Annotated in this window: 32 protein-coding genes (1 of these 32 only partly in view); 26 read left to right on the top strand and 6 right to left on the bottom strand. The window is 48.6% G+C overall.

The window, feature by feature from the left end; genetic code table 11:
- Window positions 1-97 precede the first annotated feature (97 nt).
- Window positions 98-253 (bottom strand): hypothetical protein, encoded by a 156-nt coding sequence (locus K7P76_RS18305; RefSeq protein WP_232186762.1) that lies wholly within the window; start codon window positions 251-253, stop codon window positions 98-100.
- Between the two features lie 239 nt (window positions 254-492).
- Between K7P76_RS18305 and K7P76_RS18300 the strand changes: the two genes are divergently transcribed.
- Window positions 493-993 (top strand): immunoglobulin-like domain-containing protein, encoded by a 501-nt coding sequence (locus K7P76_RS18300; protein ID WP_232186768.1) that lies wholly within the window; start codon window positions 493-495, stop codon window positions 991-993.
- A 269-nt stretch (window positions 994-1262) separates the two neighbouring features.
- Here the strand turns inward: K7P76_RS18300 and K7P76_RS18295 are convergent, their stop codons facing one another.
- From K7P76_RS18295 to K7P76_RS18285, 3 genes are all read right to left on the bottom strand, one after another.
- The gene (locus K7P76_RS18295) at window positions 1263-1763 is read right to left on the bottom strand and encodes a hypothetical protein (RefSeq protein WP_232186761.1); all 501 of its coding nucleotides are present in this window, start codon (window positions 1761-1763) and stop codon (window positions 1263-1265) included.
- A gap of 155 nt (window positions 1764-1918) precedes the next feature.
- Window positions 1919-2458 carry a helix-turn-helix transcriptional regulator gene (locus K7P76_RS18290; protein WP_232186760.1) on the bottom strand — a complete coding sequence of 180 codons (540 nt, stop codon included), beginning with the start codon at window positions 2456-2458 and terminating at the stop codon, window positions 1919-1921.
- A gap of 125 nt (window positions 2459-2583) precedes the next feature.
- Window positions 2584-5724, bottom strand: coding sequence for a fibronectin type III domain-containing protein (locus K7P76_RS18285; RefSeq protein WP_232186759.1), 3141 nt, complete (start codon window positions 5722-5724; stop codon window positions 2584-2586).
- Between the two features lie 265 nt (window positions 5725-5989).
- On the opposite strand from K7P76_RS18285, the gene K7P76_RS18280 reads away from it, so the two are divergent.
- The 13 genes from K7P76_RS18280 (at window position 5990) to K7P76_RS18220 (ending at window position 26061) form a co-directional block, all read left to right on the top strand.
- Window positions 5990-8218, top strand: coding sequence for a helix-turn-helix domain-containing protein (locus K7P76_RS18280; protein WP_232186758.1), 2229 nt, complete (start codon window positions 5990-5992; stop codon window positions 8216-8218).
- 235 nt (window positions 8219-8453) lie between these two features.
- Entirely contained in the window at window positions 8454-9422 is a 969-nt protein-coding gene (locus tag K7P76_RS18275) for an ABC transporter permease (protein WP_232186757.1), read from the top strand.
- Window positions 9423-9435: 13 nt separating this feature from the next.
- On the top strand, window positions 9436-10332 hold the full coding sequence (locus K7P76_RS18270) for a carbohydrate ABC transporter permease (protein WP_232186756.1): 897 nt from the start codon (window positions 9436-9438) through the stop codon (window positions 10330-10332).
- 114 nt (window positions 10333-10446) lie between these two features.
- Complete coding sequence (locus K7P76_RS18265) at window positions 10447-12132, top strand: extracellular solute-binding protein (RefSeq protein WP_232186755.1); 1686 nt, start codon at window positions 10447-10449, stop codon at window positions 12130-12132.
- An 86-nt stretch (window positions 12133-12218) separates the two neighbouring features.
- Window positions 12219-13556, top strand: a complete 1338-nt coding sequence (locus tag K7P76_RS18260) for an alpha-L-fucosidase (protein ID WP_232186754.1) — start codon at window positions 12219-12221, stop codon at window positions 13554-13556.
- A gap of 19 nt (window positions 13557-13575) precedes the next feature.
- The gene (locus tag K7P76_RS18255; protein ID WP_232186753.1) at window positions 13576-15570 is read left to right on the top strand and encodes an alpha-amylase family protein; all 1995 of its coding nucleotides are present in this window, start codon (window positions 13576-13578) and stop codon (window positions 15568-15570) included.
- 493 nt (window positions 15571-16063) lie between these two features.
- Window positions 16064-17098, top strand: coding sequence for a sensor domain-containing diguanylate cyclase (locus K7P76_RS18250; protein ID WP_232186752.1), 1035 nt, complete (start codon window positions 16064-16066; stop codon window positions 17096-17098).
- Window positions 17099-17263: 165 nt separating this feature from the next.
- Window positions 17264-19054, top strand: coding sequence for a sensor histidine kinase (locus K7P76_RS18245; protein WP_232186751.1), 1791 nt, complete (start codon window positions 17264-17266; stop codon window positions 19052-19054).
- Between the two features lie 3 nt (window positions 19055-19057).
- Window positions 19058-20680 (top strand): response regulator, encoded by a 1623-nt coding sequence (locus K7P76_RS18240; protein ID WP_232186750.1) that lies wholly within the window; start codon window positions 19058-19060, stop codon window positions 20678-20680.
- A 99-nt stretch (window positions 20681-20779) separates the two neighbouring features.
- Window positions 20780-22135 (top strand): ABC transporter substrate-binding protein, encoded by a 1356-nt coding sequence (locus tag K7P76_RS18235; protein ID WP_232186749.1) that lies wholly within the window; start codon window positions 20780-20782, stop codon window positions 22133-22135.
- Window positions 22136-22225: 90 nt separating this feature from the next.
- Complete coding sequence (locus K7P76_RS18230) at window positions 22226-23119, top strand: carbohydrate ABC transporter permease (RefSeq protein WP_232186748.1); 894 nt, start codon at window positions 22226-22228, stop codon at window positions 23117-23119.
- A gap of 36 nt (window positions 23120-23155) precedes the next feature.
- The gene (locus K7P76_RS18225; RefSeq protein WP_232186747.1) at window positions 23156-23995 is read left to right on the top strand and encodes a carbohydrate ABC transporter permease; all 840 of its coding nucleotides are present in this window, start codon (window positions 23156-23158) and stop codon (window positions 23993-23995) included.
- Window positions 23992-26061, top strand: a complete 2070-nt coding sequence (locus K7P76_RS18220) for a hypothetical protein (RefSeq protein ID WP_232186746.1) — start codon at window positions 23992-23994, stop codon at window positions 26059-26061. The genes K7P76_RS18225 and K7P76_RS18220 overlap by 4 nt, the downstream gene beginning before the upstream one ends.
- Window positions 26062-26111: 50 nt before the next feature.
- Here the strand turns inward: K7P76_RS18220 and K7P76_RS18215 are convergent, their stop codons facing one another.
- The gene (locus K7P76_RS18215) at window positions 26112-27635 is read right to left on the bottom strand and encodes a response regulator transcription factor (RefSeq protein WP_232186745.1); all 1524 of its coding nucleotides are present in this window, start codon (window positions 27633-27635) and stop codon (window positions 26112-26114) included.
- Window positions 27635-29380, bottom strand: a complete 1746-nt coding sequence (locus K7P76_RS18210; RefSeq protein WP_232186744.1) for a cache domain-containing sensor histidine kinase — start codon at window positions 29378-29380, stop codon at window positions 27635-27637. Before K7P76_RS18210 ends, K7P76_RS18215 begins: the two co-directional genes overlap by 1 nt.
- A gap of 219 nt (window positions 29381-29599) precedes the next feature.
- On the opposite strand from K7P76_RS18210, the gene K7P76_RS18205 reads away from it, so the two are divergent.
- The 12 genes from K7P76_RS18205 to K7P76_RS18150 all read left to right on the top strand — a co-directional run.
- Complete coding sequence (locus K7P76_RS18205; RefSeq protein WP_232186743.1) at window positions 29600-30949, top strand: ABC transporter substrate-binding protein; 1350 nt, start codon at window positions 29600-29602, stop codon at window positions 30947-30949.
- 49 nt (window positions 30950-30998) lie between these two features.
- Window positions 30999-31868 carry a carbohydrate ABC transporter permease gene (locus K7P76_RS18200; protein ID WP_232186742.1) on the top strand — a complete coding sequence of 290 codons (870 nt, stop codon included), beginning with the start codon at window positions 30999-31001 and terminating at the stop codon, window positions 31866-31868.
- The gene (locus K7P76_RS18195) at window positions 31865-32686 is read left to right on the top strand and encodes a carbohydrate ABC transporter permease (protein ID WP_232186741.1); all 822 of its coding nucleotides are present in this window, start codon (window positions 31865-31867) and stop codon (window positions 32684-32686) included. Before K7P76_RS18200 ends, K7P76_RS18195 begins: the two co-directional genes overlap by 4 nt.
- Before the next feature lie 21 nt (window positions 32687-32707).
- A complete protein-coding gene (locus K7P76_RS18190; RefSeq protein ID WP_232186740.1) occupies window positions 32708-35083 on the top strand; it encodes an alpha-L-rhamnosidase-related protein in 2376 nt (791 codons plus the stop codon).
- On the top strand, window positions 35080-37179 hold the full coding sequence (locus K7P76_RS18185; RefSeq protein WP_232186739.1) for an alpha-galactosidase: 2100 nt from the start codon (window positions 35080-35082) through the stop codon (window positions 37177-37179). Before K7P76_RS18190 ends, K7P76_RS18185 begins: the two co-directional genes overlap by 4 nt.
- 139 nt (window positions 37180-37318) lie before the next feature.
- Window positions 37319-40360 (top strand): hypothetical protein, encoded by a 3042-nt coding sequence (locus K7P76_RS18180; protein ID WP_232186738.1) that lies wholly within the window; start codon window positions 37319-37321, stop codon window positions 40358-40360.
- 113 nt (window positions 40361-40473) lie between these two features.
- Window positions 40474-41742, top strand: coding sequence for a response regulator transcription factor (locus K7P76_RS18175; RefSeq protein ID WP_232186737.1), 1269 nt, complete (start codon window positions 40474-40476; stop codon window positions 41740-41742).
- Between the two features lies 1 nt (window position 41743).
- The gene (locus K7P76_RS18170; protein WP_232186736.1) at window positions 41744-44509 is read left to right on the top strand and encodes a sensor histidine kinase; all 2766 of its coding nucleotides are present in this window, start codon (window positions 41744-41746) and stop codon (window positions 44507-44509) included.
- 113 nt (window positions 44510-44622) lie between these two features.
- Window positions 44623-46020, top strand: coding sequence for an ABC transporter substrate-binding protein (locus K7P76_RS18165; protein ID WP_232186735.1), 1398 nt, complete (start codon window positions 44623-44625; stop codon window positions 46018-46020).
- On the top strand, window positions 46004-46996 hold the full coding sequence (locus K7P76_RS18160; RefSeq protein WP_232186734.1) for a carbohydrate ABC transporter permease: 993 nt from the start codon (window positions 46004-46006) through the stop codon (window positions 46994-46996). Before K7P76_RS18165 ends, K7P76_RS18160 begins: the two co-directional genes overlap by 17 nt.
- Before the next feature lie 3 nt (window positions 46997-46999).
- Complete coding sequence (locus K7P76_RS18155; RefSeq protein ID WP_232186733.1) at window positions 47000-47830, top strand: carbohydrate ABC transporter permease; 831 nt, start codon at window positions 47000-47002, stop codon at window positions 47828-47830.
- Window positions 47831-47865: 35 nt separating this feature from the next.
- Window positions 47866-49424 carry the 5' end (the start) of an alpha-amylase family protein gene (locus K7P76_RS18150; protein WP_232186732.1) on the top strand. It continues 2338 nt past the right edge of the window, so 1559 of the gene's 3897 nt are visible here — the first part of the coding sequence; it begins with the start codon at window positions 47866-47868; the stop codon falls past the right edge of the window.

Here is a 49424-nt window from a genome sequence, read left to right as displayed (position 1 = left end):
CCCTACCGTTAGATTTCCGCTGCCAGCAGCGAAAGCAAGTAGCCAACCTATTTGCTTGCAGAAAGTACCGGTATGGCTGGTAAGAAACCCCTACTTCTTAGCGAAGCGTAAGTAGGGGAGGTTCATTCACACCCTCTGTATTCCATTTCCCTACGAAGACATTCAAGCGTCCCATTGCAGGATCAGGTTTAGACGGATTTTGTGGAGTAAGGGCATTATCATTCTCTGGTTCACTGATATTGTTTGTTGCCATTTTGATTTCTCCTTTCATGCGAAGTTCCTTATATCATAGCATGTAACAAATGTTATGATTTCTTATCAATTGCTTATTTTATTACCCAGGAAAGTGAACAGGCAAGAAGTGATCAACATAACGGAACCAAGTCAAATAATGTTGCAGATACTTCGTTGCAACGCCATTGAAACGGTCAATCCAACGTTTCAATCGGCTATGATAGCTGTTCACATTTTGAATGTGATAAACCAGGCAGCGTGACGGCCAAGCTGACGTTGCCCACGACAGGCGCTTACGGATCGACCATCGCTTGGGTGTCAAGTTCTCCGACAGTTATTTCGAATGACGGAAAAACGGTAACCCGTTCCTCAGTCGGCCAAGGCGATGTCACCGTTACGCTGATTGCTACCATTACAAGCAACAGTGTATCGGATGTGAAATTGTTCACCTTAGTCGTGAAGCAGCAACTCACCGACGCTCAGAAAGTTGCAGCCGACAAAGCCGCGCTTCAAATTGGATACAGCGGTACCGATACGGCAGCCAGTGTGACTGCTAAGCTTGCTCTACCATCGGTTGGCGCGAACGGTTCCATCATCGTATGGTATTGCAGCAATACAACTGTCATCGCCAATAGAGGCACGGTTATTCGTCCAGCTGCCGGCACCAGCGACAAGAAGGTGACTTTGACCGCCATTATCGTCAACAATGCCGTCGTGAATACGAGAGCCTTTACGATAACGGTCAAGCAATTGCCGTAAGCTCGTTACGATAACAAGATCGCCCTTCCCATGCCGCTAGGCAATGGGAAGGGCGATTGTCTTTCTTCGGGCGTATGAAAAAAAAGGAGGCTTGAGGCAACGGGCCGCAAGCCTCAAATGATATATAAAAAAGGGGGGTCATGTACGTATTGTAAACCCTCAACATGAAGAGAAGATGAAGGGTTCATTACGATTAAGTTACAAATGAGAAAGCGATATCATTTCCTACAAGCTTTCTGAGGTCCCTTCAGAGGATTTTGCCGTTTGGCTTAGTATCGGTTCTTCAACATTTCGATTTCCGTCTTCATCATTAACTGTTCGCGATTGAGGATTTCGATACCGGCTTGCGTATTAAGCTGAAAAGAGAATTTCCGCTCCTGAACATCTTGGCGTTCCGCGATTCCCGTTACCGTCTCTTTGACGGATTTGATCAGGCCGATCAATTGCGCATACAGGTTCTCGTGGCTGTTCAGCCGGTTTAAAATAGCTTGCTGGTCCTTCTTGAAGGTCTTGAACTCTTGCGCGAACTCGGAACGGACACTCTGAATATCGTCTTTAAACTCAGTCCTGACAGTTTGAATTTCCTCTTTAAGCTCCGACCAGACAACCTGAATTTCCTCTTTAAGCTCCGACCTGACAGCCTGAATTTCCTCTTTAAGCTCCGACCTGACAGCCTGAATTTCCGCTCTGACTTCCTGAAACTCCTCGTTCACTTCCGTCCTAAAATTCCGCAACTCGCCAAGAATCAATTCCAGCGTTGCCTGACTCATACTCTTCTTCCTCCTCCGGGATTTGTAATCATATACACAATGATTCGTTTCTCATAAACGTATCAATGCCGGCCTGCGAACCGGGTCCCGGAGGCATGAGGAACGTATCGTGAATCTATTATACCAGATGGGAGAGGTCTGTTGAGGCATTTTTGCTATTTGCCAATCAGCTCCGGGAGGCAAAACGCCATAATGCGGAACAGCTTAGAAAAATGGTGAACCGACTCAAACCGGTGACGGTTGACGATAACGGTTACGGACATGGCAGTGTTACGCAAATCGGCTTTCGCCCGGTTGATGCGGTAGAGGTTCCAATACCATTTCGACGTAAATCCCGTTTGCTTCTTGAACAAGACATGAAAATGGGAAGGGCTAAGTTCTAGCCGTTCGGCCCATTCGTCAATGCCATCGCCGCCGCTCGCTCCCTCTTCCATATCGGCCATCAATTTGGCAAGGCGAGGATCGGGATAGCCGGCTTTCCGCTCGGCCAGTTGAAATACCTGGTGCAGCGGCAGTAGAAAATGCCCATGCAGCTTCAACATCCGCGGATGATCGTCCGGGTCGGTAAGCCGATGGTCATGGCCGCTCAATTGCTCGAACAAACCGCTCCAAACGCTGATTTTATCCGCGGTCATGCACGCTTTCTGCGGGTCAATCCGGTCGGCCTCCCACGTGTGCGAAACGTCCGCCGGCAATACCTAAGCACGCAGTACCGGAGGCGGTGAAAGCTCAAGCGGTAGAGTTATACACAGAAAAGTAGACTTGCGCAACGGAGCCGCAAGCCTCAATTAGAACACGGTATCATTTAATTATCTTTATCTTACTTCTGTTTCTTCTTAATAATAGTTAATATTTTCGCAGCTGTTACCCCAGAACCGTCCATTGCGGTCGCAACGATTTTTACGGTGCCGTGTTTATTGGGCTTTAGGGTGCCGTCTTGGTTGATAGTCGCGATCTTCGTTTTACTGCCATCCACATTGTAGACAGCCCAGCGTACGGTTTGCAATGCAGCATCGGTGGGCTCGACGATTGCCCTAAACACAACTTCATCTTTCTTTGCAATAATGTTATCCGGTCCGGAAATCGCAAGCGAAGTCACGAGAATCGGACCGGAGGGCGGGCTTGCAGTGGTGACAATAACATTCGGACCATCTACGCTCCAATTTCCCGCAGAGTCTCCTGCTTGAACGGTAAAGGTGTATGCCGTACCGGTTTGAAGTTCCGTTATCGTCGCCGAATGGACATTCCCCGGTACAGTGACATTCTGATTTTGTCCCCATGCGATTTTATATTCCGTCACGCCTACATGATCCGATGCCGCAGGCCAGGTCAAGGTTACTTGATGTTCGCCAACCTCCGTTACGCTAAGGGTTGGCGATTCTCCCCAATTCGGAGCTGTTACGTCAGGAGGTACGGGCGTAGACCAAATGGGTCCGAGGTTATGGCTCGGGTCGCTGCCATTATAAATAAACACGCGAAGATCGTCTTGAACGTACAGGAAGCTGACTCCGTTGCCTCCCGTCCCCGTTGACCAAACAAAGCCCTTATTATCAGAAGGCCCGGTTCCTTTATAGATGACGAAATTGCCGTCGCCCTGCATGATGGCGAAATAATCTCCAGGGGTTCCCGCCGTATTGGATTGCCAAATCATGCCGGTATTATGCGAAGGATTCGAACCGCCGTATAGCACTAAATTGCCATCGCTTTGCATGTAAAGAAAACAACTCCCGGAAGAGGATGCCAGATAGTCGCCGACACCTAAGTACGAACCCGCTTTCAGAAAGGTTTTGTCCTCTTCTACGGGAATTTCTTCGGGTACTTCCCCGCCGTTTAAGCTAACGCTGAATAAACTAGGTCCCCACCCGTCCGCGGGGGAACCGTCGGAGAGCTTTACATAAACGATCTTCGAAGGGTTATCGAGCAGATAACCGGATAAGTCGATCGTTACTTTCCCTCGATTGCTCGCATCGTGAATATCGGCCGAGGCCTTTCCCACTACAACCCAATCCGTCTTGTTCTTCGAGGCTTCAACCACATAATTGTTCGCCAAATCAAGCACGACCTGCGAACTGGTTAAGTCGTCGGCCAGATCGAATTTGTACGTCACGCTTTGATTTCCATCGGCTACCCGATGATTGCCGTCCGCAATATACGTTCCGTTGTTTTCCTCGATAAAACCGCTCTCGTCGTGAGAGAATTTGGCTCTATAGCCTGCTTGGGATACATCGGAAAACACGGTTTCCGCATATTGCTTGTACAAGTCGACGAGTTCCCCGGGCGAAACGACAACGAACCGAGACGGCAACGAATCAATGAAATCGATTAGTAAAGTCGTATTGACATACTGAGCGGCAACGCTAAAAAACGCGGGTCCCGGTTTGTCATACGACCGGATAAGTTCTCTGTCGAAGAAGGAATAATTGATAAAAATCGGTTTGTTCAAATAGCTGAAATTCGTTTCGGCATTTTGTTCGACCGATGGTCTGCCGGGATCCATTCCGCCGTAGCCGGCAAAAATCCCTTCTACGCTCGGAATGTCCGTATAAGCGGAAGCTTCGATCTGGTCGTAATTCATCGTTCTTATTAGCCGATATTTCATATCTTGCATATATCGTTCGGTTTTCTCGTAGAATAGGTCCTTATACGGATCGGGCATTGGATATTTAATATAACCTACCCCGGTAACGGGATTGACATAATTGTTCTTTCCGATGTGTTGGGCGAAATAATTTCCTGCGAGAGGGTCAATTTCATTGATGGTGCTCGGTATTTCCCAGCCGATAGGATAACTTTCCCGGTTCGGAAGTTGAAACCATGTCGGGAATTTAAGATGAGGAAACAGCAACGTGTCTCCATCCGTCTCCGTAAAGCTGATATAAATTTTTGCGGGATCGTAAACGAGATTGCGGTTGGTTTCGCTTGCGGCGGGTAGATTCGAGGGTAAGCCGCTAGTCCAGCTCATATTGAAACTCTCGCTCATCACAAGCACGAATTTCCCTTTTTTATTCAAGTATTTACCGAACGTATCTTCATCCGTACTTCCGCCCCATACGCCGACTACCGGAGTTACGGGCTCCGTGCGATCGACAACGGTATCGGTCAATGCTTTCTCGCTGGACGTAAGGCCCGTTCCCGTAGAAGGATTGCCTTTCATATTGAACATGAAGATTTTGTTAGCTATCAAATAATCGAACATGGCGAGACTAAAGTTAGGATTGTTGGCCATAATATCGGTTCTCATGTCGGAGCTTAAGTTGTTCATCGCATAGTCGTAACTTTTCTCCCAAGTACTCAAATCGATCGTCGCCGTATCGACTAGAACGGGGAGCTCGACGCCATAATGAAGGGTTAAATCGTTCAATTGGTCTGCCGTTAGCGCGATCGCGTTGTATTTGGCGCAAAGCATGGCCGTTACGTTTAATTTCGCAACCGTGTCGGCAGAAGGCTGAAAGCTCTTATTAGGCTCCGCCAAATCCGAATTGTCGTTCGTGACGTAATTGAAACTTCCCAGGTTGCCATTATATCCGGTTGTCGTGTTCAAAAGGTTAGCGTCATATAGAATAACGCCTGATAGGCTGCCGGCAAAAGCTTGCACCAGTTCTTTAGGATTCGTATGCTGAACTTTCGCGTACCCTGAAATTTGATTGAACCAGAAGGAGCGGTCCACCATGACGGAAGCCGGATCAAAGCCCGGTCCTGCATCATAAATATGGATGGGGTTTTTGAGTACCCAAATTCTCGGTTTCTCGCGATTTACGATGCCTTGAAGCGACTCGATCATAAATAGATCTTTCAAAGAATAATCGGTTTTCTCCATATCCACGTAATGAATCGTATTGTCCGGTTGCTGGGAGGCCCTGGGATAGATGGTATCCGGGACGGTTTCCGCTTTGACCACCGGCAGATTGAGCATGAAACAGATGAAAAGGCAGACTGCGACGATTGGAACTCTTCTTGACACAAAGATCCCTCCTACAAGATATTGTTGCTTTGCACGATTGATGATAGCGGTTACATTTGACTTTTCAAAGTTGATATTTGAAAGATATCGTGATAATCAGTCTATTTCATCATGAAGAAAATCAACGATCATGAAATATTCCCTATTCGGACGGGAAGAAGATTGGCAACCTCCCATGCGGGATGTTATCATGGGGAACAATGCTTTGGAAAGCGCTTACCTTACAGAGAGGAAATGAAGACATGCTTTGAAAGAAGGGGATTTCATGCGGTGGAATAAGAACAGTCAGCCTAGTATCAGAACGGTTTTTGCAAGATTCATCATAAACTATCTCATTCTTTTGATTATCCTAACCGGCATAGGGGGTTATGTGTACAACAAGTCCCTCCAGTTCGCGAAGGAGAAGGCAATCGAGTCGGGCATCTCCAAGCTGGACAAGAGCAAGGACCTGTTAACGACCCGACTGCAGGAAGTCGAAAGCCTTGTTAATCAACTTTCCATGAATACCCTCATCCAGAGCTTCATGAATGTCAAGAAGCCCTATAACGGCGAGGATTACTATAAAATCAAAGAGATTGCGGATCATTTGTCTACCTCTAAATTCAATAACCGCTTCGTGAAAGAGACGTTCCTTTATTTGAAAAACGACACGTTGATCACTTCTTCCATGTCGACCGCCAATGCTTCGTTGGTTTATGGAAAGCTATTGAAACAAGGCGATCTAGATTACTTGACATGGCAGAAGAATCTATTAGGAAAGTATCAATATGCGACCTTCTGGCCGGAGGCCAACCTAAGCTTGAATAACGACAGCCGGTCGGTCATTACCTATGTGCAGTCTGTACCGATCGGGGCGGTAAACACATACAAAGGCGCGATCGCCGTGCTCATCGATTCGAACGAGGTTCATAAGCTGCTGTCAACGGTCATTCCAGACGAGAGCGGATGGTCGTACGTCGCGGATCGGAACGGCACGATTATCTCGGAGTTGAATCATTCGAATGAACCGTCCATCGGTTTGCAGATTCCCGAAGAGGCCAGAGGATATGCCGAGCGCACGATTAACGGCACAAAGATGATTATGATGTACACGACTTCCGATTCGAGCGGGTGGATATACGTTGCAGCGGTTCCCTATGATTTCGTCGTACAGAGCGTCGAATATATTAAACGTATGTACATCTACACCATCATTGTCACGATCGTAGTAGGGGTTTTGATTGCCATCGCTTTTTCGTATACGAGCAGTAAGCCCATTCATAATTTGATCCGCAGTCGCGACCAATTGCGCAAGGATTTGAATGAACAGTTCGACTTGGTGAAGGCTACCTTTCTCGAACGGTTGCTGCGCGGAGGGTTTACGAAGGAGAAGGAAATTGAAACCGTGCGTTCCTATATCGGCTTGGATTTGGTAGGCAATCAATATATCGCCGTCATGATCTCGATCGAAGGATACGGCACGGAAGATATATCTCCCGGTTTGCTTGAACGGCTTGACCTAGCCAAGGTAGTCATTCATAACACGTTCAAGGACATGATAGCGTACCCGACAAAATACTTTAACATCGACAATGAAAAAATCGTATTTATCATCGCTTATGATGAAAAGGAAGGCGAGGGCATTCGGCGTGATATCGAGAAAACGGTAGAAACGGTTACGAATTTGCTGACGCAATCCCATGGAATCAACATTCGTGTCGGCGTCGGCAATCCCTGTAGTAATCTCATTAATATCCGTAACTCGTTCGACGAAGCTATGCAGGTCCTCGACAGCTTGATAGGAAAGTCTTCCGCGGGTCTAGCTTTCTACAAGGAAATCCAACTAGGGCAAATCGAATATTACTTTCCTCTCGATGTGGAAACAAGACTGATGAACTTGGTCAAGGCGGGAGACGAGACGGAAGTGAAATCCCTGTTGGAAGAGCTTTATGGAAGAAATACCGTAAACATCTCCCTGCAATCGGGAATGCTGACCCAACTCTCCTACGAACTGCGGGGTACGGCGGTTAAACTAAAAAAAGCGCTAGCCGCTCATGAGAAAGAAGAAAGCAATCAAGTGGATACGCTGCTCGAGGAAATCGTAAAACAACAAACCTTGCCCTCTTTGTTCGAGTCGGCAGGCCAGTTATTTTTGCTCTTATGCAGTATCGTTAACAGACAGCAAGGCAAGCAGAAAAAGGCATTAAAAGATAAGATGATGAGTTACGTCTCGCAACATTTTAAAGAAGACGATTTATCTTTATACCGCATTTCTTCCGATCTGGGGATGACCGAGAAGTACTTCTCCCATGTATTCAAGGAACTGATCGGAGACAGTTTTACGCAATTCCTTGAGAAAACCCGGATGGATTGTGCAGTTGGGCTTCTAAAGGACGACAAAGTATCGGTCAACGATATTGCCCGTTTATCGGGATATGCAAATCCCAATACATTCTACAAAGCGTTTAAACGTTACTTCGGCGTTAGCCCGACCACCTATCGGCAACAACTGTAAATAAACGATTTGTGTCATGAACGGAGCTTAATGGGCCGGCCGGATTATCTGGTCGGTCTTTTTGTTGCGAGGATGACGAACAATTTCATGCGAGCGGGATAATATCACTGTCCTCTTTCAGGAATAAATCATGCTCAAGGGATAAGATCAACTTTCTCATTTTTTCTTCAGATGTTACTTTTGTTTCGAGATAGCCGGGAGCGCTGCCAATTCATCACGACAGGAGCACGTATTTATGAAAGAAACAATTGCAAGACCGTTAACCACTCCGGAAAAGCGGGATCGTTCGAGGTTATTCAAAAAAGAGCTAATCACAAATTATCAATTGTATTTGATGATTGTTCCGCCATTGATTTGGCTGATCCTGTTTATGTACGTTCCCATGTATGGCGTGCAGATTGCCTTCAAAAAGTTCAGAGCCGTAGATGGAATCAATGGCAGCGAATGGGTGGGTCTCAAGTACTTTCACAAGTTTTTTCAATCCTATGATGCCGGAGAGATTATCTGGAATACGGTCGAGGTTTGCTTTTACACGCTGCTTGTCGGGTTTCCGATCTTCGTGTTGCTGGCGCTGCTTTTAAACAACACCGGCAGTAAACGCTTTCGGAAAGTGGTCCAATTATCGACATTTGCACCTTACTTCATTTCGGTCACGGTCGTCGTGGGCATGTTGATTCAATTTTTATCCGTTCAGGATTATGGAATCATCAATAACGTTATTCGTTTCTTCGGCGGCGAACCGATCATGTTTATGTCTAAGCCCGAATGGTTCAGCTCCGTCTATACATGGTCCAATATTTGGCAGGGCGCGGGTTTTAACGCGATTATCTATATCGCCGCTCTAGCATCAATCGATCAAGAATTGTACGAGGCGGCGGTCGTGGATGGAGCGTCGAAGTTTCAGCGAATTCGTCATATTGATTTACCGGGCATTATGCCTACAATGGTCATCACCTTCATATTGGCGGTCGGCCAAGTGATGAATCTAGGTTTCTTCGATAAAATTTTCCTGATGCAAAATCCGCTTAACCTAGATTCATCCGAAGTCATCTCAACTTATGTCTATAAAACGGGGTTATCCGCATCCCTGCCGAACTATTCCTATGCTTCCGCCATCGGCCTGTTCAATTCGCTAATTAATTTCGCATTGCTCATACTCGCGAATTCGATTTCCAAACGGATAAACAAAAACAGTCTATGGTAGGAGGAGAAATAAGATGGACAATTTGTACACAACGCGCAGGGATAAATGGTTTACGGCTTTCATTAACTTTCTGCTCACCGTCGCTCTAGTCGTTACGTTATATCCGATTATCTATATTGTCAGTTCCTCCTTCAGCTCTCCAACGGCCGTCACGACCGGACAGGTATGGCTATGGCCGGTCCTTCCCAGCTTGGCAGGTTACGAAGCGGTCTTTCAATACAAAGGAATTTGGACAGGTTTTTACAATACGGCGATTTATACCGTTTTCGGTACGCTGATCAGCGTAGCATTGACCGTGCTGGCGGCATATCCGCTGTCTCGCCCGGATTTCAAAGCAAAAAATCCGCTCATGTTTTTGTTTACCTTTACGATGTTCTTCAGCGGCGGTCTCATACCGACCTATATGCTCGTTAATCAACTCAGTTTGTATAACACCCGATGGGCAGTTATTCTGCCCTCGGCTCTGGCTGTATACAACTTGATCATCACCCGCACGTTCTTTCAAGCGGGGATACCCCGAGAATTGCTAGAAGCGGCGAAGCTGGATGGGTGCGACGATTTTACGTTTGTCCGAAAAATCGTTCTCCCGATTTCCGGCGCGATTATAGCCGTTAATACGCTGTTTTACGCGATCGGATATTGGAACAATATCCAAAGCGCCTTGATTTTCCTGAAGGATAACGACAAGATGCCGCTGCAAATGATTTTGCGCGCGATTTTGATCCAAAACCAGATCGATCCCAGCATGATGGCGGGCTTCGACACAAAAGCAATGGCGGAAAGAGCTAATTTGCGGGAACAGCTTAAATACTCGTTAATTGTCGTTTCCAGTTTGCCAGTCGTTCTTCTATATCCTTTCGTGCAAAAGTATTTCGTTCGGGGAATCATGATCGGCTCGATAAAAGGATAAAATGCCAATCTTTTTATTTAAGGTGGTGATGCGCAATTCTGAAATGGGATTTATATTAGAAGCTAAGGTTTTCTAGTAACGGAAAAACAAAAACAATTTGGAGGGGTTCAACGAATGAAGAAAACGTTAGCTTATTTATTAACCGTCATTCTATGTTTCAGCATCATACTGGCCGGTTGCAATAAGGTTTCCAAAAATAATGAGGCCGCCGGAAGTCCAACTAGCGGGAGCGCGGCCGAAACTGGAAAGGACAACGCATCCAATTTGAATGCTCCCGGTACATTTCCGATCGCGAAACAAAAGGAAACGCTTCGGGTATGGGCAAGCCCGCCAAGCTGGATCGGAGATTTGGAACAGAACTCGTTTACGAAGTATTTCGAAGAGAAGACCAACATAAAAATCGAGTGGGTCAGAGCGAATATGGAAGATTATCGGGATAAGCTGAACTTGCTCCTTGCAAGCAGTTCGGATATGCCGGATGTCATCTTGTCATGGGGAATCAGCAATGCCCAGCAAATCGCTTACGGTTCACAGGGACTGTTCCTGCCTTTGAATAAATTAATCGATGATTATGGCGTCGCGACTAAAAAGGTGTTCGACTACAATCCGATCATCGAAAAAGCGATTACGGCGCCAGACGGGAACATTTACGGTCTGCCGGCTATAAACGAATGTTACCACTGCACCTACAGCCATAAGATGTGGATCAATCAGAAATGGCTGGATAATCTGGGACTCAAAATGCCGACCACCACCGACGAATTTTATAATGTTATGAAAGCTTTCAAGGAGAATGATCCGAACGGCAATCACAAAAAAGACGAAATTCCGTTAACTCGCGCTTCGTGGCAAGGGGGTATCGATTTCTTCCTGATGAACGCATTCATCTACAATGAGGTCGGTAACCGCTTATCGCTCATGGATGATAAAGTCGTGCAAGCGCCGGTACAGCCAGAATGGAAAGAGGGATTGAAATATTTAAACAAACTGTATAAAGACGGTTTGATCGATCCTGAGTTCTTGCTGGAAGACGACAACAAACTCAAAATTCTGGCAGGTACGAGCCAAGAAGACAATCGACTAGGGGCAGTCGGTTCCGGCGCGATGGGTTGGGTCGATTGGAGCGAAGCGAATAACGTGAAAGAAAATTACGTGGCGCTGCCTCCTTTGACCGGGCCGAAAGGAGTGTCCTTCGCGAAAGAATATTCTTTCGGAATGGGTACGGGAAATTTCGTTATCACGAAAGCAGCGAAGAATCCCGAGTTGGCCATGCGTTTCGGCGATGCCATCTATCAGCTGTTTATGGACGGAGACTACAATCTGTACGGTCCGGAAGGCGACGTTTGGGAAAAGGCGAAGGAAGGCGAGGTAGGTCTTGACGGTAAGCCCGCCAAATACAACGTCAAAAAAAGCGGCGAGCAGCCGAACAATTTCACTTGGGGTAACGGTCTTAATACGTTCATGACGTCCGACTGGCGGAATTCCCAAGTCGTTACGCCTGGCGTATGGAATCATGAGAAAATATTGTATGACGAAACAAAGGCTAAATACGAAGGCAAAGGGCCGAAGCAACCGATGCCCGGAAGCTTCATGATGCCGGAGGACGAGGCGACGGAATGGGAAGAGCTGAACAATGCGGTTATCAAGTATTTGGATGAGAGCATTGCAAAGTTCGTAACCGGGAGTATGGACGTAGATAAGGACTGGGATAAATACGTAAGCGAATTGAAGAAAGTCGGCTACGACCGTTTGGCGGAACTGACTCAAATCGCTTATGACAGGCAGTATAAAGGGAAATAAATCTACAAATAGGGGAAACAAACTATTGAAGCCTATAAGTGCGCTTATAGGCTTCTTTTCTTAAAAAGCGATCTGGGGTGTGGAGCATGGGAGAAAAAAATAGCAACGAACGTCAGTGGTCGGATATCGACGCTAGGCCGATCCCGGCTTGGTTTAATGATTATAAATTAGGAATATTCATTCACTGGGGTCTTTACTCGGTACCGGCATGGGCTCCTAAACGTTCGAGCGTTAACACGCCTGGGGAAGCCTATGCAGAGTGGTATGGCAGCGCCGTGCGACAACAAAACGGACAATATCGGACTTTTCATCAAAAGATATACGGAGAGTCGTTTAAATACGAGGATTTCGCAGCTCAATTTAAAGCCGAATTGTTCGACCCGCATCAATGGGCGCAATTGTTCCAACGTTCGGGCGCACGTTATGTCGTGCTAACCGCCAAGCATCATGATGCATTCTGTCTGTGGCCCAGTCAGCATAGTTGGAACTGGAACAGCGTAGACATCGGACCCCATCGGGATTTATATGGGGAACTGAGCTCCGCCGTTGTGGGTAAGGGCCTAAAGATGGGCGCCTATTATTCGCTGCTGGAATGGTTTAACCCGCTATATGTCAAAGATCCCGAAGCGTATGCTTTGAAACATATGATTCCCCAAATGAAACAATTGGTGGAAGCGTATCGGCCATCGGTGTTGTTCACGGATGGGGAGTGGGAGCACGCAAGCGGTGTGTGGCATAGTCGGGAATTTTTGGAGTGGCTGTTCACGGAGTCGTCCGTTCGGGATGAAATCGTGGTCAACGATCGGTGGGGCAAGGACACGCGAGGAAAGCATGGCGGCTACTTCACGACCGAATACGGCGAAGTCGGGTATGGGCCTGAAGGGCAATTATTAGAGATGAGCCGCGAATGGAAATGGGAAGAGTGCCGGGGCATCGGAACCTCGTTCGGCTATAACCGAAACGAAACCTTGAACGACTATATGACGGAGGAAGAAGTCATTCATCTTCTAGTCGATACGGTAAGCAGAGGCGGTAACCTGTTATTGAACGTCGGGCCCACCGCCGACGGATTGATTCCGGTCATTATGGAAGAACGGTTGACGCAATTGGGAGTTTGGTTAGAGGTTAACGGGGAAGCCGTGTTCGGTACGCATAAATGGCGGGACAACCAGGACTCGGAGTTCGTTAGATATACCTATAGAGAAGGTACGCTCTACGCCATAGCATTGCGTTGGCCGGGGAAACAGCTGGTGTTGCAGAACCTTCGACTATCGGGAGATGCTCGGATCTCGATGCTGGGCTGGAATGAGTCTTTATCGTATGAGGAAACGACGCAAGAGCTGCTTATTCGAATGCCAGCAATCGCGATAGACAGCGTTCCTTGTCGGCATGCTTACGTATTCAAAATAGAGGGCGTTCGGTAGAGGGAAAGGGGGAGGAAACATGTTCGATCGGAAAAACGCGTTTTTTGGTCTGCACTTCGATTTACATCCAATGGCAGAGGATACAAGTCTCGGGGCAGACGTAAGCGAAGAAATGGTGGAACGACTTCTCACGAAAGTCCGTCCCGAGTTCGTACACTATGATTGCAAAGGGCATCCGGGATATGCCGGATTTCCAACGCAAGTAGGCTGGGCTTCTCGAGGCATCGTCAAAGATTCTTTGGCCATTTGGCGCAAAGCGACTCGGCGGCATGGAATCGGCCTCGGCATTCATTACTCGGGTATAGTCGATCATTTGGCCGTTCGCGAACATCCTGAATGGGCAAGCGTAGATGCGGAAGGCAAGACGGATCCAGAGGCAACCAGCGTTTTTGGTCCTTACGTTGATGAACTGCTCATTCCGCAATTGGCGGAAGTCGTTGATCTATACGATATCGACAGCGTATGGCTGGATGGCGAGTGCTGGGGAGCCAAGCTGGATTATTCGGAGGCGGCATTGGCAGCGTGGAAGCAAGAGACGGGATGGGACGATGCCCCGAAGAACCGCTCGGACGAGCGGTGGCTGGCGTGGAAAAATTTCCACAGAGCCCATTTCGAGCGTTACCTCGGTCATTGGACGCAAGCGTTGCACGAGCTGAAACCCGGCGTTCAGGTGGCGAGCAACTGGGCGTACACGACGATGAGTCCAAAGCCGGTCGAAACGGATGTCGACTATATATCCGGCGATTTCGATCCGATGCTATCCGTCGATCGCGCGCGGACCGAAACGCGATACTTGACCAACACAGGCATGCCGTGGGAGCTGCAAGCGTGGGGGTTTGATACGGCCAAAGACCAGGAGGAGCTGTTAAAGACACCCGTTCAGCTCATGCAAGAGGCGGCTGTCGTGCTCATGCACGGCGGCGGATTCATGGTGTACTTTCTGCCGACGCGATCCGGTTATATTAGCGATGAAATTATGAATGTCGCAAGCGAAACGGCACAATTCTGCCTTATGCGCAAGGAGATTTCACATCGCAGCACATCGGTACCCCAGATCGCGCTTCTGCATTCCAGCGAAAGTCAATTCGACAAGTCGGATCGCGTTTACACGTGGTGGGACACACCGCTTATTGAACTGGAAGGGGCTCTGCATGCGCTTCTGGAGTCGCACTATTCCGTTGATGTGCTGTCCGAGCACATGTTGATGGACAATCTGGAGAAATTCCCGTTGTTGGTCATTCCGGATTCCCATTTACTGATCGAGAGCTTTCGGAAGCGAGTTCTTGCGTACGTTGCGGATGGGGGGAAGCTGCTGCTTCTTGGACAACGCTGCGCCCATCAGTTCCAAGAAGCGTTAGGCGTACTTTTCGAGGGAGAACCGACAAAAATTAACGCACAGCTCGTATCCGTACAAGGGAAAGTAGGCTGCCCGGGGAAATGGCAGGATGTATCTCTCGTAACGGCGGAAGTGCTTTCCATGCGCTACCATGGGGAGGGGGTGCATGGACGTCACTCCTACCTGGATGTCAGAAGTACGGGGGTATCCGAAGAACACCTTCGCCAACGGCACGAAGCCGTTGCAGCAACAATTGCCTCTTATGGAAAGGGGGAAATTGCCGCCGTATTTGGACCGGTTGCAACCTGTTTCCATAATTCCCACCATCCGTTCTTGCGCAGTTATGTCCGGGATATCGTTGCCAGGTTGTTCCCCGACCCCATCGTCACTACGGATGCGCCTTACTGCGTAGATATTTCTATCCGCAGGTCCTCTCAAGGGGAACTCTGCGTCCACCTGATGAACCTTGTCAACATTCCGGTTTCGAACCGAAGGGCTTTTGTTGAATACGTGCCTCCGATCGGACCGATATGCGTTCGAATCCTGACGGATATTCGTCCCGCCAACGTGATGTGGGAACCGGATAGAACGGAGCTGAAGTGGGAATGGGAGGAAGGGGCGGTAAATGTTATCGTACCGAGTTTATCGATCCACGGAGTCATTGTACTGAAGGACTAGAAGTCTAAGCTAAGAGAAAATGATTAATCGATCAGCAAGAGGCAAGCGCCGATATTCACGGTTGCTTGCTTTTTTCAATTCGAGGGTGGCATCGCCACCTGGGCAGTTTTTTGGCCTTGGTGAAGTCTCGACGCTGCAGATCAAGAAGATGAGGGCAGTTTTTTGGCCTTGGCGAAGTCTCGACGCTGCAGATCAAGGTGATGAGGGCAGTTTTTTGGCCTTGGCGAAGTCTCGACGCTGCAGATCAAGGTGATGAGGGCAGTTTTTTGGCCTTGGCGAAGTCTCGACCCTGCGGTTCAAGGTGGTGAGGGCAGTTTTTTGGCCTTCGCACCATATTATAATGGCGGAAGGGTCGATGACGGCGTATAAGGATGGCACATTCTTTCCCGAAAACGGCAAAGCCGGTTTTGTTGTTAAGCAGAGGATTTTCTAACTTTTTGTCGAATTGTGTAGAATTATGAAAGCATATCAGGGATACATTGGGGGTAATCTCATGAATGCTTGGGGAATAGCAGCGACTGCAGTCGTAATAATCATATTTTTGATCTGGGGCGGCTTGAAGATAAGCCGTCTTGTTCGCGATGCTTCTAAATACAGACGAACGCTAGAAGAACTAGAGGCGACTAAAAAAGAGTACATGACGATATTGAGGGAGCAGCACGGGATTCTGTTTAAGTTCAAGAAAATCAACGGTCAATATCGTTATACGATGGGTGACGGCAAATTGTATTACATGCTCGGCCTGACCCAAGCCGACATAGGCAAGACCATGGAAGAAGTGATGCCTCCAAGGATGCATGATTATATTAGAGAGATTTATGACCGTGCGTGGGCAGGCGAATGCCTCCAGTATGAATCGGGATTTAATGAACATACGTATCTGAACAGCGTCACGCCCATAATCGAGAACGGTGTTACGGTAGAAGTGCTGGTCGTAGGCAGCGATATTACGGAACGCAAGCTTGCCGAGCAGCAGCTACAGGAAACCAATCTTCTTTTGTCTAAATTAGCGAATCTGGACGGGTTGACCGGGATCGCGAATCGTCGCTACATGAACGATAAGCTGGAGCAGGAGTGGGTATTAGGCGCAGCACAGGGAACGGTGCCGATGTCCGTCATTTTATGCGATATCGATTATTTCAAAGCTTATAACGACACTTACGGACACCTTGAAGGGGATAGCTGTTTGAAGAGGGTAGCTGCTGCGCTTGATGAATACGAGTTGCCCGAAGGCGGATTCGCGGCGAGGTACGGCGGGGAAGAGTTCATCGTCGTGTTGCCCGAAACGGATGAACGGACCGCGGTACGAATCGCCGCGGGTTTAGGCAAATGCATTGAGTTGCTGGACATTCCGCACCAAGCATCGAAAACGAGCGATCATGTTACCATTAGCATGGGAGTTGCGACGGTCATACCGTCCCAAACGTCAAGCCGGGAATTAATCATTCATCACGCGGATGAGGCTCTCTATAAAGCGAAGCTGATGGGAAGAAATCAACTGCAGGTTTACTCGGATTCCTATAATTAACCGTTTCCGAATATTTTAGGGGTTACGCCCCGAAAAAATTGAATTCACTCTGACTGCCGTTCCTGATAAAGTAAAGAGGGACTCTTTACTTTACCCGGCTAAACCTAAGTTACTCCCTTCAGGCTCCGTCCGGAGGGAGTATTTCAATTTCCGGAGGGCGCGCCTATGTTCTACTCGCTAAGAACTCGCTTGTCCGTCACGTTCATCGTTCTGCTCATCATTCCGTTCATTACGATGGTTGTCGTGCTGACGCAGGTATCCAACTCCGTCATCGGTACGTCCATCGAAGAATCCACGTCGCAGACGATGGATCAATACGCTTCGTTCGTCAGTACGCTAACGACGCAAGTTGAAGATGTGGCGAATCAGGTGCTGAGCAATGAAGTGACGCAGCAATGGATTACCGTGCATCTAGACAAAAGCTTACCTCCCGAGAAACGAATTTCGCAGGATGCGGAAATACGCAAGTTTCTGTCCTCCATCGCTTTGAATCATTCCTCAATCTCCTCCATTACTTTGTTCAACGATAACGGAACGGCCGTCGGTATTCGCGATAACGTGTTTAACGATCCCGCATTCCTCGATAACCCGTGGTATAAAACCTTCAAGCAAGAAGGCATCCGCTGGGTACCCGCCCACATGGACGCCTACCAACCGGGCTATCTGCAGAAAATAAGCATGAACAGTTTGATATACAATCTCGTGCAGTTGAGCTCCTTCCGCAAGATCGGCGTATTGAAACTTAACGTTCAAACGGCGCAAATTCAAACGCCGCTGGACAAAATTAAATTCGGTGAGACGGGCCGCGTGTACTTGCTGGATATGGAAGGGAATCCGGTGCTCGAGCAGCAAATCGCCGAAGGGATGTCGGGTTTCCTAGGTGAAATGCAAGCGATGCGCAAAGACAAGCATTCCGGGGGCAAGCTGACGGTAGAGCATCAAGGCGAAAGCCATCGGGTCCTCTATCGTAAAATCAAAGGCGCGAACTGGATTCTCGTAGGCGAAGTGCCGGAGCACGAACTGTTCGAGAAAATGAAGCGGGTGCAGCAAACGATGATGGCCGTAGGCGCGCTTCTGCTTCTGCTCACGATCGCGGCGGCGTTCTGGGTTTCTTCCGGGATCGCCCGGCCGCTCACCCGACTGGCGGGTTCGATGAGATTGGTAGAGCGAGGAGATTTCAGCCAAGAAGAGGACGAATCGCTGGCGCGAATGCCGATTCCCCGCAATGAGGTCGGATACGTCGTCAAGGTGTTCCGCAATATGGTCAAGCGCTTGCGTTTTTTGATCGAAACCGAATTCCAGGCCAATATGCGGCGCAAAGACGCGGAATACAAGGCGCTTCTGATGCAAATCAATCCGCACTTTCTCTATAACACGCTCGAAGCCATTGGCAGCTTGTCCGCGCAAAGCCGCAACGAAGAAGTGATAGACGTGACGGAGTGGCTCGGTCAGATGCTCCGGTACTCCTTGCGCGTGGATAGCGATTTGGTTAAGCTGCGGGAGGAAATGCAGTATATCCGGTATTACGTGGCGATTATGAAAATTCGTTTCGGAGAACGCCTCACTATTGAAATTCACGATACTCCGGAGTATGGGGACGTATCGATCGTCAAATTTATTTTGCAGCCGCTCGTGGAGAACGCGATCAAGTTCAGTTTGGAGAATCCCGCCGGCGCTAACGTTGTTCTGACTACCCGCAAGGTAAACGACGCGCTTGAAATTACGATAACCGATAATGGTACGGGAATGTCATCCGATTTGATAGAGGAATTGCAAAGGGAAATGTCTCAAGGAGATATGGCGGACGTCCTCGGCGCTCAAGGCCGGAGAATCGGCTTGCGCAATGTTCTGGCAAGATGCTGTCTTCATTACGGGACAAGATTCGTCGTCCGGATGGAGTCGGCGCCGGGAAAAGGCACCCGAATTATTTTCCAGCTGCCCATGAAGGAGGAATGAACGATGTATCGCGTGTTATTAGTAGACGATGAACTTGAAATCCGCAGCGGCCTTAAGCTGAAAATCGACTGGTCGTCCCATCAATTCATGATCGCCGGAGAAGCCCAAGACGGAAGGGAAGCGCTGGCGCTGCTCGAGAAGGACCCTTACGATCTCATACTGACGGACATCCGCATGCCGATTATGAGCGGGTTGGAGTTATTAAAGCAATGCGCGGAAAATTATCCCCGGACCAAAGTCATCGTGCTGTCCGGCCATGACGACTTTCATTACGTAAAGGCGGCCATGCAATGCGGTGCCAGGGATTACTTGCTTAAACCCGTCGTCCGCAGCGAATTATCGAATATTCTAGGCAAGCTCCGGGAAGAGCTTGATCTGGAAAAACAAGTCGTTTCGGAGAAACAAGCGATGCAGCATCAATTGCAGAAAAGTTATTCCATGCAGCGGGAGCAGCACCTGTTGGAGTGGATCAGTAATGATGACGACGATAGAGCGTTAACGTTGCGCAGTGAAGTCGAACGTTTGGGATTGGGCGAATGGCTGAACGACAATGCCAGGCTGCAATTCATTAGCGTGGAATTTCGGATTCCCGAAGGAAGGCTGGGCGATCAACCGGAAGGCAACGGATTGTTCCGGCTTGCTTTTCAGCTTGTATGCCGCGAGACCGCGCAGGATCCGGTTTGGGACGACTCCGTGTTTGCTTTCTACCATCGCAGCTATCCGCATATGATGCATTTTCTCGTCTCATCTGCCAGCGAGCGGGAAGGGGAAATCCGTAAGGATTCGCTTTGCACGCAAATCCAATCCCATATCCAACGTTATTTAAAGGTGGAAACCGTGATCGGGGTAGGAACGCCATTCCATGGGTCAGGCTCGATTCGCAACGGTTTTCTTACGGCATTGCTCGCTTGGAGCCAGAGCCAGTCTGGCGTCAAATCGCAGATTGTATCGCCCGACCCTTCCCATGACGCAATCGCGGAGTTATTCCCCGAGGTGGAGAAACGGCTCTCCATAGCGCTTGAGAACGGCGATCTGGGTTCTTTCGCCAGCACGATAGAAGCCGTCGTTCAAACGGGAAATTACCCCGTGCAAGGAGTAGCTTCTTTTATTGTTCGCGTCATGCTGTTATTGGACCAGACAGCAAGCAAACACCGTCTCGATATTCCCGAAACCCAGCATTGGTTGTTCCCGGATCCGATGTGGCAGCATCGATCGGCGGCATCTGCCCTTTCGCATTTAACGGGAATCGCCGCACAAGTCATCGAAGGAATCAAAAAATCGAGGGTTTCGGGCGGAGTAGAAGCCGTTGAAGCGATACGCAGGTATATCGAAGTTTCTTTTATGAATGAATTGAGTCTGACGATGCTGGCGGACCGTTTCCATATTAACCCGACCTACTTGTCCGAATTGTTCAAGAAGCAGACGGGTACGACGTTCAGCGATTATTTAACGCAAGTTCGTATAGGAAGGGCTGCGGATTTGCTAGGGGATCCGAATATGCGGCTTTCCGATATCGCCGAGTTGGTCGGATTCGCTAACGCGAGTTACTTAAGCAGCGTTTTTAAGAAGCAATACGGCGTCAGTCCCAACGAATATCGCAATCATCCGGGTTCTCCTCCGACCTGATTATTTTATATGCCAACATCCAAAGCGAATGAATTCAACGGTTGCCCACCGGGTGCTAGCCTATAGAAGCAAACACATTAACCGAAGGGTGAGGGTCCTATGAAAAAGAGTTTGTTGCTTCTCCTTGCTGTAGTTGTAGCGATCGGTTTGGCGGCTTGTTCGAGCAAGTCCAATAACGGTCAGGGGAGTTCGAGCGCGTCGCCGTCCGCAACCGAATCGGCGTCTCCGTCCGACTCCGCCGCGGAAGGCGAGCAAATCGAGTTGACGTTCTGGCGTCACGACTACGCTCCCGAAGCCGAAGCATTCAAGAAATTGATAGCTACGTTCGAAGAGAAACATCCGAACATCAAAGTGAATTTCCAGATGATTCCGAACGACCAATACGAAACGAAAATTCGTACGGCATTGGCTGGCGGCAATCCGCCGGATATTATGGCGCTCGATGCGCCGACGTTGGCTTCTTACGCCAATCAGGGAGCTATCATTCCGCTGGACGATTATTTTGCCAAAGACGGGAACAAGGATGACTTGCTGAAGCCGGTTATCGAGGGTTTGACCTTCAATGGCAAAATGTACGCCGCGCCTAACAATGAAGGCACCATCGTTATGTTCTATAACAAGAAAATGTTCGAGGAGAAAGGAATCCCCCTTCCTTCCAAGAACGTGGACGAAGCTTGGACTTGGGATCAAGTACTGGATGCGGCCAAAAAATTGAACGATCCTGCCAAAGGCATTTACGGTTGGAATCCGACGCCATGGGGCTTCGCAGGCCATGAAGGCGCTCCTTATTCCGAAATGGCATTCTTATGGCAGGCAGGTGCGGAGATTTTGAGCCCGGACGGCACTACGGCCAAAGGCTATTTGGACTCGCCGGAAGCGAAAAAAGCGATGACTTTCTGGAAGTCGCTCTTCAATACGGAGAAGGTTTCACCGAAAGAGCTTCCGCAAGATGCGTTCTGGAACGGCAAAGTGGCCATACACGTTGATGGACCGTTTGCCTTCTCCTATCAAGCTCAGAATTTCCCTAATTTCAAATTAGGCGTGGACTACGATGTCGCGCCGCTCTGGAAGGACCAAAAAATGATCGGAACGACCGGAAGCTGGGGAATGGCGATTACGTCCAAATCGGAGCATCCGGACGAAGCATGGCAGTTCGTGAACTGGGTAACGGGAGTGGAAGGCTCTAAAGTGTGGTACGAAGTAACGAAAAACCTTCCGGCCAGACAATCCACTTTCGACGCTTTCGCCGAATTGAAAGAATATCCGATGAACATTTACGCTGAACAGTTGTCCAAGTATGGCCATCCAAGGCCGGTAACTCCGGCTTACCCGGCAATCAGCGAAGCCATTCGCTTGTTGTTCGAAGATGTCGGCCTCGGCAACGGGGATGTTGACGAAGCCCTCGCTAAAGCCGTCAAGAAAATCGATGACGGTATCGCATTATTGAAGCAATAACATAAGATACGGATTCGAAAGGGGAGCAGGGGAACCGGAAATATGCCTGCTCCCTTTTGGTTATCCTGGCACAGATAAGGAGGGTTTACCTTGCAAAGGCTTCGATTCGCCGCATATGACAAACAGGAGTCGCGCGCCGCGTTTCTGTTCATTATTCCCGCGTTTGCGTTACTCGCTGTTTTTATTTTCTACCCGATGATTCAAGCTTTATGGATCAGCTTTCAGAACTATAATCTGATTTCTTCCCACTCTTCTTTTGCGGGCATGGACAATTATCGCAAACTTCTGTCGGATGGCTCGTTTGGCGACAGCCTATGGCATTCTTTCTATTTCACGTTGGTCGTGCTGCCCGTTCAAACCGCTATTTCGCTCGGTTTGGCCATTCTGGTGCAGAAGAAGTTCCGCGGCGTCGGGTTTTTCAGAACGGTTTATTTTATTCCCGTCGTCGTTTCCTTCGCTATCGCTTCCACGATTTTCAGACTGATTTACAACAAAGACTATGGCATGCTGAATGTCATATTGAAGGGGATTGGGCTGCCAAGCGTCGATTTCCTGTCCAACCCCGACATTTCCATGTTAGGCATTATCGTCCTTTGCATCTGGCGGGCGATGGGCTTCGTTATGGTTATTTTCTTGGCGGGACTCAACAACATTCCCGAATCTCTCTATGAAGCGGCGCATGTAGACGGTGCGAGTCCGATTCAACGGTTTTTCCTGATTACGCTCCCGTTACTGAAGCGCACGATGGCTTTTGTCGTCATTATTACGACGATGGATGCCCTGAAAATTTTTATTCCCATTTACATTACGACTAGCGGCGGGCCGGCGGGTTCGACGAGCACGGTCGTGCATTTTATTTACGAAACGGCATTTAAGCAGATGAATATGGGTTATGCGGCCGTGGCGGCGTTTCTGTTCTTCTTTCTGGTGCTGATCATATCCATTGTTCAACTTCGGGTTTTCCGCACGGATGTGGAGTATTAATCGAGGGTTTAGTTTAGATGCTAGGAGGTAGTTCGCATGAACCGGAATATTGCTGCCGGCGCGCGTTGGATCGTCATGATCGTGTTCGCCGTCATTTCGTTGTTTCCGATTTATTGGATGGTCATGAGTTCGTTTCGCACGCACGAGGAAATTTTCAAGTACACCACTTTAAGCAGGGAATTATTTATTCCGGTCAATTGGACGCTGCAAAATTATAAGGATATTTTCCTGGATCCGAGCAAACCGTTCGGACGATATATGCTTAACACGTTATTCGTCGCCGTAATTGTTACGGGGTTCGGTCTTGCCGTTAATTCGATGGCGGCTTTCGCCTTTGCCAAGCTGCGGTTTCCATTCAAGAAAATATTGTTGACCTTATTCATGTCTTCTTTGGTTATTCCTTACGAAGTCATCATGATTCCGCAGTACTTGCTCATGAGGGATTTGGATTGGATCAATTCTTTCACGGCGCTGATCGTCCCGCAAATCGTCTGGGTGTTCGGGATTTTTATGCTGGTTCAGTTTTTCGCCGATATTCCGCGGGATATACTGGATGCGGCTCGGATGGACGGCGCGAGTTGGATGCGTATTTATAACAAAATCGTATTGCCTGCCGCCGTTCCGGCATTGATTACTCTCGGAATTATGACGTTCCTGAACCAATGGGATTCATTCCTGTGGCCATTGGTCGTCATTAATGAAGAGAAGAAGCAGGTGATCCAGGTAGCGATCTCTTCGTTCCAATCGCTGCGCAACATCTCATGGGGTAAAATTTTGGCCGCGACGTCGATCAGCTCGATCCCGATTTTGGTCGTATTTCTTTTTCTGCAACGCTACTACGTACAGGGCATTACGATGTCCGGAGTGAAAGGGTGAGCGCTTTGCTTCCGGGATGGTTAAACGAAAAGCTAGGTTTGCGTTGGCATGGCGATGGAAGTTGGAACGAGGTTGAAATGAGCGGCGCGTTATATGCTGCGGATGGCGCGATATGGATGGCGAGCGTTGGCGGAGTTCATATCGAAGTGAGGCTGGATTGGGAGCCCAATATGGCTGCGGTCGGCGAGTCGGTGGCTGCGGTTGAAGTGTCTGTATTTCCGTCAGTTACGGGTGAGATGTTCTCTGGCATTCAATTGTACATGGTGAACGATTCTTCCCTTCGCTGCGTGTGGAAGCCGCATCTTGCACCGCTCGACGGAATGGTAATCGGGGACAAAATGTTCCGTTCCCCCGCCATCGTATTCGAGGATGAAACGACAATGGCCGCGCTCATCCCTGATTTGGATGTTATTCAGCAGCATCGCATCTTCCCCCATATGATGGATTACTCCGTACAGGACAATACGTTGATGTACGGCTTGTGCGAATATACGGAAACAGGGCATGTGTATCACTGGATGACGCCGCAGTCGCGAATTTTAACGGAACCGCTTGTTTTCCGTTTCTATTTGGCGGAATGGGGGAAGGGAGACGGGCAACGGCCCAAAGATTTCCGGGCGGTCGAGAGGTTTCTGTGGGACCGGTTCGGGTCGGAGCGGATGCCAGTATCGGATGCTTTGGGGAATGAGGAAGATAGCTTGGCGGCGTTGGAGCCATATGCCAATCATGCTTACGAATGGGCATTGGATCGGTGGAAGGATGTAACTTGGCAGCAGTTCACGTTGGAAAATGGTACCGAAGCAGGTGGAGTCGTGTTTATCGTGCGCGCGAAACAGAAGCCGGGGCTTGGGTCGGAGGAGGAATGGCGCGAACCAAAAAGCTTGTGGAATCAAGCGTGGTTCTGCGGCTTGCGAACCGCTTACGGCTACGGCTGGTGGGGGCGGCAGCAAGGGCGAGCGGATTGGGTGGACAAGGCGGAGCTCGCTTTGAATTTCGCGTTGTCCGCACCGCAGATGGACGGGTTGTTTCCCGGCTATTATCAGGCGGGAGAAGGCAACCGCTGGGAGACGGGCAGTTGGTTTATGTCGGGTCCGAGGCGTCCGGCAGGGCACGAAGAGCACGTCCATTTGCTCGATAGCTCTTGGACTTGCTGGTGGTTGTTGAAATGGTACCGCGACGTGAACAAGGATGAGAGAATCTTTCCGTTTGTGACCCGATACGTGGAAAGGCTGCTGAAGCTGCAAAAGGAAGACGGATCGTTTCCGGCGTGGGTGCGACCGGATGGCTCAGGGACTTCTCCGTTCCTGACGGAAAGTCCGGAATCGTCCGTGCATGTTATGCTGCTATGCTTGCTGAATCAAGTAGTACAGGAGGCGGCCGATTCGAGGTATATTGCGGCGGCTGAGAGTGCTGCCCGATTCGTCGTGGATCGGATTGTACCCGAAGGGCGCTGGGAGGACTTCGAAACCTATTGGTCATGCTCCAAGCAATGGGATGGCAAGCTATACGGGGAATTGGATGCCCGCAGCGGGCTGTACAATCAATGTAATTTCGGCATCTATTGGACGGCGGAGGCATTGAAGGATTTATATGTGGCGACGGGTAACCCGGAGTGGCTGGATTACGGAGAGCAGGTGCTAGCGGAAGCGTCGTTGTACCAGCAAATTTGGCAACCGCCCTATTTTCCGGTTCCGACGATCGGCGGTTTCGGGGTTATGACGAGCGACGACGAATGGAACGATGCCCGGCAAAGCTTGTTTGCTTTAACCTATTGGGACTATTATCGGCTGACGGGCAACGAGAGTTATCGGGCTCGCGCCCTATGGGCGATGAAAGCTTCTTTCTATATGATGTATTGCCCGGAGAATGCCGCGGTTAAGGAAATATATGAACGGGTTCACCCGCACTTCGATGAGCGCGATTACGGCTTCCATATGGAAAATTTCAATCATCACGACGGAACTCCCGTCGACGGCCTTGGAGAATTCACGATTTTCGATTGGGGCTGCGGGGCCGCCGCCGCTTCGCTTGCGGAGTTTAGGATGAAGGTAAGCGTCACGCGTTAATCGAAAATCAACTTAAGCGGTGTGAGAGGTTGGGGGCCAGCCGCCCCCTCCTACTCGATTAAATGCTCAAGTTGATTCCTCTTGTACTCTGTCGGGGTCAAACCGGTCATTTGTTTAAACAGTTTACTGAAATAATAGGGATCCGGGTAGCCTACTTGCTCTGCAATGTCTTTGAACAGCAATCTAGGATGCTCTCTAATGAGTCTCTTGGCTTCTTCGACGCGGAGTTCGATCAGAAAATCAATGGGAGATTTGTTTTTCTTGCTTTTGAAAACGTAGCTCAGATAAGAAGCATTCAAATTAAACTTCTCGGAGAGATCGGTAAGTGAAATGTTGGAGACATAGTATTTTTTAAGATACTCTTCTACATCGGTGAGCCAGTCGGTTTCTTCCGTTTCGCTTTCCTGGAATAAACGTCCGAAAATCCGCTTCATATGCTCTATGATTTCAGTTGAATTTGCCGTTCCCCATATCGCTTGTTCGATCTCATCTTCCATACTTCTGGCTGTGCTTGAATTTATGGGGGGCTGTACATTCGGTTCGAGCATCTGGACGATATGTTGCAGCGTTCTGATCACCGTGACTTTGGGGAAAGCTTCGAGTTTGCATGCCGAGAGCATGGAAACGAATTGTTTTTCGAATTCCGTTTTCTTTTGTTTGCGCATAAAAGAAATCAAATGATTGAGAGAATCTACAGGCAATTCGATTCTTCCTGGGTCATATACCATGTCATCCGCTTTGACAATGACCATGGATGCTTGATCCGCATAATTATTGACCAGGGCCGCTTTGCGGGCTTTCACCAGCAGGCCAGGAATTTTCGAGATCCAGCCTTCAATCGGCAATAGCACAAATGTAATCGAATCGATGTCAGGCAAGCTTCTGATTAATGCTTCGCATTCCTCATATCTTTTATCATGAAGATCATGTACGCCGAACAGTACGATGAATTCATTAGCCAGACTTGAGATCAGATAATACCGTTCTCCTTCCTTGAGCCACTCCGCTGCTTTCGATAACAGCGATTGCACGGGGAGGTCCGTTTGCAGCTCAGGGGATGTCCAAGCATAAAGCATGACATAATTGGCGTGGTAAAAGTATTCTTTGGCCATTTTTTCCGTTTTCGCATCGTTATCGTTTGTATGTTGATTCGGGAATACCAAATGCTGCAGAATCTCCGATTCAATAAGAGATTGATTCTGCATGAGCTTCTTCTTAATGACGACCAGCAATTCAAATATCGTTTCCTCGGTTGGCGGTTTCAACAAATAATCGGTTATGCCCTTGCGAATCGCCATTCTCGTATACTCGAAGTTCTGATACCCGCTCAAAATGACGCAAATCACTTCGGGGTATTCCTCTCGCACCCGCTCTAACAGGGCAGTGCCGTTCATAACGGGCATATGCAAATCCGTAATCAGCACATGCGGCTTGACGATATCCATCTCCAGAAGCGCCGATTCTCCGTTATGGTATTCCCCAACGACCTTAAAGTCCGGATCTACGTTCGTAATCTTTTCTTTGATGCTGCGAATAATGGGGGGTTCGTCTTCTACGATAATAATCCGAAACATTAGGCACTCCCCTCCGGCTTGTTGATTTGGATTCTGATTTCGGTACCTTCATGTAAATTGCGAACGGTAAAACGTACCCGATCGTTCCAGAACATACGGCATCTAGTCAACGTATTTTCAACCCCGACGTTTCCAAGTCCGCGCGTAGTAATTTGTTGCAGCTCGGGCGCTTGCCCGGAATGAAGTGTGTTAATGATTCCCTGGACTCTATCTAGCGCCGCTTGCTCAAAACCGATTCCATTATCAATGATGCATATGCTCCAACTGTTCGAATCCTCCCGTTCCTGTTGGATGACAACTCGAATGGTCCAGGGGGGTTCCACTTTTTGAAAGCCATGGGTGAAGCAATTTTCCAGCAACGGCTGTAAGATCAGCTTGGGCACGAATTCTGTCTTGATAGCGGGGTCGAGCTCCACCTCATAATGAAACTGGTGCTCGAAACGCACCTTCATCAGTTCAAGATACGAAGCTGCGTGCGTCAATTCCTCTTGAATGGTCACGGGAGTTGAGATGGATAAGGTGCTGTATCTCATCATCTGGGTCAGCTTGTAACACATCTGAGCGACTTGGGGGTCCGCCGATTCTTCCGCCCGCCTGCCGATTGAGGTCAGGGTATTATATAGAAAATGAGGATTCATCTGCGCGTACAAGGCTTGCATTTGGGCGATATTTTCCCTGTTTTGCAAGTCGATCACCTGATTCATGGATCCATGGAGTCCTAAGGTCATTTTGACGAAGGTTTCATATAGTTCGTTCACCTCGTAGGAATATTTAAATTCCATGGGAGACAACGAGGTCGGAACATTGTCCAAATCAACTTTACGAACGTACCGCTGCAGCTTGAGTATGGGCGAAGTAATCGTTTTGGCGATCAAGTAGGAAAGCAGCAAGGCAAGAAGTTCAGCCGCTCCGATGATAATAAAGCTTAGGACGTGCAGTTGACGAATCGGCTTCAATAGAACATCTTTGGGCTGGAGCAAAGCAATGTTCAAACCGGTGTAAGAGGAATGCTCAAGATTAATAATGTTGGGTTCGCCCGTTTCCGAATGAATGATTTCCGTTCCGTTCGGATCTGCTATATTGCGGTCCAGTTTAAAAGGAATTTGAGAGAGTCCATAAGGATAGAAGATACGCCCAGCGTCGTCATAAATATAGATGCTGGCGGCTGACTCCGGAGTAATTCCTTCCGTCACCGTCTGTTCCAGAAGAGAGTACGGTTGTTGGACCTCTATTAATGTATTTCGATTCATTAGTCGCGATATAGAGAAGACTAGCTCGCCGGTGGTCTGCCACTCTGTCGGTCGCGGAGGGACCAGCTCTTTATCTCCGTTTTTCTGAATAGTAGGCTGTATCCAATCGGCAAAGGAGAAACGCTCCTTCAAGCTAGGATAGGTATCCCAATTCAAACCGTAATCGATATGATCCCCATTCAAGTTGAAAATGATAATTCGTTTGGCTGTCAAAGCCGGTCCGTTAAAATTTTGCAGTAGGTTTGTCAATCTCTGAAGTTTGACGAAAGTAGAATACGAATTATCGAAATTCGGATCGGGGGCGTTAAAATAAGCGTTTATTTCCGGATCGTACAGGGTTTGCGCCGAAATTCGATCGATATCCTTGAATAAACGGTCGACCGATGAGCCAAAGCGAAGCAGCATCTGCTGGGTTGCTTCCTTGTTTCTCTCCCATATGACGTTCGAAGTTTGCTGGTAGTAGAGATAGCTTAATAGCCCGATAATTAAATTCATGCACAAAGTGAAAGCAAGAAACAGTTTTGCCTGGATACTGAGCCTCCGCAGAAAAATCACCCCTGAAAACAAGTATAGCACGGTTGGTTCAGGGGAAACGCGATCTATAAATTTTACAAAACGCGATCTAGAGATTTTCCATTTCCATTAAAATAAAAGGACCGTATTGTTAAACAAGTAATAACATTCATCCATTATGCGACTTGGAGGGTTACGAGCATGCAAAGAAAAAAGAGGGTATGGTTTGCGTTATTGGCCATGATGTTGTTGGTCGTCATGACGGCGTGCGGAGGGAAAGCGGCTGAATCTTCGGAATCAACCGCAACCGCATCCGCAACCGCATCGGAAACGGCACAAGCGCAAGCTTCCGAGACGGCTGCGCCTAAGAAAGATCCGGTGACGCTTAAAGTTATGATGCACGCCGATTGGGCCAAAGGGGGACCTTGGGCGGAAATCATGAAAGGTTATGAACAGAAAAGCGGCAATAAAGTGGATCTGCAGATTGTTTCGGATAACTTCGAACAATTGGTATTAACGAAACTTGCAACAAAGGATGTACCGGACGTGTTGTTCTTCTTCAGCCAGAGCAGCGCGATCAAAAAGTTGAATCCCGAGAAAAATCTGGTCGAATTGACGGACGAACCCTATATGTCACGAGTTAATCCCACCATTACCAAGTATTACTTGAATGAAGGCGGGAAAATCTACGGCATTCCGACCAGTGGGATGAACGTATCCGGGGTTCTTTACAATAAGAAGGTTTTTGCCGATTTAGGACTGGCGGTTCCCCAAACCTACGATGAATTGTTGGCTGTCAGCGAAAAAATCAAAGCAGCCGGGATTACGCCTTTCTATGAAGCGGGTAAAGATGGCTGGCCGCTGCAAGTGTTCTCGTTCAGCGGTTTTGCTAACCTATTGGACAAACAACCGGATCTGATGGAAAAAATCAATACGCACCAAGTAACGCTGGACCAAATTCCCGAATTCATCGATTTACTGCAAAAACAAGTGGATATCGTGAATAAAGGATATGCGAATAAAAATCTATTTTCGGGCACTTACGATTTATCGCTTGACGAGCTTGCTACGGGTAAATCCGCTATGGTTGTGAATGCCGACTGGGCATTGCCGACGCTGCTAGCCAAATATCCTGATGCGCCAATCGGGATGTTCCCGCAGCCGTTCGAAGCCGGCAGCTTTGTCGGGATTTCCGATCCTCAAGCCGCCTATGCTCTTAAAAATTCGCCAAATGTAGAGCAAGCCAAAGAGTTGCTTGCCTACTTAGCGGAGCCTGAGATTTTAAAACAATATTATGACGCTGCCAAAACCATGCCAAGCTGGTTAGGTATTGAAGCTCCTTTGAATCAAGGAACCGCGGATTTAAAACCGATTGTTGACGCGGGAAAAGCTGCACCATTTTTTAATGGCTTGACGACGGTGTCGATTGGGGATTTTGCCAAAGAATTGCAATCGCTATACGGCGGGGATAAAACGGCTGTAGAGGTTGCTAAGGCGTTACAAAAGAACATGGATACAGCTGCTAAAGCGGCAGGCCTTGCCGGCTGGTAAGGCAGAAACTCAATTAGAGAAAGCTTTCGGGTAGGGAGTTGAGTAAATCATGCACATCAGAAAGATGTATCCTCTATGGCTTCTGCTTCCGGTGCTATTGATTTATGGGTCGCTTTATATCATTCCAACGCTTTCCGGGTTCTATTATTCCGTGACGGATTGGAATATTTATAAAGAAAGCATTCAATTCGTCGGACTCCAGCAGTACAGAGATCTTCTGGATGTCGGTGACTTAATGAATGCGATGAAGCACACGATGATTTACGCCATAATCGTTACCGTATTGCAGAACGGGCTAGGTTTATGCCTAGCCCTTGTTCTGACAAGCCGAATCGTCGGGCGGAATTGGTTTCGGACGATCTTCTTTCTTCCATGCGTATTAAGCACATTAATCATCGGGTACGTATTCTCGGCAATCTATCAACCGGATGGCATCCTGAACGAATTTCTTAGATTTCTGGGGTTGGACTTTATCACAACGGATTGGCTAGGCAATGCGGATGTTGCGTTATACTCCATTTCCGTTGCCAACGTATGGCAGTATTCCGGATTTACGATGGCGATCTATATTGCAGGGATCCTGATGATTCCCAAAGAGATGATCGAAGCTTCTATTATTGATGGAAGCAGCTATTTCAAACGGGTTCGGCATGTGGTTTTTCCATTGCTCGCTCCCTCCTTCACGATCAATGTCATATTGAGCTTAATCGGCTCGCTCAAAGTATTTGAAATCGTTTTTGCTTTAACGAGCGGCGGCCCGGGCGACGCGACCGAAGTCGTGAATACGTATATCTTCGATCAATTTTCGGAAGGCATGTACGCCTATGGAACCGCGGCAAATGTATGTTTGTTTATCGCCATAGCCGTCATTTCGTTTATCGCTTTATACGTATTGCGTAAACGGGAGGTTCAATTATGAAAGCCAAGACGCTGCTTCCGTTTATTAAATTTCTGATCATGTGTTTGCTAAGTTTGCTGATCATAATCCCGCTTCTATTCATTGTTCTAAGCTCTTTGAAAAATGTGAAAGAGGCGGCGCTTATGTCGCTTGCGCTGCCGAGCAAGTGGATGTGGAGCAACTTTTCGGTCGTATTCGAACAAGGAAATATGCTTCGGGGGCTTACGAATAGTGGCATTGTTACGGTAGGGTCTGTTCTCCTCACGATCGGGATTGGCGTATTGGCCGCGTTTATCCTAGCGCGGCGTTCAGGACGAGTGACGGCTATTATTTATATCATTTTCGTAGCAGGGTTAATTGCCCCTCCTTCGATTATCCCAACCATTAAATTTCTCCAGATCCTTCATATGAACAATCAATTCTTTGGAGTGATCCTCTTATATTCCGCGTTAAATGCGCCTTTCATTATTCTGATGATGACCGGCTTCGTCAAATCGATTCCGAAGGAAATCGATGAATCCGCCTTCGTAGACGGCTCGCAAGGATTTGGCCTCTTTATCCGAATTATTTTGCCGTTGCTCCTTCCGTCTATCACCACTGCGACCGTATTTGTGTTTCTCGGGGTTTGGAACGATTTTCAATGGCCGTTGTATTTGCTCAGCAATTCGGAAAAATGGACGATTCCGCTTTCCGTATATATGTTTAAATCGAAATTCGGGACGGATTGGAACTACGTTTTCGCTGATTTGATTATTGCTATGCTGCCCATCCTGCTGGTTTATTCGATCGGTCAAAGGTTTATCATCGAGGAAATGACTGCAGGCGCGATTAAAGGATAGTTTGAGTTGGAGTTGACCAATATGAACAAAAGTTCGGGAAGTTTTAGGAAAGCCCAGCCCATTTGGCTGACTGGCTTGGAGACTGAAAAGAACGTTTTTGCGGGTTATCGGGCAATCGTTCATGGAGAACCCGGAGAACGATTGAAGCTGCGCATCGCCGCATCTTCTATTTACCGGTGCTTCGCGAATGGAAAATTCATCGGTCACGGCCCGGCGGCGGCCCCGCACGGCTATTACAGGATCGACGAATGGGAGCTTCCGGAAGAGATAATTGATGGAGACGTAACCGTGGCGATCGAAGTAGCAGGGTACAACGTGAACAGCTTCTACACGCTTGACCAACCTTCTTTTGTCCAGGCTGAGGTCGTCCGTGACGACGGTCTGGTGCTGGCGTCAACGGGAGCGGGTGATCAGGCTGGATTCGAGGCCGGTCTATTAAGCGAGCGGATTCGCAAGACGCAGAGGTACAGCTTTCAACGGGCCTTCACGGAAGTTTATCGTCTTTATCCTTGGTATGCGGATTGGCGAAAATCATCCGTTGCGCCATTCTGTACGTCCGCGCAATGGAATGTCGTTGAGGATAAGTCGCTGCTCTCGCGGGGGATCGCTTATCCCGACTTTACCTTGAGGCACCCTGAAGCCCGGATTCAGCAAGGAACCGTAACCATGCGAGGGCAGCTCGACAATTACCGCAAGGATCGTTCCCTGACGGGAGTCGGGTCCACGTATCTTGGCTATCGAGAGGAAGCGTTGGAGACGATTCCGTCTTTGTTTCTTCAGGAGGCAGTCGCCGATGTGCGGCAAGAGTTGCATATCCCCTATGACCTGGATGCAGCGTTGAAACTCGGAGAGTTTGGTTACCAGATTGTTGATTTCGGCACAAATCTAACCGGATTCGTCGGAGCATCCATAGCGTGTTCGGTGCCGACCCGGTTATATTTCTTGTTCGACGAGGTTCTGACAGATGGGGATATTGATTTTCTGCGCTTGGATGCCGTCAATGTCATCGGTTATGAGTTGCAGCCGGGAACCTATGAGATCGAAGCTTTGGAACCGAATTCGATGCGGTATTTAAAGCTTCTTGTACTGAAAGGGGAAGCTCAAGTCCGGGGGTTATACTTGCGGGAATACGCCAACGCGGATGTCGACCGGGCTGCATTTTCCAGCGGTAATGCGGCGATCGATTCGATCTTCAGGGCCGGCATCGAAACCTACCGTCAGAACACGGTTGACGTCTTCATGGATTGTCCTTCGCGCGAGAGGGCCGGCTGGTTGTGCGACAGCTTCTTTACCGCGCGGACGGCGTTCGATGTTAGCGGGCACACGGGCTTGGAACGATTTTTCTTCGAAAATTATTTGCTGCCTTCGGGTTTCAGGAATTTACCGGAAGGGATGCTGCCGATGTGTTATCCGGCGGATCATTACGACGGCAATTTCATTCCGAACTGGGGGCTGTGGTTTGTCGTCCAACTGGAGGAATACGTCCTCAGAAGCGGTGACGCAGAGATGGCGCAGGCGTTCAAGACGAAGGTATGTGCGTTGTTCCGTTACTTCGAAGGTTTCCGAAACGAAGACGGGCTTCTGGAGAGGTTGGACGGATGGATCTTCGTCGAGTGTACGGATGCCAACGAATGGGTGCAGGATGTGAATTACCCGACGAACATGCTCTACGCGGGAGCATTGTCCGCAGCCGCCCGCTTGTACGAAATCGCTGAATGGGAGAAGGATGCGGAACAGGTGCGGGCCACGGTTCGGGAACAGTCCTTCAACGGACAATTTTTCGTCGACAACGCCGTTCGCATCGATGGGCATTTGGAAGCAGAGAATCACATTTCGGAAGTTTGCCAGTATTATGCTTTCTTCTTCGGAATAGCCGACAGCGCTTCCTACCCCGAATTGTTCCGCATACTTCTAGAACAATTCGGTCCCCTGTATAGAGGGGAGGCGAGGAACTATCCGCATATTCCCCATACCAATCAGTTGGTCGGCAACTTCATGCGGATGGAGGTGCTTTCGTTAGAGGGCTGCGCCAATCAGTTGCTGAAGGAATTGCCTGCTTTCTTTGAACATATGGCGAAGACGACCGGTACTTTATGGGAACATGACGGCCCCGTGGCCAGCTGCAATCACGGGTTTGCTTCCCATGTCGTGCGTGTCCTGTACCGAGATTTGCTTGGTGTGAGCATTGATCCCGTTCGGAGAACGATCGAGCTTCACCCCGGAACAGTCGAACTAAACGCGTGCTCGGGTACGATCCCTATTGGCGATGATGTTATTCGAGTCGAGTGGGAGAAGAAGGATGGAGAATTGAAATTGACTATGCAAATTCCTTCTGATTACCGGGTTGATATTGTGAATTCAACCGGTATGCCATTAAAGCGGGTGATAGGGATATGAGGCAGTTATGGACTTGCCGTAATGAAAGAGTAGAGCTGGGATTCTATGGAGAGGAAGCGCGATTCTGGACGATCACCGACCGGAGCAGCGGCAGGGAATGGGCTATTGGAGCCCCGGCGTTCGAAATGGAGGGAGAACTTATTCCGGTTGTGTTGAAGTCAGTCGCCGAACGTGAGGCTCCAAGACAGATGGGAAACGGCACCACGGAATACCGGGTTGGCGGCATGATTCATGGAGCATCGGATTTACGGATTGATTGGATTGTTCGGGTGCCTGACAACGATAATTCAGTCATCCGGTTCCGTTATGAACTGACCTCGGAAAATGGAAGGCGACTCACGAAGCGGCAAGGCGTTGATCGTCTCCGCTATGCGACGCTCCCATTGGACGACTTCCCGGAGGCGAAGGAGCTCCGCTTCTCCGAATTTATGGAATTGGTTCATAGCTTCTGTCTGACCGAGCGCCCGCTTTACGAGCAACACTTCGACAGCGGCCAGACTGCGATGGGTCCTTTGCTGACGGCTGGTGACGGAACGGTGTCAGCGCTGTTTGCTTACGAGCATGGCTCTCAGTCTCCAGACGCGTTCATTCGCTACCGATTGACGCCTGACCGGAAAGTTGTCTTGGAGGCGGTCAAGGGCAATTATCTTGACGGGCAATGTCCGGACGGGGAACGGCCTTACAGCACCGTCTGGCTGCAGGCGGCATTGCGAACAGGCAACGAGGCTGCGCTTGCTTCCGACTACCGTTCCTTCGTGCTCCAGCATCAGACGCTGAATTCGGAAAGCCGTAAACCTTATATTTTCTATAACACATGGAATTATCAGGAACGCAACCGCAACTGGCGCAAGAAGAAATATTTGGACGACATGAACCTGGCGTGGACGCTGAAGGAGATCGATGCGGCGCATGAGATGGGGATCGACGTCTATGTTCTTGATACAGGCTGGTATGAGAAAACGGGTGATTGGCGGGTCAGCAACGAGCGGTTCCCGGACGGTTTGAAGCAGGTTAAGGAGCGTCTGAACAGCTACGGTATGAAGCTGGGGCTTTGGTTCAATCCGACGGTCGCAGCCGTATCGAGCGAGATGGCGATTCGTCATCCCGAATGCGTGATGTCCAAAGGCGGAGAGAAGGCGAAGCCGTTCGAAATTTGGGAGACGGAGGAAAGTTTGCCCTTCTGCCTGGTCAGCCGTTATGCCGATGCCTTCGCAGACGAGCTGATCCGGCTAGCGAAGGAAGTTGGTGTTGATTACTTCAAATGGGATGCAATCGAACAATACGGCTGCGAGGATCCCAGCCACGACCATGGGATGGAGAAGCACTCGCGTCAAGAGCGGGCAGACAGCTACGCGTTTCAGCAAATTCAGGCGATGACCCGCATAGTAGACAAGCTGTGCGAGGCTTGTCCGGAGGTGATCGTCGATTTTGACATCACGGAAGGAGGACGCTCGGCAGGGCTTGCATTCCTGTCCGCAGGAAAATATTTTCTCGTCAATAACGGGCCTTACTATTTTAATTACGATGTACCGATCGACAGAGAAACGGACCTCTGGAACGTGTTCTTCTATCCCGGTCCGGCCAGAGGTTGGATTTGTCGAACGCCCTTGAATTACGACAAGTGGTTTCCATCCGTGCTTTTTCTGACGCACTATTTGCCGGATGATCCACGAGATAACCAACTGATGTCTCTCGGCTCGCTGATTCTTGGGCAGAACGGCATCTGGGGAGACCTTCCGGCGGTATCGGATGAAGGACGGCAATTGATCGGTGAAGTAATGGCGCTTTACAAGCAGATTAGGGATGATATCACGGAAAGCGATCCGGTCAGGGAAGGAGAGGTCGGCGGCGCTCCCGAGGTTCACGAGAAGCTGTCAGCCAGAACAGGTAAGGGAGCAGTCGTGATATTTTCCTCCACGCCGGGCACTTACCGTTATATCACGAGGGGCCTTCCGGATACGGTATTCTGGCATACAGAGGGCGTGTCTGTAACCCGCGACAAGTCCGGGCACGCCGCCATTGAGGTTGTTTTCGAAACACCCAGCGCACGTTTCGTTCTATTCGGAGCGGGGCAATCGATAAATTTTACAAATTGAGTCTAGGAATCTTCTATTTTCTTTCTACAGAAGTGGAGGTATCCTTTGAAATGTGATAGCGCTTTCAATAAAGTTAATGCTTAACCGGATTAGGTATCATGAGCCTAATCCGGTTAAAAAAATCAAGGGAGGAATAGTAATGTTTAGAAAGCTTTGCAACTGGGCAGCAGCTTTTCTTCTGGTTTTTGGCGTATCGGTAGTCGCTTTGCCGGGGCATACCGCGCTGGCCGCCGGAAATTCGTTCTACGACACATTTGATGCAGGAAACGGCAACTGGTCGGAATTCTCCGGAAGCTGGTCCGTGTCAGGAGGGTCATACATCCAAAGCACGACGACAAACGGCACTTACTTTACCGGAATCAAGGACAAGCGTTGGGGAGACGCCACGTATGATTTCGATCTGAAGGTAGTGAACAACGGCGGCAGCAATCTAAGCTGGGCGGGTCTTCAATTCAAGAAGATGATTGCCAGTGACAACCCGTTTGAAAGCGGATTTATGCTCTATATCAGGGCAAATGGTTCGGTGGAGCTATACAAAGTAAATAAGGTTCTTATCTCGGCATCGACCGGCATTGATTTTAGTACGTTTCGCCATGTCAGGGTCGTCAACAGCGGCGCGAACATTAAAGTTTACGTGAATAACGAGACGACCCCTAGAATCGATTATAACGACGCAACGTTCGCTAGCGGTTATGCGGGACTGGTGGTAAGCACAAGCAGCTGGCACTTTGACAATGTATCGGTTTCAGGTCCCGATCTTCCGTACACGATCAATGTCGGAGATGCAGATTTGTTGTATACGGACGCTCAAATGCAGATCACGATGGATTCAACCTTCGGTACGATGAAAGATAACGACGACTCTATGAATTTCTATCACGGTCCGTATTCACAGCATTTTAGAGGCCCTTCTGATGATCCGATGCAAACCTATGTTTCGTCTGGCGGAGAACAATTGATTGACAAAAACGGCCATGAGGGCGATTCTTATCGGTATCATATCTGGATCATGAATTATTACAAGATAGGACCCAACGAGTTGATCGGATTTACACACAACGAGCGGTGGCCTGCTGGACAAACGTCAGGAATTCCCAAATTCAGTCTTGGAGTAGCCTATTCCAATGACAATGGCGCAACTTGGGAATTTTGCGGCGAGATGTTGAAGCCTTATAATGAGGACTTGAATGTAGGCGGAACCCCTATTGTCATAATCGGCGACTATATCTACGCTTACTACAACGATGGTGTCAACAATGAACTGGGAGCTTATCCGAGACATATTGCGGTGGCAAGAGCCGATCTTCAGGACGTAATTGCCGCTGCCAGAAATCTTCAGAATACAACATGGACCAAATACTCGAATGGCAGCTGGTCCGGCAATGCATTTACAAGTCTTGGAGATCGGATTATTGACAATACGTACGGCAAGGAGGACACGCATTCCGACGCCACATTCAATACCGCCATCAACAAATATCTGATGACCATTCAAACCCATGACGCCAGCAAATTAACGTTGTACTCTTCATCGGATGGAATTAATTGGAGCATGGAGGCCATCGTGGACAGTGTGACGGCGGGTTCGGTCATGCAGCCGTATTCCACCTTCGTGGATTATGTGGGCGGAGCTGCCGATGGAACTACGGTAGACGGCAATTTCGATATCATTTACCCCCGCAAAGCGTGGAGCGATTATACGATTGACAACCTTTACCGCAGATCGATTACGATTACCACAAATCAGACGGATCGGTATTCGGCATCGGGTGGGTTCAGCCAGACACAAGGAGTGAATCAATGGTCATATGAGCAGTGGAACGGAACCGCTTATAGCAATATGACCTGGGATTCAGGCAATAACAGGTGGAAGGGCGCGCAGGATAATGTTATTATCGGCAGCAGTTGGCAGCATCCAGATACGAATGATTCCGTGAGAACTTGGACTGCTCCGAAGTTAGGTGTCGTCAACGTTGCCGGACTGGCTAAGAAAGCGTCTAATTCCGGATTCGGAGACGGTGTAAATGTGAGGATCCTGAAGAACGGCACGCAGATCTGGCCAAGCAGCGGTTGGCAATCGATCGCCTATAACAATTTTACAGGCGTCTCGCATAATCTGACGGTCAGCGTCGCTCCGAATGACCAGATTCGTTTCATCGTCAACAAGAACGGAACCAATTCGTCCGATACGACACATTGGGACCCGACGATCGAGTATGAAAATTATTCGGCGTCAAGCGGGTTCAGCTCGGCACAGGGAACGAATCAATGGTATTACAAGCAGTGGAATGGCAGCAGTTATAGCGATATGACATGGGATGCCGTCAACAACAGATGGAACGGCGCCCAAACCTACGTCATCGTCGGCAGCAATTGGCAGCACCCCGATACCAATGATTCCGTGAGAGCCTGGAAAGCGCCGAGTTCAGGTACAGTCCGACTGACGGGCACTGCGAAGAAGGATTCCAACAACGGTTTGGGCGACGGGGTAAACGTCAAGATCATGAAGAATGGAACCCAGGTATGGCCGAGCAGCGGCTGGGAATACATTGCCGCTAACAACTTTGTTGGAGCTTCCCACGATATTTCCATTCCTGTAGAGGCGAATGATTTCATTTATTTTGTCGTCAATAAGAACGGAACCATTACTTCCGACACGATGGTATGGGATCCAACTGTCCGATACACGGGTGTAGAATATAATTCTTTTTCGGCTACAAGCGGCTTCAGTTCAGTACAGGAAACCAATCAATGGTCTTACAAACAATGGAACGGCACCAGTTACAGCGATATGACCTGGGATACTGTCAACAACAGATGGAAAGGTGCGCAAACCTATGCCTTGGTCGGATATAATTGGCAGCATCCCGATACCAATGATTCTGTTAGAGCATGGAAAGCACCGAAAGCGGGTACAGTCCAAATTACGGGTAATGCGAAGAAAGATATTTATAACGGGATAGGCGACGGGGTAAACGTCAAGATCATGAAGAATGGAACTCAAGTGTGGCCGGCAAGCGGCTGGCAAGCCATTGCCGCTAACAACTTTGTTGGATTTTCTCATGATATCAGCATCTCTGTAGCGGCGAATGATTTGGTTTATTTCGTCGTCAACAAGAATGGAACCAATACTGGGGATACGACGGTATGGACTCCGACGGTTCTTTATACGGGTTTGTAAGGTAGGAATCTTGATCTGCAGGTGATAGAAGATAAACAATAGTTCAACAACAGCCCGCAAATCAGTCTTGATTTGCGGGCTGTTTCTTACTCGATGAAAAAGGAGGAACCTTCATGTACCGATTGTTGATCGTCGATGATGAGATGGAGATTCGGGAGGGACTGCTCGCATCCCCATGGGGACAATTGGGCATAGAAGTTGCCGGCTCCTGTACCCATGGGCTCGAAGCGCTCCAATTTGTTGAAGAGAACCTTGTTCATATTGTGCTTGCCGATATTCGCATGCCTTTTATGGATGGCTTGGAGCTCATGAACGCGTTGAAGAGGTTGCATCCCCGTATACTTGTCGTGATCTTGTCCGGTTACAGCGAATTTCACTATGCCAAGCATGCGATTGACCATGGAGCGGTGGGCTATTTGCTTAAGCCTACCGATTTCGATGCAATGTTTAATACATTTGGAGAAGTAATTCGAACTATGGATGAAAGGAAGCAGGAGGAGTCTCGCAAACAATTGCTAGAACGCAAAGAATCGATGCTGTCTCTTCTGATGCGCGAAGAGTTCACGTACCGGCTGTTGACGCAGGAGATGTCGTCAGTTGAAATCTTGCAAGGAATGGCGGAAAATGGGATTCGCCTGGATGGAAACGTCTATCGCGTCGGGATTCTTAGTCTCGATCGCATGAGACAGAGCAAACATCCTGTAAGCGCTAAGGAATTGAAGTTAATCGTATTTTCATTGAACAATCTGTTAAATGATTTATGGGACACGCCAGGACAACGGGTTCATCTGGTCAATCGCGATACGGCGGAATGCGGTTTGCTCTCTTCCGGACCGTCCGCGGTGGCGGACATGACAGAGCTCAAGCAGAGTTTGTTCCGATTTCGCGGCTTGTTCAAGTCGACGCTTTCACTCGCCATAGGCAGCATCGTTCCGGAAGTCATGCTCGTTCGCCATTCGTTCGAATCGGCGCGCGTCCTTTTGAAGAGGACATCGGAAGATAACGCTATACGAGTAGCAACGGATGTGCTCAAGGAGGAGAACAAGGTCGTCAGCCAAGCCAAAGAGTACATTAGACAAAATTATGGCAGAGGACTAACGCTCAAGGAAGTGGCCGAGCAGGTCTACGTTACTCCCGGACATTTAAGTATGCTGTTCAAGGAGTCGGGAGAAACCTATTTAACTTATTTAACCTCGCTCAGGATGGAGAGGGCTGCCGAGATGTTGGCCGATATACGGTATAAAGTATATGAGGTTGCGGAGAAAGTCGGCTACTCGGATCAGAACTATTTTACGGAGCTATTCAAGAAGCACACGGGGACGACGCCGATGGATTTCAGAGAGATATCGATCGTCAAGAAAGCGCGCATAGGGGGAAGCTGAGATGGCCATTAGTCGATGGTTGAGCAAGCATAGCCCAACGCCCTGGCGTATTGTTGCCGTCTCCGTCATGTTGACCATATTGGCTCAGATTGTAATGGTCCAGATCGGTTTAACCTATGTAAACAGTATGAACAGAATGATCGAGGACAACCGCAAGTCGAACGTTTCCACGCAGTTCTATCATAATACTCTCCTTCAACTCGGTGAAATTGACCATTTACTGCAATTGCTGCAGACCCCGTACTTCAGTACTTATTTTCAGGAGTCGCTCCTATATAGGGATGCTCATTTCGCGGCCGTTCATAGGGCAGAACTGTCGGCTAAGTTGAATGCGCTTCATTTATCTCCGGATTTGGTTCATCGTATCTATTTCATCGGGGGTGATGCGGGACAAGCGGCTTGGATTAAGGATATCGGCCAGGATGGATTTGCGGAGCTTCCGAACATTCGGATGGATTTATTGCAGAAAATACATATGAGCGAAAGATTCCTGGAAGACCACAACAGAATCGTGAAATACTCGTCGCAGGATTTGTCTAAGTTTATTGATTCTCGGCACCTCGCGCAAGATAAAACCGTTATCCGGGAACTGCGCCTTTTCACGGAAAATTTGAAGAACCGTATGATTATCAGTAACGGAAATATGAACGGTGTTCTAATCCTCATGCAATTGCAGGACGATTTTTTTAGAACGGGATTACCCTTGCTTCAATCGGAAGCCTTCAGCTTCTCCGTAGAGGATACACAAGGGAATCGGCTCTGGTCGTCTGATGATGCCCCGGTGGGTCAAGCCTCCGCTAAAGAATTAAGTCCGTATCCCTATAAGGTTACATTCGCTCCCGCGACTCCAATTGTCCACTACTCGATTTTCACGTTATGGAATCGATTGATTTGGCTCTTCTGCGCAACAGTAGTCGTCACTTTCGGGATCAGCTTCTTCTATGCAAAGAGAACGTTGGATTCTTTCCTGTTGCTGTCCAGGAAGATGAAAGAGCAATCCAGGGGCGATCGATGGGACTCGAAGTCGATCTCCGAGGAGTGGATACCGAAGAGTATAATCCCCCTGACCCTCCGTCAAAGACTGCTCGTTATATTCTCTCTTGCGGCTATGCTTCCGACATTGACCGGAGGATGGCTTTATTCAGGTTTGTTCAATCAAGTCGTCCAGAAACAGATGGGACTCATGATCGGCGAGATTGGAACGTATACTGGCGTCTCAATCCAAAATCGCATAGATTCTATGAACCACTTAATCAATCAGATTCATGCGAGCGAACCGCTGCAGATTCTCCTAAAACGCACGTATAACTCAGAGATACCAGAACCTATGTCTGACGTCTCGGTTAATGTGAGTATTCCAATGCTCGCCGGGCTCAACGAAGCCGAATACTTCGTTCTGTTCGATGCGGGCGGACAAGCCGTCTATTCTTCCATCTTCTCCGATAACCGCGATTTGTTCAGGCTGGAGCCGGGGGAGATGCGCAATACCGACGAGGCTTATTGGATTAACGGTTACAAAGACGCATTCAATACGATTAAACCGGCTTTAATTAAGCGATTCGCCTATAGATCCGATCGCGGGCTCTCGGTCTATTATTTACTGCTGGTACCGAGAGAGTCTTTGTTTGAAAAATTAAGTCCACTCGGGTTTGCGTTGCAAATAAAAGATTCTTTCGGTACCCAAATCTATCCGTATGATCGTTTTCCCCCTGAATTCGGCGCCGGTGCCATGCAATGGTCTGGACGGGTGCCGGAATCCGACTGGCGGATGGAGGTGTCTTATTCCAATGACCGGATTGTTTACAAGAATAGGGAGTATAAATATGCTTTTCTGCTCATTATCGCAATCGTGTGGCTGTTATCCATTGTATTGGCTCTCACCATTACGGCTTTTTTGCTGAAGCCGCTTAGGGAATTGAAACGAATGATGGCTCTCGCGGGAGAAGGGAAGTTCTATCAGGCGACCATTGACAAGGGGCGCAACGAAATTGCCGAAATCGTTCGAAGCTACAACGGGATGATCCGTCAGTTGGCCGAAGTCGTTCATCAGAATATGAACGTGATGGAGGAAAATGCAAATATCAAAATTCGTGAGACTGAATTGCTATCGACGAAAGCGTTGGCCGAGCTCAAGATGCTTCAAGCCCAGATTAAACCCCATTTTCTATACAATACACTGGAAGCTATCAACATGAGATGCATGAGAACTGGTAACCGCGATATTGGAATGATGGTGACAGCTTTGGCTGACCTGTTTCGCTATAGCATAAGCAATGACACAGAAGTCGTAACGCTGGACAATGAGTTGGATCATGTTCGAAATTATATGGCCATTCAACAGTTCCGTACGGGAAACCTGTATACATTCCAAATAGATGTGCCTAAGGAATTACTTGCTGCGAGCGTCGTGAAATTTATCCTTCAGCCTATCGTGGAGAACTGTTTGAAGCACGGGCTGGAAGGTTTCGACGAGGAAGGATGGATTGGAATCAAAATTCGTTCGGAGGCAGGATGCTTGCGGATCGAAGTGAGTGACAACGGCATTGGAATGGACTCAGTCAGGTTAACGCAGCTTAACAACGAGCTTGAGAAAGGTACAGAGATTCATAGAGATCACAAGAGTGATGAGGGCGGCGGCGGGATCGGCTTGTCAAATGTGAGCCATCGTCTTCGTTTGTATTATAAGGATCAGGCCGTAATGAATGTCGTCAGTGAGCCGATGAGAGGGACCCGAACCCTTATCGAACTCCCTCTTAACTTCGGATAAATACCCTGTCATATCGTATGATCGTCTCGTAGCCGGTCCATGTCGTTCATCTCTATACTACAGTCATGAGCGCATATGATGCTCTCAATTCTTAATTTTATGGAGGGTCTTGCATGAAAAAGAAAGGTTATTTGCTTCTCGGTCTCATAATGGCGGTAGGGTTGACGGCATGCGGCAATAATAAATCTGGCTCAGAAACGAATAGCCCGGTGAAGGAAGGGAACGAGTCTCAGCAGGCTTCTCCGTCCGATAAAGGAGGTAAGGATGCTGATCCCATCGTCGTTCGCTTCAATATCAATAATGATGAAATATCGACAGAGCAAATTAAGCAGTTTGAAGATGATAATCCAGGCATCAAAATACAGCGCGAGGATACGGATGCAACTAAGCTTGCCGCTCAGCTCGCGACCGGGGAAGCTCCGGATATTATTCGGATAAGCGGTGTCAACGATACACCCTCCTACGTCATTCGCGGTATCGCGATGGATCTGACGCCATTCATTCAGAAGAGCTCAATTATCCGCGAGGACGATCTCGGACCGGCCACTAACGTATTCAGGTTTGATGGAAAGGTTCAAGGACAAGGGCCGATCTACGGCATACCGAAAGACTGGTCTCCGGATTATACGGTTTGGTACAACAAGAAGCTGTTTGAAGCTGCTGGAGTGCCAATTCCAGATGCCTCGCAGCCTATGACCTGGAAAGAGCTGTTCGAGCTTTCCAAGAAACTGACGATTACGGAAGGCGACACGATTAAACAATTCGGACTCGGTATTCTTGGTAAATCGGAAGCGGATCTGCCTTGGTTAATGACTTATCTGCTAAGTAAAGGAGTCACACTATCCTCAAGCGATTTCAGTTCGATTGATTACGATAAGCCGGAAGTGAAGGAAGGGCTCGGACTATGGGTAGACGCGGTCAAAGCGAATGTCGGCCCGAATCAGATCAATCAGGATAAGGCCGCGTGGGGTGGGGAGATCTTCCTGACGGATCGCGCCGCGATGATGCTGTCAGGCTACTGGTTCTCCGGACTGCTGCGCAATGACGAGCATACGAAAACCCATCTGGACGATTTCGGTATGCTGCCGGCGCCTATAGCAGAGGGTGGCAAGCGAGTTTCTCCTACCGGCTCGGCTACCGGCGCTATTATCAATAAAGCAACGAAACATCCGGAGGAAACTTGGAAAGTGTATGAGTGGTACTTCGGCGGGAAGCTTGCCGAAGAACGCGCCAAAGGCGGATGGGGTGTTCCTGCGATGAAGCACTTGGTAGAGATGCTTCCGCAAACGACGGAGTTCGATAAACAAGCGTTTAAGGTACTGCAAGGAGAACTGAATTATAGCAACGACGTATTGGAGGTCAACCCTTATCTGCTCAACGGGGACGCGCTTCTTAAGAAACATCTGACACCGGTCTATTTCGGGAAGTCGATGTTGGACGAAGCGATGAAGCAGTTAAACAAGGATGCCTCCACGCTGCTTAAGGAAGGCATGAGTGCAGCACAGAAGTAAGCTGACCCGCTGGAAGGAAAGGGGATCCTTGAGATTCCCTTTCTTCTTACTGATGAAAGGAGTGGATCTTATCCGAACGGAGAGGAGCCGCCGTACGTTAGCTTTTTATTTGATGGTATCGCCATGGGTCGTCGTATTCGCGTTTTTCGGCCTCTATCCGTTATTTTATGGACTGTACCTCAGCTTCACCAATTTTATTGGTTTTAATATCGATCGTTTGCGGCTGGTCGGCTTGCAAAATTACAAAAACGTATTTTCCGATACAGATGCCATTTACTCGCTCGGAAGAACTATCTATATTGCCATTGTGTATGTTCCCATCGGAACAGCGGTTGGATTGCTGCTCGCGTTGCTTCTCAATAGAAGTATTCGAGGGATGGGAATCTATCGGACGATCTTCTATTTGCCTTCGATCGTGCCGCTGGTCTCGGTCGGTTTAATGTTCCGGTTCTTATATGCGGATAAGGACGGAATCATCAATACGATATTGAAATTCTTTCATCTGCCTGCCTTGAATTGGCTTGGTTACGATTACGCGACTTTATCGCTCGTTATTATGCTGGTCTGGGGGGCTGGCGGCGGTATTCTGATCAATCTGGCGGGGTTAAAAGGAATCTCCAGGGATTATTACGAAGCCTCGTCAATAGACGGAGCATCGTCATTCCAGAAGTTCTTTCGCATTACGCTGCCGCTCATGACACCGGTTATTTTCTTTAACTTGATCATGGGATTCATCGGCGCATTGCAAATGTATATTCAACCGATATTGCTTACGGGAACACGCTTGCTGGACCCGCCTATTCGACCTAATTATTTCTATGCCGTGCATGCGTTTCAACAAGTGTTCGCCTTCCAACGGTTTGCTTACGGGATGGCACTGCTATGGATCATGTTTGTCGTCATTTTGCTGCTTACGATATTAATCTTCACGACAAGCCGTTATTGGGTTCATTATGAAACGGATCAGGAGGGATAACGATTGACGAGTTTGCGGTATAACCGTACGAACCGGTTCATCCTTTACTCCGCTTTGCTGCTATGTTCCGTTATGTTCGTGCTTCCCTTGTTTTTAACTTTATCGAATTCTTTAAGTCCGTGGTTTGATACGCCCGACTTTTTGCCTAGAGCATTTGAAATTGAAAATTATAGGTTCGCAGTTACAATGATCGATTTTTGGAAGTTTGCCAAAAATTCGGTTTTCCTATGCTTGATAACGGTCACGACTACGACGTTGTCCAGCGGGCTTGTCGGTTATGCTTTCTCCCGCATCGACGCACCAGGCAAGAAAGTGCTGTTTATGATCGTCCTATCCACCATGATGCTGCCAGGGATCGTTACGCAAATTCCGACTTATATCCTATTTCATAAATACGGGTTGCTTAACACTTTCTATCCTTGGTTGATCTGGGGTCTCGGCGGCTCGTCGTTTTTTATCTTTTTGTATCGGCAATTTTTCTCCGTGATCCCGAAGGAGCTGGAGGAAGCGGCGAGAATTGACGGGTGCTCGATCTTTCGGACTTACTGGAACATTTTCCTGCCGCTATCGCTTCCCGTCGTAGCCACGGTGTCCATCATGACCTTCCAGGGGGCTTGGGGGGATTTTATATCGCCGTTTATGTTTCTGAACGAAGCGAAGTATCCTCTCGCAACCGCACTATCGACGATCGGTTATGTGTACGAGAGAAGCGTTATCATCCAACAAGTGGCAGCCGCTGCTTCGATCCTGTTCATGCTTCCAGTCATCGCAACGTTTTTTCTTGGTCAACGCTTTCTCATAGAAGGTGTCGTAACTTCGGGAATTAAAGGCTAAAGGCGTCAAAGTTCAATCGTAGAGGAGTGAAATGAATGAGAAAATGGACGGGAATTCGAGTGTGGAAGTTGATTGTAACTGGAACGTTTGTTGCGATCATGGCAATAGTCGGATCAATGGCTGCTATGGACAACCGGGCGGCTGCCGCAGGTGATGCATACGTCAACTACGACAGCGTGAACCGGATCTGGACGATCGGGACGGCCGCCGTCGAGAAGAAGTTACAATTAAACGCCAGCGGACAGTATTTGCAGACGAGCTTCAAGAACAAACTCACCGGACAGGAGTACATTCAGGGCGCGGCGCTATCGGATGAATTTTCCGTAAAAATAGAGGGGACAACGTATACTGGATCCAGTACGGGATGGGTTTATGACGCGCATACGTTGTCTACCCTTTCTCAAGGTGAACTGCAATTGGTAGTTACGTTCCATAATTCCGACATCAAAGTAAACCGATATTATATCGTATATCCATCGACTGGGATCGTACAAGAATGGTCCGTCATACAGAATGTATCGGGCTCGGCGAAGCTTTTCTCGAACCCAAGCCTGTTTCGCCAAAAAGCGATGGCAAATGACGTTGCCAATACGGATTTCATGTATATGACCGGGGGCGCGAACTTTACGGGAAGCCACTTGTTGAAGACAGTCGCTTTAACGAGCGGATATGCTCGTACGTTCAATTCTCAGGATCCTCCTGAGGTCATCACAGTGGACGGGAAATATGAGAACGGCGTCATGGACAATATTCAAGGTACGGCGATCTACAACGAGTTTTTCGTACTTCGCAATCGTTCGACCAACAGCGGAATGTATTTATTATTCGACTATACAGGACATTGGGCTGCCGATCTGGGCAACTACGGCGGGAACTTCGCCATGAACGGCAAAGTATTCATGTCCGACTATTCGGTACCCAACAATGCATCGATTACGACACCTAAGAGCTTGACCGGCGTTTTTGCCGGCGATGTGGACGATATGGGCAACTCCATATTGAATTATGTGTATACCTACAAATGGGATTATACGCGTGACGCTTATTTCGCCAAGGTAAAAACAGGGCAGTGGAACGTCAACGTACCGCAGACGGAAAATGCTTTTCAAGCGATCAACAACGGCAGGTATATCGGAATCGATACCGGTTGGATCGACGATAATTGGTATGATCGTAAAGGCGACTGGAACAACATGTTCCATGACGACTTTAAGGGACTCATCGCCTACGCCGCATTAAGCGGAATGTCCTATAATATCTGGAATCCGCCGTGGCAAGCGGATGCCCAGTCGGACGTGCTTACCCAGAATCCTTCCTATCAAGTTGGAAACGATACGCCGACTTACTACGGTTCCCATTTGAATTTGGCAAATGACAATGCAGTCAGTTGGATTCGGAACGATTTGAACGGCAAGCAATCGCAGTGGGGAACTCACGCCCTCCGATATGACGCGCAGCCGTCTTGGCCTTCTAACGGATCGGATAATGATATGTTGGCGCAGTCCAATAACTTCTATCAACTGCTCAAAACCTTCAAGGACGATAACCCGAGCGCGGGAATTTTCGGAGTCTCTTCCGGCGGCGAACTTCTAAC

It is taken from the genome of Cohnella silvisoli (assembly GCF_021190915.1).
Lineage (GTDB): Bacteria > Bacillota > Bacilli > Paenibacillales > Paenibacillaceae > Cohnella > Cohnella silvisoli.
Note: the sequence above shows the minus strand (reverse complement) of the source record. Positions and strands in the feature narration are given on the sequence as shown.

Coding starts and splice junctions, on each gene's coding strand:
- K7P76_RS18305 (WP_232186762.1), bottom strand. CDS start 253: ATGGCAACAAACAATATCAGTGAACCAGAGAATGATAATGCCCTTACT.
- K7P76_RS18295 (WP_232186761.1), bottom strand. CDS start 1,763: ATGAGTCAGGCAACGCTGGAATTGATTCTTGGCGAGTTGCGGAATTTT.
- K7P76_RS18280 (WP_232186758.1), top strand. CDS start 5,990: ATGCGGTGGAATAAGAACAGTCAGCCTAGTATCAGAACGGTTTTTGCA.
- K7P76_RS18275 (WP_232186757.1), top strand. CDS start 8,454: ATGAAAGAAACAATTGCAAGACCGTTAACCACTCCGGAAAAGCGGGAT.
- K7P76_RS18270 (WP_232186756.1), top strand. CDS start 9,436: ATGGACAATTTGTACACAACGCGCAGGGATAAATGGTTTACGGCTTTC.
- K7P76_RS18265 (WP_232186755.1), top strand. CDS start 10,447: ATGAAGAAAACGTTAGCTTATTTATTAACCGTCATTCTATGTTTCAGC.
- K7P76_RS18260 (WP_232186754.1), top strand. CDS start 12,219: ATGGGAGAAAAAAATAGCAACGAACGTCAGTGGTCGGATATCGACGCT.
- K7P76_RS18255 (WP_232186753.1), top strand. CDS start 13,576: ATGTTCGATCGGAAAAACGCGTTTTTTGGTCTGCACTTCGATTTACAT.
- K7P76_RS18250 (WP_232186752.1), top strand. CDS start 16,064: ATGAATGCTTGGGGAATAGCAGCGACTGCAGTCGTAATAATCATATTT.
- K7P76_RS18245 (WP_232186751.1), top strand. CDS start 17,264: ATGTTCTACTCGCTAAGAACTCGCTTGTCCGTCACGTTCATCGTTCTG.
- K7P76_RS18240 (WP_232186750.1), top strand. CDS start 19,058: ATGTATCGCGTGTTATTAGTAGACGATGAACTTGAAATCCGCAGCGGC.
- K7P76_RS18235 (WP_232186749.1), top strand. CDS start 20,780: ATGAAAAAGAGTTTGTTGCTTCTCCTTGCTGTAGTTGTAGCGATCGGT.
- K7P76_RS18225 (WP_232186747.1), top strand. CDS start 23,156: ATGAACCGGAATATTGCTGCCGGCGCGCGTTGGATCGTCATGATCGTG.
- K7P76_RS18215 (WP_232186745.1), bottom strand. CDS start 27,635: ATGTTTCGGATTATTATCGTAGAAGACGAACCCCCCATTATTCGCAGC.
- K7P76_RS18210 (WP_232186744.1), bottom strand. CDS start 29,380: ATGAATTTAATTATCGGGCTATTAAGCTATCTCTACTACCAGCAAACT.
- K7P76_RS18205 (WP_232186743.1), top strand. CDS start 29,600: ATGCAAAGAAAAAAGAGGGTATGGTTTGCGTTATTGGCCATGATGTTG.
- K7P76_RS18200 (WP_232186742.1), top strand. CDS start 30,999: ATGCACATCAGAAAGATGTATCCTCTATGGCTTCTGCTTCCGGTGCTA.
- K7P76_RS18195 (WP_232186741.1), top strand. CDS start 31,865: ATGAAAGCCAAGACGCTGCTTCCGTTTATTAAATTTCTGATCATGTGT.
- K7P76_RS18190 (WP_232186740.1), top strand. CDS start 32,708: ATGAACAAAAGTTCGGGAAGTTTTAGGAAAGCCCAGCCCATTTGGCTG.
- K7P76_RS18185 (WP_232186739.1), top strand. CDS start 35,080: ATGAGGCAGTTATGGACTTGCCGTAATGAAAGAGTAGAGCTGGGATTC.
- K7P76_RS18180 (WP_232186738.1), top strand. CDS start 37,319: ATGTTTAGAAAGCTTTGCAACTGGGCAGCAGCTTTTCTTCTGGTTTTT.
- K7P76_RS18175 (WP_232186737.1), top strand. CDS start 40,474: ATGTACCGATTGTTGATCGTCGATGATGAGATGGAGATTCGGGAGGGA.
- K7P76_RS18170 (WP_232186736.1), top strand. CDS start 41,744: ATGGCCATTAGTCGATGGTTGAGCAAGCATAGCCCAACGCCCTGGCGT.
- K7P76_RS18165 (WP_232186735.1), top strand. CDS start 44,623: ATGAAAAAGAAAGGTTATTTGCTTCTCGGTCTCATAATGGCGGTAGGG.